The following is a 57,671-nucleotide window of genomic DNA, read 5'->3' on the forward strand; positions in this document are numbered from 1 at the left end:
GGTCCTGTTCTTCTTTGTCACGGTTGCTTCGGTCATAGGACGTTATTTCCGTTATCGTCTCATGACCTCGGCACACAGAAAATCTGACAGGCTCCCCATGTACAGTGTTCGGCGTGGTGGCACTACGAACAGACAGCCGCGTAGCGCTTAAAGCGCGGCTCGGCGACATCCGAATTGCCGCGAAGAACTGATGCCCGTTACGCACCAGGCTACGTCAGCAGCTATCAGGTGCCGCACGGAGGGTGCGACGAAGCCCCATCAAAACGACGGCCTCCAGTTCACGCGACGGCCTTAAGGAACGACGCACCATCCATAATGCGATAGTGGTCCACCGCAAAGTCTACGAAACTCCGCACCCTTCTTGACAATAGCCCGGGCGACGAATACAACGCGCACAGATTTCTCGCGCCGCTGCCGACATTGAATTCTTTAAACAGCTTGACCAGTGCCCCGCTTTGCAATTCCGGTTCAACTATCGAACTTGGTAACAAAGCGATTCCAAGGTCGTGCATGCACGCGGACTTCAGCATCGCATAGCTGGAAGACGCGATCCCGGCAGATGCGGTGACGCGTGAGACCCGGTTGCGATCCAGGAATTCCCAGCAACGAGCCCCGGTCCCTGACCGGTATAACAGCGTGTGCCGGGTGAGATCCGATGGGAGATTCGGCGTGTCGTGGCTGGACAGGTACTGGGGCGACGCGACGACAACTTGCGGAATGCGCAGCAGTGGACGGCAGACGAGCGCTGAACTGAATCGCCCAGGATCGTCCGAGAAGCAGACGTCAAAACCACCTTCGACCATATCGATATGGACATCGAAAGTAGTCACCTCGAAAGAGACGCCGGGATGCAAGTCCCGGTAGGACGCAACCAGTCGTACGAGCCCGCCGTCAGCGAACGTTGCGACGCTCGCAATCCGCAATACCCCGCGCAACTCCCGGGTCGACTGAACCAGGGACGTCTCCATTTCGTCCAACTGTTCGATGATTGCGCGGCAACCCTCAAGGTAATCGCGACCGGCCTCCGTTAGCGACAGCGTGCGGGTGGTCCGGTTGATCAAGCGGGTGTGCAGATGAGCTTCCAGTAAGCCAATGCTGCGTGTGACCGATGCCGCTGATAGGCCCAGTTGTCTCGCGGCCAGATTGAAGCTGCCGAGGCCGACCACCCGGGTGAAGACACGCATCGCCTGAAGCTGATTCATGATGCAATGGTCCATGGTTGAACGATGGATACATCATTGCTTACTGCCCTTAAAGTGCTCGCTCCACGTTTGTGAAGCCTTTTTTAGTTTTGCCTCGCCATCACCAACAAAAATAGTAAGTCAAGCGGGGGCAGCCAAATACAACGGCTCGCGCTGCCGCATCACGCCTGGATCCGGGCACTTTCCGCGCCGGGAACAGTTCACGCGTTTTGTTCGACTTTCCTGAATGCTCGGTTTCATTTTCTTGTGAACGATAGTCAATTCTCGCTACCTAAACTTGGTTGCCTTTCAAAGCGAGTGGCCGAAATTGCGTAGGCAATTTTTCGGTCAATCGTCTGCGGCTCCCTGGCAAATATCATACGGACAACTCTTAAATTGCGAGCGAAAATGAAAAAGACGAACTTGACGTGGGCAGCTTTGGCCTCCTTGATGCTGGTCACCGGCGTAGCGCACGCACAATCAAGTGTGACGCTCTATGGGCTTCTTGATGAGGGTCTCAACTTCACGAGCAACGCAAACGGACACGGCACCTATCAAATGAAAAGCGGAGACACGTACGGCAGCCGTTGGGGCTTGCGAGGCAATGAAGATCTCGGTGGTGGCCTGAAGGCGGTGTTCAAGCTGGAAAGCGGCTTCGATACGAACAGTGGGCAGGCAGGCCAGGGTGGCCGTCTGTTCGGCCGCCAGGCATACGTCGGATTGTCGTCCGATCAGTACGGCACCCTCACCTTCGGTCGTCAGTACGATACCAGCGTCGACGACCTCGGCTTCGCCGGCCTTACCGCAGCCGGAAATTATGCTGGCGATGTCAACTCGCATCCGTTCGACAACGACAACGCAGACTGGGATTTCCGCGTCAACAACGTTGTCAAGTACGTGAGCCCGACATACCGCGGCCTGACTGGTGAAGCGATGTACGGTTTCAGCAATCAGGCGGGCGGGTTCGCGAACAACCGCACCTGGGGTGCCACGTTGAACTACCAGAACGGTGGTTTGACGATGGCGGCGTCCTATCTGAAGCTCGACAACCCCGGCGGGAACTCAAGCGGTTCAGTTGCCACCGACGTGCTGTTTGCCGGTTCGTCGCAGCAGGATATCGGCGTGGCTGCGTCTTACCGCTTTGCCCATTCGCTGGCCGCACTCGCCTATTCACATGTCGACGTGTATGACCCGACTTTCAACGCGTATTTCGCGTCACAAGGTGGACCCTCGGGCGGCACATGGAATTCGTGGAAATTCGACAACTTCGAAGCAAATGAGCAGTACTTCTTCCGACCAAACCTGTGGCTCGGCGCAGCTTACACGTTTACGGTCGCCCATCTTCACTCGACGAGCGGTTCCTTTACTCCGAAGTGGCATCAGTTCGGTCTCACGCTCGACTACGACCTGAGCAAGAGCACGTCGGTCTATGTGCAAGGCGCCTACCAACACGTCGTCAGCGCGCATACCGGCACTGACTTCGACTTTGCTCAAATCCCCGCCGCAGCCGGCATGTCTAGCAGCGAGAACCAGATGGTCTATCGCGTCGCCATGATTCATCGCTTCTGACGTGGTACGCCACCGCGTGCGCTGCAAATGATAAAGTTTGGCCCAGCGCTCCACGGAGCGCTGGGCGGAGTATCGTGCCAGCAATTCACTGCCGGTAAGCGGGGATCGACCGGCGCCTCCGCATCATGCGGATCTCTATTGTCCCGGCGTGCCACCGCGTTCAGCCGCGCCGCAGCGCCACCGCCGCTTGCCAACCGGTGCGCGCTTCGACCCACTCCGCCAGCATCAGCAGATCCAGGTCGCCGTGAGCGGCGCCCACTAGTTGTGCGCCAAGCGGCAAGCCCGCAGGTCCGAACCCCACCGGCACAGTCACGGCCGGCACCCCGAGAAAGGTCCACGGCGCGCAGAACGCCGCGTCGCCCGTATAGTCGAGACCGCGCGGCGGTTCGCCCGTGGCCGGCGCGACCAGCAGTGCATCGAGCGCCAGCGCGCCGCTCAGCCAGTCGTGAAAGCGGTGCGCCATCGGCATTTGCGCCGCCTTGATGCGCGCGTAGACGGTCGCGGGCAGCTTGCGGCCCTCTTCGACGAGGCCGCGCATTGCCTCGCTTACCAGTTCGGGTGTGCGATCGACCAGTTCGCCATGCGTGATCGCGGCTTCAACCGACATCAGTTTCAACGCATGTGCAGGCGTTTCAAATATCTCAGCCGGCAGATCGACCGTGACGATCTCGGCGCCGTCACGTGCCAGCTGAGCCGCGAGCCTGTCGAGCGCGGCCTGCTGCGCCGGCTCGATTGTCCCGCCGGCCTGTTTCGACAGCACGCCGATGCGCCGCGTCCCCGTGCCGCGCGCCGCAACATGGGCAGCGGACCGAACATGCGAGACATGCGGATCGACGGCGTCCTCGCCAGTGACAAGCGCCAATGCATAAGCCACGTCCGCGACGCGTGTTGCAAACATGCCGACGTGGTCCAGCGACCACGCCAGCGGCAACACGCCCGTGCGCGCAATCGCACCGTAGGTCGGCTTGAAACCGACGATGCCGCAGTACGCCGCCGGCCGTATCACCGATCCCTGCGTCTGGGTGCCGAGTGCGAGCGGCACGATCCCCGCCGCGACGGCCGCCGCCGAGCCACTCGACGAACCGCCCGGCGTGAACGCGTCATTCCACGGGTTGACGGTCGCGCCCGGCTTACGCCACGCGAATTCGGTCGTCACCGTCTTGCCGATAATCGACGCGCCCGCCGCACGCAAACGCGCGACCACCCACGCATCCCGCTCGGGCCGCCGTCCTTTGTAGGCGAGCGAGTTGAATTCGGTCGGCATGTCGGCGGTATCGATCACGTCCTTTACCGCGACTGGTACGCCCGCCAGCGGCGAGGCCACATCCACGGCATTGACGGGCGCGCCATCCGGCAAATAACAGAACGCATGCAACGACGCCTGCGATGCGCACGCCGCCTCGTAAGCCTGCGTGACGTACTGCTCGAGTCTCGCCTCGCCCGAGGCAACTTCAGCGCAAATCTGCGAGATGGACGGAATCGGCGCAACTTTTGAAGAAGAAGAGAACATGGTCATGTAAGCGTCGCAAACGGTGTCAACGGTGTTATTTCGCGGCAAGCGCCGGCTGGATGTAATTCTGCACGATGAACCTGTCGTAGTTCGGCTGCTGCTTCAGATTGCCGAGGGCGATCTGCGTATCCATTGCGACAGTCAGCGCTTTCGGCGTGATGCTGACGTTCTTCGGATACACACCTTCGTCGAGCATACGCTTCACCGCTGCGCCGACCACTGCGGCGTCGAGCGTCGGAAATTCCTTTCGCGCAATGGCCGCCGTTTCCGCAGGATGGCTCTGCATGTAGAGCAGCGCGTTTTGCAGCCCCTTCACGAACCGCGCGGCTGCATCCGGATCGACGCTGCGCTTGGCAGAGATTGACGAAAACGCGTATTCGCCATAGAGCTTCGGAAAGCCGAGCACGACTTTCATGCCCTTAGCGACAGCCTGATCGAGTCCAGGTTCATACATCACCGCGATCTTCGCCTGGCCGGCAACGAGCGGTCCGATCTCTGAGCCGAGCGGCACCTGAACCAGCTTCACGTCGCTTTGCGACATGCCGTTCTCCTTCAGCAGCTTGAAGAACAGCGACGTGCTGGTGGTCGGCATCTGTCCCGACACGACCACCTGATCTTTCACGTCCTTGATGCCGCTGAACTTCACATCCGGCGCAACGGCGATCCACACCGCCGCACCGTTCACGACATTCGCGATCACATCGACATCGGCGCCCTTCTCCGCGGCCACGGCCGTCCACTCCGGACCGTGTAGCGAGAAGTCCGCGCTGCCGGACAGCACGGCCGAAAGCGCCGCGCTCGGACTGCCCGCCGTCTGCTTGTTGACGTCGAGTCCCGCCTTCTCGAAGAATCCGCCGTCTATCGCCACATAGAGCGGCAGATAGAGCATCGACTGGAACGCCTGCGAAATAGTCACTTTCTTTCCGTCGGCCAGTGCCGGTGTTGAAACGACTGCAACGCTCAGTGCCAAAGCGGTCGTGAGCGCGACGAGCGCCTTTCTTGCGGTGAATGCCATCGTCTGTCCTGTCATGAAGTGGTTGGACTGCCGGAATGCGTTAAACCTTGAGCGTGGTGGTATTCGACGCCTGCCGCCAGGGCAGCAGTTTGCGTTCGAGCATGTCGATCAGAAAGTACAGGACGAAGCCGATCGCCATGAGCACAAACAGCCCCTCCCACACGGTGTTGAGGTCATACAGGCTGGACGCGGTGAAGATCATGTGTCCGAGGCCCTTCTCCGATGAGATGAATTCACCCACCACTGCGCCCACCAGACCGAAGCCGACGTTGATGCGAAACGTCGAAATCACATAGGGCAGCGTGAAAGGCACTACGACTTTCATGAACACGTCGTTCTTGTTCGCGCCGAGCGTGACGAGCAACGCCTGCAGATCGGGATCGGCGTCCTTGGCCGCTTCATATGCGGCGATCAGCGCAACGATCGCGGTCAGCGAAATGGCCAGCGCAACCTTCGAGATGAGCCCGGTGCCGAACCACAGAATCACGATGGGTGCAAAAGCGATCTTCGGCACACTGTTGATCGCGACGATAAACGGCTCGACGAGCCGCGCGACGAACGGCGAATACCACAGCGCGAGTCCGCACACCGACCCGACTGCGGTACCGAACACGAAGCCGAGAATTGCTTCAAAAAGCGTATAACCGGTGTCGATGAAAAGCTGATGCGATTGCACGTCGCGCAAGAGCGCCGCGAGTATTTTCGAAGGCGAGCCCACAAGAAAATTCGACACCCAGCCGACGCGCGCCGCGCCTTCCCATATCGCAAAGAACGCCACTACCGCCGCGAGTTGCAACAGCGAACGCCCCCAGCCGCTGTCGAGCACGAAGCGCGCGCGGGCCTTCGCTATGCGTTGTGCAGGCGCCGGTTTATTGATGGAAGCGGATTGCGTCATGCTGCTTTCACCTCCGTCTGAATATCGAGCTCGCCGCATAACGCGTGAAAGTACCCGGCGAAGTTCGGGTCGCTGCGTGCGCCGATTGGCGAGCGAGCGGCTATGTCGATGTCGTAGATCTTCTTCACCTGCGACGGCCGGCCGCCCAGTACAACGACGCGCTTCGACAAAGCCACCGCCTCATCGATGTCGTGCGTGACGAGTACGACTGTCTTGTGAAACGTCTCGACGGCCTCCATCAGCACGCCTTCCAGATACAGGCGCGTCTGATAGTCGAGCGCCGAGAAAGGCTCGTCCAGCAGAATGATGTCGGGATCGTTAATCAGCGTGCGGATCAGCGCCACGCGCTGACGCATGCCGCCTGACAGCATGCGCGGATACGCATTCTCGAAGCCGGCGAGCCCATACGTATTGAGGTATTCCATCGCCATGTCGCGCGCTTGCGCTGCCGGCATCTTCGAGAGCTCCGGCCCGATCAGCACGTTTTGCAGTACGGTGCGCCACGGCAGCAGCAGATCGCGCTGCATCATATAGCCGACCTTGCCGCGTAAGCCATCGACGGTTTGCCCGCGATAGACGATGTCGCCGCTATCCGCCTCCAGCAGGCCGGCGACCACGTTGAACACCGTCGTTTTGCCGCAGCCCGAAGGCCCGATGATGCTGACGAAATCGCGCTCGTGGATATCAAAGGTCAGACCGCCGAGCACGTCGACGGAACCCAGTTTGTTCGAAAACGATTTACGAATATTGCGTAACGCAAGCTGAACGGACATGTCTGTTCCTCGACGACGTTTTCGGAGTGCATTGCGACAAAGGCGATTGAAATCACGCGCTCTGCTGTGCCGCCAGAAAGCGCCGGCGCATCGGTTTGAGCACCGCAATGGCAAGCAGTGCGGTCGCGATGTCGAGCGTGATCGCGGTCGAAAACACCGGCACCCAGCTTCCCGCGTGCTGATGCATCAACGCCGCGAGCGGGCCGCCGAAAATAGAACCGATCCCTTGCGAGATATAGAGCCAGCCGTAATTCTCGGTGGCGTGCCGCGTGCCGAACGTGTCGGTGAGCGTCGACGGAAACAGCGAGAAGATCTCGCCCCAGCCGAAGAACACCACGCCCGACAGCAGCACGAACAGCACGGCGTTATCGCGCGTGAGCAGCCATAGCGCCATGGCCACACCTTCGAGCGCGAAGGCAAAAAACATCGTGTTCTCGCGCCCCATTCTGTCCGACACCCAGCCGAACAGCGGTCGCGTGAGTCCGTTCGTGAAGCGGTCGATCGTCAACGCCAGCGGCAACGCCGCCATGCCGAACACGAGAACCTTGGTTACGCCGAAGTCGGCGGCGAAGGTGGCCATTTGCGAGGTGACCATGAGACCCGACGTTGACATCATGGTCATCATCGCGAACATCAGCCAGAAGATCGGCGTTTTCAACGTCTGCGAAGGGCGGAAATTGTTAACGGCAGGCGCGGAAGCGGAGCCCGGGGAAGCAGCGGCATCGTGCGTAGGCGGCACGCGCAAACCCTGTGAAGCAAGCAGGCCCACCACTGCGAACGCAATGCCGAAAATCCAGAGCGTCGCGTCGATGCCGCGCACTTGCAGCGACGTGGCGATCGGGAACGTCGTGACGATTGCGCCCATCCCATAGCCCGCCGCGACGGCGCCCGCCGCAAAGCCGCGATTGGTCGGGAACCAGCGCACCATCAGCCCCACCACGCCGACATACACAATACCGGTGCCGAGACCGCCCACCAGTCCATAAGTGAGGTAGAGCATCGGCGCGCTATGCACCTGTGAGGCCAGCACCCAGCTCAGGCCCGACATGACGGTGCCTATTGAAATCAGCATGCGTGGTCCGAAGCGGTCGATCAGCTTGCCCTGAAACGGCGAGAAGAACGTCTGCAATATGATCAGCAGCGAAAACGTGACCTGTAGTTCAGGCAGTGCAACGCCGAGTTTTGCGGCGAGCGGCTTGGTCATCAGCGTCCATACATACTGCGGACTCGAAATCGCCATCATGCAGACGAGACCGAGCCCGAGTTGCAGCCAACGATTGTGGGTCGCGCCCGACGAAACGGCGCCGGCTTCCGTCGACGCGATGGGTGGCAACGAAGATTGCAAACGTGTGGTCATGGTGACTCCATTACTAGGCGAATGTCTACCGGCGCCCGGCAGACGTGCAGCGTCCTCCGGGCCTCGAAGGCCGGACCTGCAATCCGATTGAAAAATAGCGCGCGTGTGCGTCTACCAGCCCGCGGCTGCCCCGTCACTGCGCGGGTCGTAGCCCGCTTCGATCAATCCATCGGGATACCGAACGATTGCGCCGGCATGTCCCATTGCTTCGTCATACGCTTGCATCGTCTCGACTTCGTGGCCGAGCGCTGCGAGTCGCGCGATCGTGTCCGCAGAGAAACGCGCTTCGAGTTTGAGCGTGTCGGTCGATTGACCCCATGTGCGGCCGAGCAGCCAACGCGGCGCGTCGATCGCGGCCTGCGGGTTCCAGCCGAACATCGCAATGCGCGAGAACACCGCACTTTGCGACTGCGGCTGCCCGTCGCCGCCCATGTTGCCGTAGACCATCGTGCGGCCATCCGCAAAACGTGCGAGCGCCGGGTTCAGCGTGTGAAAAGGCCGGCGCAGCGGCATTAGCGGATTGCGGGAGCGCTCGTCGAGCGAGAAGCTGCATCCGCGGTTCTGCCAGTTGATGCCCGTCCCGGCCAGCACCACGCCGCTGCCGAACTCGTGATAAATGCTCTGGATGAAGCTCACCGCCACGCCGTCGCTGTCGGTCACGCCGAGCCACACCGTATCGCCGGGCCCTCGACCGGCGCCCCATGGCGCGGCTCGAGTCGACGACACCTGCGCAGCCATTGCGGCGAGCGCGGCAGGCTTTAGCAGTTCGCGTGGATCGACGCGCATGTGATCCGGATCGGTGATCTCTGCATCGCGCACCGCGAACGCGAGCTTGGTTGCTTCGACGCAGGCGTGCACGAACTCGGGACCCAGCGGGTCCATCTCTTTCGTCAACACGCGATCGAGAATGCCCAGAATCAACAACGACACGAGCCCTTGTGTCGGCGGCGGCATGTTGTAAATCGTGCCCAGCGAATGATCGAGCGCGAGCGGCGTTCGCATGCGCGCCTCGTGTCGTTGCAGATCTGCGAGAGTCAGCAGCGAGCCAGCCGACTGAAGATCACTCGCGATGCTGCGTGCAAGGTCCCCGCGATAGAAGTCGTCGAAGCCTGCATGGGCCAGACGTTCGAGAGTGGCGGCAAGACGAGGTGCGACGAAGCGCTCGCCCGTGGCAGGCACGCGACCGTCGCAGAGGAATGTCTCTGTGAAACCCGGGATCGAGCGCAGTTCGGCGAGACGGCTTTCAACACATTGCGACTGGCTGCGCGTGACCGGCACGCCGTGCTTCGCGTAATGGATTGCGTCTTCGAGCAGGCGTTCGACCGGCAGCCTGCCGCCCAGCGTTTCAGCCGACCAGCGATGCGCGCGCTGCCAGCCGGACACCGTGCCGGCCACCGTGTTGGCTGCGAGCGGGCCGCGCGTCGGTATGGCCGAGAGTCCACGCGAGCGGTAATCGTCGACACTCGCTGCCAATGCCGCCGCACCGCAGGCTTCAATACCGACAGGCTCGGCGCCGGGACGCGAGATAAGCCAGAACCCGTCGCCGCCAATGCTGTTCATATGCGGATAAACGACGGCGATAGTCGCCGCGGCCGAGATCATCGCTTCGACGGCGTTGCCGCCTTCGCGCAAGATGGCGAGCGCGCTCTGCGCGGCAAGCGCATGAGGCGCGACCGCCATGCCGCGGGTTCCGCGGGCCGGGTTCAGGAATTCGGAAGGCATCGGGTGCACGGGGCTTTTGCTTGTATACATGGCCAGTGCATATGCGAGAACCATGCCAACGGGCAAGTCCCGGCAAAGGTCGCGCGCAGAAGGCGCTTGAGCAATCGAGGCGCTCCAATGCGTGTTGCTAGATGGTGCCGCGCAACCTCGGTGGTGCATACGGAGCGCTGTGAGGCTCCGATGCGGTGCGGGCGCGTTGCAGGCGCTCGGTCGTGAGCGTGCGCACCTCTGCCCGGCTCCCTTCTATGTGCGACCCCAGTAATGCGACCGCACGGTCCGCCGCAAGATCGCGGATGGCCGAGAGGATCGCAAGGTGCTCGTCGTAAGTGTCGTCGATGCAGTCGCCATAAACGAGATCGAGCCGCCGCACCACGCGGATGCGGTCGGTCACGCGCTGCATGGCCGCGCTCAGCTCGGCGTTGCCGGCGGCGAGGACCAGCGCCTCGTGAAAGGCTTCGTCGAGCGACACCATCTGTCGGCCGTCGCGAACCCGCTGCGTGTGAGGAACGTTCCAAATGCGGTCGAGCCGGTCGAGCATCTGCAAGGCGGTCGCGGACAAGGTGCCGTCGACCCCAAAGAGCCGGCTGACCGAAAACGTCTCGATCAGCTTGCGCATTTCGTACAGATCTTCGAAGCGCTTGAAGTCGATCGGCATGACTTCCCAGCCGCCTCGCACATAGCCGCGCATCAAACCGTCGCTTTGAAGGCGTTGCAGCGCCTCGCGCGCCGGCGTCCGCGAAACGCCGAAGCGCTCGGCGATACTGCCTTCGGTCATGCGATCGCCGGGCAGCAGGCGCATGTCGAAGATATCGTCGCGCACGCTGAAGTAAACATGGTCAGCGCGCGATGAGGGGGAGTGGGTTGTGTCTTTCACGCACGGGCTTGGAATTAACGGACTTTTCGGCAGTGACTATCGATCAACTTCAAAACATTAGTCAACACAATTCTAGCTTACCGGAGTCAGTCACAAGCCCGCCTACGCGTGAGCGCACACCCTATCTCTTCTTGTCTTTCCTGTGCCGGATATACGCAAGCGGCACCTGTGCCGGTTGGACCGTTGTGATCCCGCTATAGGCTTTTCGCGCTGTCGCCGCCCGTCACTTCGATTTCGGAGCCGGTGACCATCGCGGCGGCATCCGACGCAAGGTAGACCGCCGCAGGCGAGATGTCTTCCGGCTGCACCCACCCGACTCCAAGCGGCATCGTTGCCGCGCGGCGGTCCCACGCTTCCTGCGGCGTGAGAAAACCGTTCGGTTTGTAGCCGGTCTCACCGACGCTTTCGGTCAGTCGCTTTTCGTACAGCGTCAAAGCGGTGGCGACGAGCCCCGGTACCACGGCGTTGACTGTAATGTTGTAGCGACCGAGTTCGAGGGCCGCCGACTTCATCAGCCCAAAGATGCCCCACTTGGACGCCGCATAACTTGCTGCGTCTTTCGTACCGTGCCGTCCCTGCATCGAAGAAACCACGATGATGCGGCCATAGTTGCGCTTCACCATCATGGGTGCGAATGCCCGGATAGTATTCGCGGTCCCGTTCAGGTTATTGTCGATGACGTCCGTCCACTCGGTGTCCTGGAGGTCCAGAAGTGGCTTCCAGTACTGAATGGCGGCGTTGGCTACCACTATATCGATCTTTCCGTAACGCTGTTCGATGCGATTAGCGGCGGCGCGCAACGCGCCCGGGTCGCGGACGTCCGCGCGAATACCTTCGGCGCGGCGCCCATACGCCTGGATCATGCTGACCGTCTCAGCAAGCTCTTGCGGCGTGGCGGGTGCTGCATCAGAGGCGGTACTGACCGGTCCCGAGATGTCGAGCGCAATGACGTCCGCTCCATTTGCCGCAAACTCGACCGCAATGGCCCGACCGATTCCGCGGGCAGCTCCGGTGACGACCGCAACGCGTCCCTGCAACCTGGAATCCCGACCAGCGACGATCGGCCCGGCCGTCTTATCCGCCGGCGGCACTGGTACGGGCAGCCCGTCCATCGCCGCAGCGCCGCCGGGCGACTTCTGAGCTTGCGCGACGCCTGACAGCAACATGCCGGCTGCGGCCACGCCACCGCCAACCATCCACTTTCGTCGCGAACGATCGGGATCGTCGTGATCGCTGTCAGAGTTTCTTTCTTTCGTTGTCAATGCAATGCTCCTTTCGGATAGGGTTCGGGCAGCGCGCCTCGCCTATGACGGCGCGTGACAGAAGGTCATGCCGTGGGCAACGAGGCTGCGATGGGCAGACCCTGAAATCGGAATCTTCGGAAGCCGGGCGTAGCGCGACTCAAATTCGGAGGACTAAATCTCGCGATCCTTACCCGGAAAGCAGTTCGCCATGCAGTTGGCGCGGGCGTGGGCCGAGCCGACAGGTCAGGAGCTTGCCGGGGCGTCCTGATTCCCTTTGCGGACGCCTGCGTTGCCGGGGCGCAATCGGCAACGAACTTTGCATGCAGGCGCTGCTCCGCCTGCTCAATTTGGTTCGGATACTCCGGATCATTTCTGGCCGGTTCGTATCCAACCGATTCGAGCTCCGTCAATTCCCGGATGATGTCGCCATGTGTTATCCCCGCTTTGGCCGCTACAAAGGGATACGAGTGACATTCCTCTGCCGAGAATTTTTCCGCTGCACTCGCGGATACGCTAATTACCATCAAGGCGATGATTGAGGTTAGTTTGAATCGGCTGTTCATATCGAGCTCCAGGTTATCGGTACTTTAAGAAATCGCAAACCGCCGTCGTCATCGACTCTGCGAGCCCGATGCCCGACGACACGAATGCGTGTCATCACGATATCTGGCCGGTCAGCGCGTTTTCACATCGCAAACGTGAAGCTTAGTTAATCAAGACTGGCTGCGATCCAGGGGCGTTACCCCGGCTCCAGCGCCGGCTGTCAAAGCACGGCGCGTGACGTACGGCAGCCCGCGGGGAGATAGCGTTTAACGACCTGGAAATAGCCGTGCTCGCGCGGTTCAGGAGCTCAGGTAAGGTCATCAGCTGCGGTGCAAACTGTGTCTGCCTACGAGTGTGGAGCGGCGTCAAAAGGGAAATGTAATGCCGCCGCTGCGGGCACTGTCAGATCGGTGACGAGAAAAGCGTGGTGTCGTGCTCACCTACGAAACGATCCGATGCTGTGCGAACGGAAAGAACGGCCCCCGTTAACGGTGAGGATATGCGGGGTGTAGAGCCTGACTCACATCCTCGATGTCCCAGTCGGTTGCACGATTGAGCTCGCGCGAGCCAATGGCTAGTGGCGCTTTTGGTTCGTTGAGGTAACGGGTCACTGACGGTATCAGCGCGACTTGCGCAGCGCCTCTTCGACGAACGCATTCGAGTAGGTCTCGCTGACCTTCACCGACTCACTTGCGGGCTTGGGCTCGTGCTGCAGAGCGCTGCCCCTCCGACGTACTTGCGCATGCACCCTCTTTTTTAAGGTTCTCCGGCAAGTACGGTCGGCTCTCTCGCGTCGCTCAAATGTCCGCAACCTTTCATTGTGTCCAAAAATTGTCCGCGTACACGTTCCGTGTACTGGCGCAATTTTGTACGACTGCAATGCGGCTGACCACTAGTCAAACAACTCGTAAAGGCCACCGCGGTTGCGCGATCCATCGGACCGGGGGCTCGCTGTATCCTTGCATGCTCGCCCCCGTTCGCTCGTTTTGTCACATAGATTCGGATGACCGCGAAGCTTCGTCCATCGCAGATTCCCCCCGTCTGTTTCGCTGATCTGCCGCTCCTTCGCGCGTTGCGTTTGCGCGACCAACGAGCGTCGTTTGTAAGCTAGCCCGAAATGAGTACATCAATGAGTACACCAACACGATGTCTTCGGCTTAAATTCTACTTAAATCAATCATCTACAAATAAGATACGAGTCCTCTCCTGGGCACCATCAGTTGTTCCGGCGTAAGCCGAAGTAGTTCGAGAAACCCCGTAAGATCAACGTCTTACGGGGTTTTTTGTCATCTATAGTTCCTTTTTGCGTCCGCTGACATCGACGATTTTTGCGTTTATACGAATTGCGGTGCCAGGCCATGCCCAAACGCGACGAACCCAAGCAAGCGGATCTGAGCGGCATCCTAGCCGATAGACGGCGTGCCGCAACGCCCCAAAAATTCTGACGCCCTCGAATCGCGTTGCCCCTGCCGATACCGTCGTCCCGAACCTTGATCAAGCAAAGGCCCGGCTGATGCAACGCTCGCGATTGCAGCCGGACGCGTTTGCCGCCGAAATGGCCCGCGGCCTCACATCCCCTCCAGCCACCTGCGCGGAGTCTAGGGATAATTCTTGTTGATCCCATTGATGTCTTCCTGACTACGAGGCAACCCGCTCGACGCGTCGGCGAATTCGCCCAGCCAGATTGGTCGCGGAGATTCCGCGCAATACATTCTCCAATCGGGATCGGTCGACACCACAAGCATTTTCGTCATCCTTCGGGCACCCGGCGCCCGATTGTTATCCCCGCTGAGTTTTCAACTGAACATCCCGCCACGAGCAGCAGACTTTTTTGCATAGATGCGACCTCACCCGTCATCTCCCGCAGGCGCGGCGCGACAATCTTGCGGAGCACGCAGACTCGATCTTTAAACGACAAGTCCCGCCCGCCATGACACACCGGTAGGTCGCGCTTTGAATTGGTCGTCGCCTTGAACTCGCGTTTCAGCCTGCTGCGTAGTCCAAACTTTTTGCGTAGCCCTTTTATGCAGCGAACACCGAGTCGCGCGCCGTGCTCAGATACGCGCGTAACGTCGAAAGCGGCCACGCGAACTGCTTACAGAAAAAGCCCCACTGACAAAATCTGCAAGTCAATCCTTCATTGACATCCATTACGGTATCGTGATCCAATCAGGTCGTTCCATATAAGCGCACAACGTTCCTCATATAAGAACGATTGAGACAGTCTTTGCCCGAAAGGTCGGCCCATACAAGGAGAGATAGCGATGCCGCATGAAAAAGACCTTGCCCACTGGCACGAACCCGCTGGTCACAAGAAAGCTGGCTTTGGCGAGTTCAAGAAGCAACCGACGCCCTATGACCTCTTCATGGAAAGCGAAGGCGTTCCGGTCTTCCGTGACATCGGTATCAAGGACGTGCGCAATCTGCCAATGGTGGAATGGAAGCGTAAGGGCGGCCGCGGCCACTACATCCAGCTCCTGGGCACGGAAACGAAGTGGGGTTGCTATGTGGTTGAAGTACCCGCAGGCGGCGCACTGAATCCCGAAAAGCACCTGTTCGAAGAAATCTACTGGGTGGTCGAAGGCCGCGGCACCACCGAGGTTTGGCTTGAGGGCGAAGGCCGCAAGCACGTCTTCGAATGGCAAGCCGGTTCGATGTTCTCGATTCCGATGAACGCATGGTTCCGTATCGTCGACGGCTCTAATTCGGGTGCGATCCTGCTCGCAGGCAATACGGCACCGAACGTGATGAACCAGATCAACAACGTCGAAGCGGTGTTTAACAACCCGTTCGTGTTCCGCGATCGCTTCAGCGCAGACGAGGACTTCTACAAGCCGCGCGATGAGATCGAAACGGATCCAGTTCGCGGTCTCGCTCGCCGTCGTACCAATCTAATCACCGATGCGATCAACTGCGATCTGCCGCTGGACAACCGTCGTTCGCCGGGCTATCGCCGCGTTGAGCCGTTCATGACGGAAAACTGCTTCTACTTCTGGATCGGCCAGCACGAGCAAGGCCGCTACTCGAAGGCCCACGCTCACACGTCCGCAGCAGTCCTCATCTGCCTGAAGGGTGAAGGCTATACGTACACGTGGCCGGAAGAATGCGGCGAAAAGCCATGGGCCGATGGTCACGCGGACAAGGTTCGTCGCCTCGATTACGGTTACGGCGGCATGGTCACCGCAGCGCCGGGCGGCGCACGTTGGTACCACCAGCATTTCAGCACGTCCAGGGACCCGTTCCGTCTGACGGCGTGGTTTGGCCCACACAACCCGGGTCGTGATCCGGGTGCCCCGGGTTCGAAGCACAACGACTACACGGCTCAGGACGTCGGTTCTGGCGGCACGGCTATCCCCTACTGGATGGAAGATCCATACATCCGTAAAGAGTACGAAGCACGTCTGGCTAAGAACGGCGTCCAAAGCCGTATGGACCCGTCGTGGTACGTCAAGCCGGAAGAGAATGTTGCTGACTCGGTGGTCTAACGCGTTCGCGTAGTTAGTCCATAGGGCTGTGTTCTTTTGGGGACACGGCCCTATCTTTTATGCGCTGGAGACAAGCATGAGCAGTGAGCCGCAAGAAGGTCGCATCTTCTTTACCGATACCGGCCGGAGCTTGGAGGAAGAAGACGAAATCCAATTGATCAGCGTGGGCATCGACGTCGGGTCTTCCACTTCCCACATGGTCGTTTCGCGCATCGTTCTCGAACGCACGACCACGCGTTACATCGTTGCAGAACGTACGATTCTTCACGAATCGGATATCTTGCTTACTCCCTACACCGACGATCTGACGATCGACGAGGCCCGGCTCGGTGCGTTCATCGATGAGCAATACCAAAAGGCGGGAGTCACGCCCGAACAGATCGATACCGGCGCCCTGATCCTCACTGGTTTGGCGGTTCGCCGTCGTAATGCACGCGCAATCGCGGATCTGTTTGCAGCGCAGGCGGGCAAATTCGTTTCCGTCTCGGCCGGTGATGGCCTCGAATCCATGCTCGCGGCATTCGGTTCCGGCGCCGTCTTGCGTGCACTGCGGCAAGGTACCCGCCTCCTCCACCTGGATATCGGCGGCGGGACCACGAAGATCGCTATCTGTGAAGAAGGCGAGGTCAAAAGAGTTACCGCTATCGACATCGGCGCCCGCATCATTACCCTAGACGAGGAAGGCCGCGTTGCGCGTGTCGAAGCCGCAGGCGAACGTTTTGCCCAGGAGGTGGGCGCCACGCTTACCGTGGGTTATGCCCCGCTCCCCGGTGTGCTGGAGGCCATCGTTGACCGCATGGCCGAGCGCCTGTGTGAAGCGTCGATGAAGAACGGCGCGGAACTCGATGCGGCAACTGCTTCGTTGCTGCGTCTCAAACCACTGGAAGGCGCCGGGGTTCCCGATCTCGTCACGTTCTCCGGTGGCGTTTCGGAATACGTTTACGGCCGCGAAACGCGGGCATTCGGTGACCTGGGTTTGATGCTGGCTGCCGCTGTTCGCAAGCGCATCGAAGCCTCGGGAGCCGAAATCAAGGAGACTGATGAGGGTATCCGGGCCACGGTCGTCGGCGCCTCGCAATACACGGTTCAAGTGAGTGGCAGCACGGTTTACGTTGAACCGCAGTCGGTTCTTCCCCTGCGCAATCTGCCAGTGGTGGTCCTCGATTTCGATCTTGAGCCGGATCAACTCGATCCCAAGGACATCGAAAAGGCAGTTACGACAGCGCTCGAGCGGATGGACCTGCAGGAAGACACGAAGGGCGTTGCCCTCTTCTACCGGTTTGCCGGGACGGCATTCTATCGCCGCATGGACGCGTTTGTCGTCGGTGTCATGAACGGCATGCGCATGCGGATCGAAGCCGGGCAACCTGTCGTCCTGATCGGTGAGGGGGATGTCGGCGGCCTGATCGGCATCCACTTTAAGCGCGAACGCGGCCTCCCGGTGCCTATCGTTTCCATTGACGGGATCTCGCTCAAGGAATTCGATTTCGTCGACATCGGTGAACTTCTTCCCACAGCCTCCGCGGCGCCCGTGGTGATCAAATCCTTGGTGTTCCCGACGTCAAGCGGCTTGGGCCAAACGGCATTTGAACCCGCGCCCGAAATCGCAACTGAAGCCGCAACCGAATAGGGACTAGCGATGCCCTATTTGCGCGAACTTTATCCCCCGAGCACTGCACGCGAATCCGGTTGGATGGATGTCAGTGGAGGTCATCGCGTCTTCTGGGAGACTCATGGCAACCCCATGGGTATTCCCTTGCTGCATCTATGCGGGGGTCCCGGTGGTTCCCCTAGCCGCCAGGATCCGCGATTCTTTAATCCTATGGGTTATCGAATTGTGCTCATTCACCCACGCGGGGCCGGTCGTTCTACGCCCGCGGCCAGCGTAGAGCACAACACGATTGACGACCAGATCTCCGATATCGAGCACCTACGCACTCTGCTTGATATTGAACGCTGGATTGTTTCCGGCGCATCCTGGGGGACCACCCTGGCCTTGGCCTATGCGCAAACCCACGGACAAAGAGTCCGTGCCCTGCTCCTGCGTGGCGTTTTTCTTTGCACTGAAAACGAACTTGAGTGGCTCTATGGAGGGGTCGCCGGTCGCCTGCATCCTGAGGCCTGGGCGCGGTTCTCCGGCTGGACCCGCGCCGCAGGACGTCAACGTCTTCTACAGGCCTACCGAGAGGCATTGAATTGCGGCATCCCCGAAGAGGAATACGAAGCGGCTTATGAGTGGTGCGCGTGGGAAAATCACCTGGCCGGACTGCGAGACCAGGAACGCGACACGGACCCACAAACCAAGGCACATGAATTGGCGATGGCTCGCATCTCCGTGCACTACTTCCTTAACGAAGGATTTCTAGCACCTCACCAGATAGTCAGTAATGCAAGACAATTGCACGACATTCCTGGAACATTAATTCACGGCTCACGTGACGAGGTTACTCCTATAGGCGTGTACCCCTTAATTCAGGCATGGAAAAATTCAGTGTTCCACTCTGTTGATGGTGGAACCCATGTGAGCAGTGACCATCCCGGAATGATAGATTGCATTGTCCGCAACTCAGGTGAGTTGATGCGTTTGAAATAGGTGGTATGTACCCCCCCATTGCTCAAGTATTTTTTGCATCCGATACTCCGTCACCTGTTCATGCATTGCGCGGGTGGCCTCTGGAGATTAGCGACAATGAATTACGAAGTAAATTCACAAACGACTCGCATCACGGAGTTTGTCGACGAACAAAAGATCGGCCGATTCATCTGGACAGTCGTATTCATCGGTTTCCTATGCCAACTCTGTGACGGCTATGATCTTTCGGCCGCCGCATTTGCGGCAATTGGTATTGCCAACGAGTTCGGAATCGAGAAGCACGCCCTGGCCCCTCTGTTCAGTGTCGGCCTCTTCGGTATGCTGTTTGGTGCCCTGGGTTTCGGCTATATCGGCGACCGTTGGGGCCGGCGTGTGGCAATTCTCTCTGCGGCCCTGCTTTGCAGTGCATTCACCCTGCTTAGCGCGACTGCCGAATCCTTTTCCACACTGATGGTCTTCCGCTTCTTTACCGGCATTGCTCTCGGAGGCCTGCCTGCAAATACAGTGGCTCTGACAGCCGAATACGCACCGCAGCGCAAGCGCTCGCTGTTGATCACGATGATGTTTGTGGGCATGACTTTCGGTGGTGCTCTGCCGGGCCAACTCGGAAGCATCATTCACCCTACGCAATGGCGCCTGATTTTCACCATCGGTGGCCTGGCTCCGCTTGTGACCGCACTCCTGGCGTACCTCTTCTTACCTGAGTCGATCAAGTTTCTGGTCGTGCGTAATCCGCACGATCCGCAGATCGTGAAGCTTGCGCGCCGAATCCGTCCGGAGTTGAACCTTCCGGTCGATCCGAGATTTCAGATCCATCACCTTGCGGAGAAGAAATTCCACGTCGGCCAACTCTTTGAAGGCAATCTGCGCATCATTACTCCACTCATTTGGGTGATGTCGATCACGAACCTGTTCGCGAACTTCTTCATGAACAGTTGGATGCCGACCCTTCTGCATTCGTTGGGCCTGAACCCGCACCAAGCCGAACACGCTGCCTCCATGTACTACCTGGGTGGCGTTCTCGGGGGCCTTCTGATGTCATTGATGCTCGATCGCGGGCGTCTTTGGGTCGTGCCTCTGTATATGGCGCTCGGAGCCGCGGCGGCCCTGTTACTGGGGCAGCAAACGCACTCCGTGACGCTCGCCCTTGGCGTGTTCGGCATCGGCCTTTTCATCCTGGGCACGCAGTCAGGCACGAATGCCCTGATGGCCGTTTGCTACCCCACTCAGATCCGCGCCTCGGGTACAGGTTGGGCACACGGTCTCGGACGCTTTGGCGCAATTGCGGGCCCCTTGACCGGCGGTCAACTGATCCGCATGCACGTGCACATGGCACAGATTTTTTGGGCGCCGGCAATCATGTCGGTCATCGGTTGCGTGGCCACGATTTGGCTCTCACGCGCGGCGCGGCATCGTTTTCCGAAGAAGTAGCGTGCGCGCTAAATGGATAGTCGCGTCTACAACATGGACTCCTGGCCTTCAGAACAAATCATTAGCCGTAGGCCACGGGTTCGGCGTTGGGGATTTTCATTAGCGTCACAACCACATCCCGAAGCCCTTCAATGGTCTGTATGAGAGACCGCAAAGTTGTCCCGTGGCCGCATACCAATACGCGGTTGCCTGCCAGCACGCGCGGCAGTATCAGGTCCGACCATGCCGCACGCACACGGATTGCCGCATCGGCAATAGATTCACCGCGGGGTAATGACTGGGGAGCGAATCTCGAATACCGCGGATCCGACTGCGGACTGTATTGATGCTTTGGGGGCACGGGTTCCGGACGGGCATCCGCGTTAAAGCGGAAATTCTTCAATTGAAGAGGGCCGTAGTGGGCCGAAGCCTCCGCTTTGGTCATGCCGGTCAAAATACCGTAATGCCGTTCATTGAGGCGCCAATCGGTGACCGGCCGCCGCTTCTGGTCTGGATAGAGGTGCTTGGCCACTACCCAATAAGTGCGCAGGGCCCGGGTCAACATCGAGGAAAACCCATAATCAAAGGTCCATTCCGCATGCCTTAGCATCTCGGCCGCTATCTGGGCCTGAATCATGCCCTGCGGCGTGAGATCGATATCCGCCCATCCGGTGAACCTGGAACTAGCATTCCATTCGGATTCGCCGTGTCGGAGTAGCACCAGTTTTGACTGGGGTCCGAGTGGGGCGGGCGTGAGCGTGATTGGGTTTTCCACTTCTCTATTTAATGTCCACGGTCTGGCGTCAGTCGTGGATACAGGCCTCGAAATCGGCTCTCAAAGCCTCACGATCCAAGTTTCGCCCGATCAACACGTACCGGCTATAGCGGGCCTCTCCTTCTGACCATGGCCCTTGCAAGTCGCCCTCCATGAGCATGTGGACCGATTGGAATACGTAACGGCGCCCGCATCCCAAGACGTAGAAGATCCCCTTGGAGCGCAAGATATCGGCGCCCCGCACTGTCACCAGGTTCCCAAGCCATTCTTCAAGTTTGGTCAGATCCAAGGCCTTATCCGTGGTCAACGAGACGCTACTGATTCCACCGGCCTGGATGTGGTTATCTTCGTCGTGCGCGTGGGTATGCTCGTGACCGTGACCGCAATGTTCGCCGTGCACGTGTCCATGGTCGCGATCGTGATCGCAGTGGGTGCCGTGGCGGCAATGCTCATCATGGACGTGCTCTGGAGCCGGAGCCTGCGCCATCATGGCCAGGCCTTCGACTCGGGACAGGTCGAACGATCCACGGCCGATCACCGCATCGAGTTGGACCTGACAACGTGACGTCTTGTAAATCCGTGCAAACGGGTTGAGCACTCGAAGTGCGGTCTCGATGCCACGCAACCGCTTTTCCTCTACGTGTTCGATCTTGTTGATAATCAGTTGGTCCGCGAACGCGACTTGTTCCACGGCTTCCTGACTATCTCCAAGTCTCTGGTGGATGTGCACGGCATCCACCAGAGTGATAATCGAATCCAGTTTTAGGTGAGCCTGCAAATGTAGATCGACAAGGAACGTCTGGATCACCGGCCCTGGGGCCGCCAGACCAGTAGTCTCGATAATCACAGCATCAAAGGTCTGAGCCTGGTCCAGAAGCTTATAAAGCACCTGAATCAAATCGCCGCGGACCGTGCAACAGATGCATCCGTTGTTCATTTCGAATAACTCATCATCCGACGACACGACCAGATCATTGTCGATACCGATCTCACCGAACTCGTTGACGATCACGGCGTACTTTTTGCCATGATCCTCCGACAGAATACGGTTAAGCAGCGTGGTTTTACCCGCCCCCAAATAACCCGTGAGAACCGTTACCGGAATAGGCTTTCTCATTCCTGTCTCTCCAACGCCCCCGGACGCAGCCCGCCCAGAGATCTGAAACATTACAACCTCAGGGCCTTGGGACCCGGATTCGGTTTTGATTACATCCAGGGCATGATAGACACGTGGATCGCGTCTTCTGCGCCGCCCACGGCCTTGATAGCCACGTCTGCGTCCTTGAGGGCAAAACGGTGTGTGGTGATCTTCTCGAGCGGGAAACGCTTCGAAGCCAATTGCTTCAAAGCGAGTTCGCACGCCTTGTATGAGTGGCCGCGAGCCGACTTGATCGTGATGGCCTTGACGGTAACCTTGCCAATCGGAAAGTTCGGGAAGTCGGCCATCTCGCCTTGAATCAGCAGCGTGCCGCACTTGCGCTTCAATGCTTCGATGCCGAGCAGAATTGCCTTCGTGCCCGCGCCTGCCGTGCAGTCCAGAGCGACGTCAACACCACGACCGTTGGTTGCTTCCAGGATCTTTTCCAGCGGGTCTTCCGCGGTCACGTCGATAACGACATCGGCGCCGAGCTCCTTCGCGATTTTGAGGCGCCTGGAGTCCTTTGCCGTGCCGGTAACGATGATCATGGAGGCGCCCGCTTGCTTGCACGCAACGACTTGCGACAGACCTTGCTGACCCGGGCCCTGGATCAGGACCGACGTGTCATAGCCAACGTTACAGTCGAACAATGCCCATTCGATGCCGTTTGCCATCGGGGTCACGACGCCTGCGAGTTCCGGGTCCAGACCGTCCGGAACCTTGTGGACGACCGCATTTGCGGGCAGGTAGATGTATTGCGAAAGACCGCCCAGCAGCGGCGAATGATCATTGTCGATTGCCGTGTAACCGAGGCGGATCCCCTTCGGGTTGAAGCGCCAGTCGGTGCCGATGCAGTGACGGTATTGGCCCGAATGGCAGTGTTCGCACTGGCCGCACGAGGTGTAGTGTTCCGGGAAAATGCGATCACCGATTTTGAGGCCCGTGCGCTTCAGGAACTCGGAGCCTGCCTTTTCGAGGATACCGATGTTTTCGTGACCCATGATGATCGGAGCGCCCTTCAGTTGCTCCTTGTACATCTTGACGTCGGTACCGCAGATGCCGGCGACCTCAACGCGCATCAGTGCGCAATCGTCCGCTACTTCCGGCATGTCGAATTCGCGCAATTGCAGTTCGCCCGGACCAACACGAATCTGTGCAAGAACCTTATTCACCATCTCTAATACTCCTTGGAAAAGTTCGACCAGCAGCAATTCGGTTTGCCGTCTGGCGCCTAAGTATTTGAGCAATTTGGCGCCTGATGGATCAACCGATTAACCGACCAACGGTCTAACGGCCCAGCTGGGCGCGAACGGTATTCACGGTATCGAAGCTGCGCGGTGCCGCTGCCATCAGGAAACGATAGCCCTCATCGATCACACGTTGTGCGTTGGTCTTCGTAACGTGAGGATGGCCAACGATCACGCTGTGTTCCTTGCACGTGGCGACGACTTGCGCCATCGCGGCCAGGACTTCCGGGTGCTCGGTCTGACGCGGAACGCCCAATTCCTGACTCAGGTCGCCCTCTCCGATCAGGATGGCACCGATCCCAGGGACGTTCTTCAGCATGTCCGGGAGGTTCGTAACCCCTGCAGTGTCTTCGATCTGAAGAACGGCGAAGATCTCGCCTTCGGCAGCCAGAGGCCATACGTCGGCTTTAGCGTAGTACTCGGCCATCGACAGCCCCCAGTAACGCGCAGCCTGCATCGGGCCATCGCCACGGATGCCCGCAGGCTCGTAAAGAGGCTTGCCCTTCAGGCGTGCGTATCGGCATGCGGAAATCGCGTTGTATGCTTCTTCGACGGTCGAGATATGCGGGAACACGATGCCGTAGCAACCGATATCCAGAGCCTGTTTCGCCAGGAACTGATTCATCTCGCAACCGTTAGCCGGAACGCGGGCAAATGGGGTCACCGCCGGGGCAAGGCCGCCTTTTGCGATTTGGCCACGGTTCATCAGGTATTGCAGGCTGTTGCGCAGGCTCTTGATATCCCAGCCACGGTGCTCCCCTTCGAAGACCACCGAATCATAGGGTGATGTCTGGAGTTCGGTTGCGGTTTCGATTTCGCACGGTGCGAACAGGGAGAAAGCGTGGCCGCCAGTTTCGAGGGCGCGGATAACACCATTAAGACGCGACATGTCTCTTACCTTTTGTTGTTGATCGGGTGTCCCACGGACTCCCCTCGTTGCTACTTCACGGCCACGGTCTGTGCCTGGGCTTCACGGTCCTTCAACAGCGCATCCAGGCGCGGGTAGACGCGGCGGGCGTTGCCTTCGAAGATCTTGAACTTCGTCCCTTCACTCAGGCCTTGAACCTGGTCGATATAGCGCTTGGTATCGTCAAATGCATAGCCCGTTTCCGGATCGATCCCGGGCACTGCGCCCAGCATTTCCGATGCAAACAGGATGTTGTCTTCCGGCACGACACGGGTCAGGAGCTCGATCCCCGGAAGGTGGTAGACGCACGTATCGAAGAACACGTTGTGCATCACGTGTTCAACAAGTTGGCGCTTTTGCATTGCCAGGCTCATGCCACGGTAACGGCCCCAGTGATAGGGAACGGCGCCGCCGCCATGCGGGATCACAAAACGCAGAGTCGGGAAATCCTTGAACAGGTTGCCCTGAATCAACTGCATGAACACGGCCGTATCTGCGTTGATGTAGTGGGCGCCCGTGTGGTGAAAGTTCGGATTGCAACACGAACTGACGTGGATCATCGCCGGCACGTCGAGTTCCACCAATTTTTCGTAAATCGGGTACCAGTGGCGGTCCGTCATCGGCGGCCCACTCCAGTTACCACCGCTCGGATCCGGGTTCAGGTTCACGCCCACGAAACCGAGTTCGTTAACGGCGCGCTCCAGTTCCGGAATGCAATTCGCGGGGCTGACGCCGGGGTTCTGCGGTAGTTGCGCGACGCCAACAAAGTTGTCGGGCAGCAGCGTTGCGATCCGGTGGATGAGATCGTTGGACAGACGCGTCCATTCGACCGACGTTGCTTCGTTGCCGATGTGGTGCGCCATACCAGCGGCACGGGGGCTGAAGATCGTGAGATCGGAACCGCGTTCGCGCTGGAGTTTCAGTTGCGGCTGAACACTGGCGATGATCTCCTCATCGCTTACACCAAGGTCCGTGTTCCTGGGCTTGCGTGCCGGGTCCAACAACCCTGCAAGCTGCTTATCGCGGAAGACGTGCAAAGCCAGCGGTTCGGTCGTGTAATGGCAGTGGGTATCAATAATCATGCTAGGGGACCACCGTATGTAAATTCGCTTTCCGTCTGGGTGTGTCAGGCCCGAACCAGGCTCTGCTTTTCGAATGCGGATTTGAAGAACGTATCCAGACGTTCCGTCGTATTGGCCGACTGCTGATCGATCGCGTTCACTGCCCAATACTCCGAATTCGGAATGCACTCGTGCAGGTACATAGCGGCCGAAGTCGCATGCGATGCGTCTTGCCCAGGAATGATCAGCGTGGGTACGTTGAGCAACAACAGGTCTTCGGGCTGGGCTCCCGGTGCGGTATCGCGGTCAAACAGGGTCCAACCCATACCGGTCACGATCGCGCGGTACTTCGCGACGTCGAACGATGCAAATTCTTCCGCGAATTCCTTGCTCGTTTGGATCACAGACGCCCAAGGGCCGCCACGGGGATCTGCGCCGAACGGCTTGCCGGTCGACAACGCGAGTTCCACCACTGCGGCCATGCCGTTTTGGCTCACATACGCCAGATGCTCGGAGAAGCGCTGATGGCTGCTCATCCGGTAGCGGGCACCACCGACAGGCCAGTAGAGGACTTGACCCAAAACGCGTTCCGGGTGTTGGACCGCGAATGCGATGACCGGCGAAACACCCATGCAACCGCCCATCAGGAATGCGCGGTCGATACCCAGGTGATCGAGGAGGCCACGACCTTGGGCAACCATGTCTCGCCAGGTCACGCGCTCGATACGGCCGCCCGACTGACCGGTTTCGCGACGGTCAAAGACGATGCACTTAAAGCGCTTGCTCAAATAGTCGAGAGGATTGACCCGGGCATAGACACCGAGCGTGGTCCACGTTTCGATAGTGGCATTGAAACCGCCCGGGCTGTACATCAGAAGCGCGGGCCCGTCACCGATCACATCGTAACGCGTGGAAATTCCATCGACAGTAAGGAAAGGCATGTTTGGCTCCGAGAAGATCAGACTGCGGCTTTGGCTTTCGGGGTGCCCTTGATCTGCCTGCCGGCGCGGACATCGGCAAACAGTTCGGTGAATGCGTCGAAGGTCGAGCGCGCCACGTTTGCGTATTGCTCCAGTTCGGAGTCGATGTTGCCCGCGCTGTAGCCGATTGCAGCATGGGCCATGCGCAGACGCCCATCGAGCCAGGGACCGCCGCCGAAACCACCAATGACAGGGATATCCACGGCCTTGCACACTGCCTCACCGGCAACGGGGCCCGAGTTCGTAAAGTCGATCATCGAGGCGCCAACCGCTTCCATAAGCTTTGCATCCTTGACCAACTGAGCAACCATGGCATCGGAGACGAGCGCGCCGTTTGCATTGCTGTATTGAATGCCATATTTCAGTGCCGTTTGCGGCGTGATGCCGAACTGGGCCATCACGGGGATACCGGCCTTGACCAGGGCGGCAACGGCCTCCGGATAGTCTGCGGCGCCGTCCAGTTTGACCATGTCGGCCCCTGCTTCCTTGACCAGACGGATACCGGCTTCCACCGCCGACTGGACACCACGCTGGAGCGAACCGAAAGGCAAGTCTGCGCAGACCGGTACACGCGTTGCGCCACGGCGAACCGCCCTGGATACGATAATCATTTCGTCCAAAGTGATTTCGAGCGGGCTCTCGTGGCCCCAAACGTTGACGCCCACCGAGTCGCCAACGATGAGCATATCGACGCCCGCGCGTTCGGCAATGCGAGCCATCTGCACATCCCAGGCAACAACGCCCATGATCTTCTGTCCGTCGCGTTTCATCTGTTGAAGCGCCGGGATCGTGATTTGTTTGTCGTTAGATTGCATATCTGATTCGATTTTCGATTTCGATTCTGGATCTGTGGCCCTGGGGCTCAGCCCACGAGGCCCAGCGTACCGGCGGCAAAGAGATCTTCGAGCGCGTATTGCTGGGTCAAGATGCCCTGCTCCGACGCAAAACCGATAACACTTTCGAGTGCCTGACGGTTGGGCTCGATACCATACGGGAGCGGATCACCGCCAAGCGTGTCCATGACACGGCCATAGAACTGGTCACCGCGTTGACGTTCTTCGGGCTGCGTTTGCCGGAGGCGTTCGAGCCACTGACGCTTCGAATCCACGAATGCATTGAAGAGCGTGGGCGCCAGATCCGGGTCCTGTTCAAGTAGTTCGTTCCGAACTACGACCGTATGGTTGATCGGGTAGTAACCCGATTCGCGCATGGCCGCGAAAGCCGCGTTTTGTGCATCGGGGATCAGGGGTACCAGATTCGGATTTTCGACTTTGAGACCCACGGCCGCCGCCACTTCTCCCGAGATCAACAGATCTTCGACGTTTTGGCCCGGCTCCACGGGCACTACATTGCACGGTGCCTTGTACTCTGCCACGTGCTCATCGCCCGAGAGAACCCAAGTGATCTTCGAAAGATCAACACCGTATTGATGTTCGAGCACCGCACGGGCCCACACACCGGCCGTCACCGTATAGCCGCGGTTGACACCGACCTTGCGGCCTTCCAACTGGCGCGGGTGCTCGATGTCGAGATTTCGATTCACCAGGATGCCGCCATGGTGGAACGCGCGAACGATGAAAACAGGAAGCGCCGTAAACAGCTTACCGTGTGCCCGCGCGCACAGATAGGTCGTAATAGCCATCTCCGAGACATCGAACTCCGTACCACGAACCATCCGCCGAAACGCCTGGATGATTGCCGGCACTTCTTCGAATTCCAGCCGCCATGGACCACTGTCAACCTTGCCGGTTTTCAGGGCCTCAGTATGCCCAAGGGTCTGGATGCATGTCTTCAGAGTTGCCATTCAAAAAGTCTCCTATCAACGGCGGTTAGCAACAGTCATCAACATAATCTTCAGGGACGGTTAGCGAGCGCCTCAGCCATTTCCAAGGCAAGTCGCCGTCATCGAATTCCGACATCGGTTTAAAGACCTTAAAGCGATGACGGCCCTCGTCGGTCCAGAACGCAACCACAGTCTCCAGCGGAGGACACCCGGGCGACTGGCACTCGACCTCCGAAACCATGATCACGATTTCGGTCCCGAGTTCGAAGTTCGCGCGCACTGCTTCACGAATGCGGTCCGCATGGGACAGCGATAGAGGATCGGGCTTCCCCATATTTCCAAGCATCACAGGTCCTGCAAGTTGGATCGCGAATCTGTACCGAACATTTATCGTTCCTTTATATGGAACTGTGTTCTGTATATAGAGTCAACCATATCACTTAGGACTCGCAGCGTCAATGAAACCCTGAGTGGAAATTCAGGGCTGTCAACTTTTCCCGCAGCACGCCAGTGTCCAGGCCTTCCTGACGAGGACGGAGCAAAAGTGACAGCGTTGTTGGCGAGTCCTTTCGGATCTGCAAGTATGTTTTTCAATGCTTGCACTGCCCGGCAATGCTTCCGGTTCATGCGGCTGTGCACGGCTGGGCAGAATCGAGCTGGCATGACCAGATCGTGAACTACATGGAAAGAAGAGAATGCATGCGTTCCGTAACGGATACGGCTACGGCCAGCGCTCGTTTGTCGAGGCTCAGAACTTGCGCATCAAGCGCTGTATCGGTGCGCGTCTACTGACGCGTAAGATTGAATCGCAGCCGTGAGCGTTCGCTGCTCGGTGGGAAGCACTCTGACATGTCCTCGCGGGCATGCTCGTGCAGTTCCAGATCACGCTGGCCACGGAAATCCGGATCGAAGGCAGGACGTAGACAGAAGTCTTGATGATCATAAGCGGCGTGACCAGCGGGATCATGATGAACGTGCAGAGACGCCGCAGCCCGAGACTGACCATCCACACACAGCAGAGACTCCCCGCATTGCGCGGCGGCCGGCAACGCGCAAAGGCCATCACTCGCCGCCTTGGCAGCAGCGAAGACACTTGGGTTATGGCTACGAGATGTCGTCGGGACTCGGTTTGGCCATCGCCCTTTGAACGATACGTACGGTAATCGACACCGTAGAGAGCCGGGTCACACTTTCGCCAGCTAATTGGTTCAGTTTGCTTCTATACCCGCATCATCTCGCGGCCTGCATAGCCGGCCTTTCAGGCTCGGGCGGAAAAACACACCATTTCCCGTCTCGGTGACGATAAAAGAACAGCTCCTTCGAGCCGGCTCCATTGTCTGCAACAACGCAAACGTAACGCCCAATCCTGGATCGTCCATAGTGGCTGACTCTGAACCCTCGATCAGGGTCTGGCGACAACCAATCGTCAACCATTGCTCTCAACGATCGCCCTACACTTTCCATCGCCTTCTCCGTCTTGTTTCAGCCTCACCGACCAACAACTACATTGCTCGCTCGCGCGACGTTTCTCTTTGCGCAGAAACTTCATCACCAGGAGTGTGTTCGGAACTTCCCACCGAACCCGCCAGTCAGTGAGATGACCCGGGCGGGCTATTTAGTCCGTCGCAACACAACAGGCTTTCCACCCATTGTCTGTTTCGTCATCCACGCTGCCAACGCGGAATCAAGGTAGTCGGCATGGCCGGGAAACCAGCCAAACAGATGCCTACCAAAATCACGCACAGCCTCCGCGTTGATCTGCCCCGCTTCAACTGCCGTCTTGACTTCGCACACCGATTTCAGAACAGCGGCATGCTCTTCGATGTGGCAATCTCGCGGTGGGAAATTAGTCGTGCGCATCCATTCGTCTTCCTGCTCGAAATGGCTGACAGCGTGCCTCTCAAATGCCCCGATCGCGGCCAGCGCATTCGTATCGGTACAGGTCACGAGCTGTAGGACTACCTCGTAGAATTCCTCATGTACGTCATCCATCGGCGTGAAACCTAGCAGCCGTGCATCTGACCAGATCACGCTCGTGTCACTTTTTCGCACCGGTACTTCGATGTCTGCCGTTGCGGATGCGTGTGTAAAATCTTTCGCGTTCATCAATTTCTCTCAAAGCAACGCCATCGCCAATAAAACAAAAATAATGGTGGTCAAAATCGCTTCTACAACGACTCTGCCTATATCAAACGAGTCAGACTGACGCACGCCGCAAAAGCAGCGAAACTTGCGCCTGTGATCAACGCAACAACGCCGGCATGATGAGGCTCGATCAGCAATATAAACGCCGTCAGCACCGCACCGAAAGTTTGCCCGAGCACGCGCGCCACGCTGATCATGCCGCTCGCATTACCGGTGCGCCCAAGCGGCGCAAGGGCAAGGAGCGACCTGTTATTAGGTGGCTGAAACAGCCCGAAGCCGATTCCGCACACAGCCATGCGCCAGCCGATATCGAACGAGGCGGGATGCGGGGGCAGCAGCACGAGCAACGCCAGACCTGTTGCGAGGATAGCCAGTCCGACGCCGCCAAGCACCCCCGCACTAAAGCGATTCGACAATAAACCTGCTAGAGGTGCGATGCAAAGCACAGCAATCGGCCACGGTGTAATGAGCGCTCCGGTTTGCATCGCACTGCGTCCGAACGCATCCTGTAGCATGAACGGCAGCGATACGAACGCGAGCATTTGCGCGGTAAACGAACAGATGGATGTCAGCACGGCCAGCAGAAATGCCGGTTTAAGCAGTAAATCTACGGGCAATAGCGGCCTTGTTCGATGTCGCTCGCGACGCACCAGCAACCACGCACAGATTGCAGCCGTAGACAACTGGATTGCGATGCTTGCGCTCATGCCGTCACTATGGCCTATTCGATCAACACCGATTACGAGCAGCCCGAACGTCGCTGCATTCAGCAGTGCACTAAAATAGTCGTAGGGTGCCTCCGAGACGGGCTGGCGAGGCAGCGCCTTGAATCCGACGAAGAACGTGACAACGCCGAGGGGCACGTTGATCGCAAACAGCCACGGCCATGTCGCAACAGAGAGGATCGCCGCTGCAATCGTCGGCCCGGCGGCGGTCGAAATCGAAACGACCGATGCATGAATACTGACACCACGGCCAAGCAGCCGCGCTGGGTAAATCATTTTGAGGATGGCGGTGTTTACGCTGCCAATGCCGGCTGCACCCAGGCCCTGCAAAACACGTGAAAAAATCAGCATGTCAAGTGATTGCGACATCGCGCACATCAATGATGCAAACGTGAAGAGTACGAGACCAGCCACGTAGACGCGCGCATAGCCGACGCGATCACCAAGTGAAGATAGCGGCAACAACGTCATGATGATCGAAAGTTGATAAGCGTTGACGATCCACACTGAATCCGACGGGCTGATCTTTAATGTCGCTGAGATGGTGGGCAACGCGATATTGGCAATCACACTGTCGAGCATACTAAGCGCAGTCGCAAGCGATATTGCCAGCACACCAAATATGAGCTTACGGCCTGTCAGGCCAACGTCTCTTGCTTCAACACCGCGCTGCTCTATTGCAATCTGTTGCATGGTGATAGTTTTGCTCGATCGAAAACAAAAACGCCGGGGATTTCCCCGGCTTTCTTGATGACCGACTAAATGCTGAAGCTTTCGAGGCTTGCCGAATGGAAGAGATCCGCCGCTTTCAGCAGGCGGCTCGACAGTCCTTCCGCGTAATGCTGCGTCAGGAATCGGTTGAGCGTGTGTTCGTTAGCGGCGAAACCGTACGACCAGAAATCGTCACCCATCAATTCACGCGCGGCGCGAAGCTGAGTCTCGATAAACGGCAGTGTAACCTTCGTAGCCGAGGTATCAGTCAGGCGGCGCAGTGCGATCGCTTTCGATTTCTCGAAGGCCTTCATCACCGACATCGGCAGCCACGGATGCTGTTCAACGAGCGTGCGCCGGATGCCGAGCGTGTGCATGATCGGGAACAGCTTCGTTTTGCGATACCAGGCCACCGCTTCTGCCTGCGGATCATCGAACAGATACTTCACGTTCGGGGAGCCGCGATCGAAACACGACGGTGCGCGCGGGCCGATCAGCGCATCGATTTCGCCAGCGTCGAGCATGCCGGAAATCGTTTCGCCTTGGGGGGCATTCACCAGTTCCACGTCTTCGGGCAGATTCAGGCTGACTTTTTCGACGCGTGTCGGGTCTTCGTAACCGCCGCGCACCCACGTGACATCCGATGCCTTGATGCCATACTCCTCTTCGAGGAACAGGCGCACCCACACGTTTGCCGTCAACTGATATTCGGGTACGCCGATGCGTTTTCCCTTCAGATCTTCCGGTTTGTCGATACCCGCGTTCACGTTCACATACACGGACGTGTGGCGGAACGCTCGCGATGGAAATACCGGAACGGCAACGTAAGCCGACGTACCCGCGGCGGTCTTGACCGAATAGCTGCTCAGCGACAGTTCACAGATGTCGTAATCCGCATGACGCAGCGCGCGAAAAAAGATCTCTTCCGGTTCCTGCAACATGAACGTCGGATCGACACCCTCGATTTGCACTTCACCATCGACCAGGGGGCGCATACGGTCATATGGGCCGACCGCGACTGAAAGCTGCAACTTGCTCACACTGTCTCCTTTAATGAGTGAAGAGTTATCAATAGAACTGGTCGAAGTGCACCTGTTCGAACGATACCTCTCGCGCCAGCAGCATCTTCTGAATTGCCTGGCCCATCGCAGGAGGACCAGCAAAATAGATTTCCATGTCGCGCAGGCCATCACCGAACATCGACTCAGCCAGTTCGTGCACATAGCCAGTGTGACCGTCCCATTGATCGGCACACGCATCCGAAACGGCCGCGCTAAAATGAAGATGCTTGCCGAAATTCTCGAGCGCTTCGAGCATGTCACGTCCGCACACATCGCGTGGCGTACGGCCGCCATATAAGAAATGCATTTTGACGCCCTGCATTTGCCGGTCTGCGGCAACGCCGCGTGCAATCGAAATCATCGGGGCAAGGCCCGAACCGCCGGCGAGACATAGAATGTCACGCTTTATGTCCCGACGCAGATAAGCCATACCGTAGGGGCCATCGATCTCGATCTGCTCGCCCGTCGTCAGTTTGTCGAACAGCGCATTACTGCCCTCACCATTCGGTACACGACGCACCTGGAAATCGAGCACCTTTGCATGCGAGCCTTGAACGATATTGCTCATCGAATAGGCTCGCTGACCGCTAACACCGGGGAGCGCTAGTAGTGCGTATTGTCCAGGTTCGAATCGCATGTCATCTGAAAGCTCGAAACGGAATTCACCGATATCGTGCGTAATGGGGCGACGCGATGTGAGCGTACCCGTTACGCGTTTCGGTCGGTGTATGGGCGCGTAGTGCTGATTCGGACGCATCTTGATCGTGCAATCGCCTCGCGGCATGCTCTGACAGCCTAGATAACGACGGCGTTCTCGATCCTTTGCTGTCCAACCAGGCGCCTCGGGCCATTTCGCCTCAACGTCACCTTCGATCAATTCGAATTTGCAATTACCGCATGCGCCTACATTGCACTCGTACGGAAATGCGATGTTGTTGCGAAGCGCCGATCGCAACAGCACGTCATCGTTACCACATTCGAACGACTGAGCAGTGCCGGCGAGCGTGATGCGATGTTTCTGGTTATTCACAGGAGTCTCATTCATGTCGGGGTATTCGTACTTTTCGCCCATTTCCGGCGGCTTACGCAAAGAATCACTTTCATTTCAATGAGCTGAAAATCTGTTGCGTCGGCAACGCCCGTGAGGCCGCGAAGTCTTGCTACAAGCGGTTTCTCACGCCGTTATCGCCAGATTTTGTACGGATCGAACGAATACCCATTTGAACAGCCTGGCTGCAAGCTCAGATCGTTTGGTGCTTCTTGCCTTTTTCCGCGATCATTGCATCGCGTGCGCCTTCGCCGAACGGCGTTTCACGCTTGAGCAGAATGGCGACCGAACGAACCTTCTGCGACTCCGGATCACGACCCGGCGGCAGCGTGCCGTTCTCGGCGAGTGCGCGCGCAGACTTCATGATCCGGCTGCGCATCATGATGATGCCGTTGTCGGTGCCAACCAGGTTCTCTCTCGTACGATCCTGGATCGGTCCCATGCTTTCCTGAAGCGAAGCATCCTGCATGGCGATGCCTTCGACACCGCTATACGTCGTGCCCGCCCTCTGTGCTGCTCGATCCATCAGATAGTTGTTCGTCTTGTTCTGCTCGGGAACGTAGTTGCTACCCGGCACGTAGCGCACATGGATGCCCTTGCCGTCCTTCATCGCCTGCACTTCGCCCTCCGTCAGATCGCGCGTGGGATGGTAGTCGAAACTCCACGCCCAGCAGTTGTGATCGTCGATCGGCACCCAGAAGTGGCCGTGCACCGGGTGATCGCCGCGCGGAGGAACCATCGTGAAGCAAGGCATGACCCACGGCGTGATACGCCAGTAATACTGATCGTTCTCCGCATTGCGCCGCACGCCGATTGCCAGACCACCCGGCGCTTCGAGAACCTCGAACACCGGAGCGAGGTCGTTCAAGTTGTACTGGTTGCCCTTCGCGCCCTTGAACAGCGGATCGGAATTGAGGCTGCCGCTGTGCAGGAACGAAACGTGACTCGAATCGATGCCGCCTTCGAGTGCCTGCAACCAGTTGCATTCCTGAACCCGTTTGCTCATAAACGACTGGGATGTCGGCACGGTCGAGAATTCCCATGCAGGCAGAGGCGGCTGCTGATCGGCCGGTCCCATGTAGACCCAAATGACGCCGCCCTGTTCAACGAGCGGATACGATTTCAGCTTGATTCTTTCCGCGTAGCCGCTTTCCTTCGCTTCGGATGGCACCTCGGTGCACTGACCGGTCACGTCGTATTTCCAGCCGTGGTACGGGCAGCGAATGCCGCCTTCCTCATTACGGCCGAACCATAGCGACACGCCGCGATGCGCGCAGAACTCATCGATCAGGCCCAGCTTGCCCTCTGAATCCCGGAACGCAAGCATGCGTTCCGAGAGCAGCTGCAGGCGAACCGGTTCGCCGCCAGCTTCCGCCAGTTCTTCCGACAGAAGCGCCGGCAGCCAGTAACGACGGAACAGTTCGCCCATCGGCGTTCCGGGACCGGTTTGCGTGACGAGATCGTTTTGTTCTTTTCTCAACATGGTAAGTCCCTCAATGTCGCTGTTGTCGCGCGACGCAGTTTAGTGGCGCTTTTAATCCGCATGATTTTGTGTTCCTATATACCGAACGCTGTTCTCAACATGAGAACAAAGTTATCATTGGACCCACAACATGTCAACGATGGAGATTCCCTATGAGTCACGCTTGCGCATTTGCTCACCTCTGCCATGCAGGAGACGTAGCTGAAGGAAAAGCGATCAAGATCGAAAAGAACGGCCTGACGCTCGCCGTATTCAACATTCAGGGCGAATATTTCGTAACGAATGACACCTGCACGCATGGTCCGGGCTCGTTGTCAGAAGGCTATATCGATGGCGACACAGTGGAATGCGATTTTCACAACGGCTCGTTTAATATCAAGACCGGAGAAGTTGTCGCGCCGCCATGCATGATTCCCCTCAAGACGTACAAGACGCACGTTGAAGATGGCGTGGTCGTGATCGAAACAGATGGCGAATGAAATGGATGCGTCAGGCATATTCAAATGCCTGGCGCGTGCTTCCCCCGCTGAGTTCGATAGCGAGTTAGTTACGCTCTACTTTCTCTTCACAATAGAGGTCAGGCCGCTTTTTACACCGGCCATAGCTGATGTCGCCTCCGCAATCTGCGCGAACCTGTCGCCGAACACGAATTGAACTATTACGGGTGAACGTCCTTTTCTTAGCCGCACGCACCCTTTAACCGCAAATTCAATTCGCCGTACTTCGACATCAGTTCGCGTAAGCGCGCGCGCAGTGCGCTGCTATCCAGCACGGCGTCCATTGCAACGATATGCGCAACGCCCACGCGTACGAGTCAATCGTGAAAAAGGTACATCAGGAACGGCATTGCGCTCACCATTCCGAAGCGTGGGATGCTCCGATGCAGTCGTGCCCAGAATAGCAATTCAAGTGTTTCATTCAGCGCCGGCAGACCATTACAACATACGCACACTTCTGCCAGCAGCGCAGACTCACCGCTGCCGGGAAAGCCGGTCATCACATAGATCGGCATGCTTTCGCGATGCATGTTTGATGCCGGATTCGGTCATGCGCGGAGCTTGCCAGCGTGATAGGCCCACACTTTCTGCAGCAAATTCGGTTTCCACAGGTTACGACTGATCGTTTCGACCTGTTCTTGCGACAGAACCATCGGTTCACCGATTTGTTGCGCAAGGTACTGACGATGCGCGTTCTCTTCGAGATAAAACGCCAGCACGAACGCTTCAAGAATACCTTCGGCCGCAATCACCGCGCCGTGCGATTTGAGCATTGCGACGCGGTGCGCGCCGAGACATTCCGCCAGTTCTTCACCGAGAGGCTTTCTGTTGATCGAAGCCGTCCTCGGGAACTGTTGAATCTCACCGAGCACTGATGCCTGCATGATCACCGGTTTCACCGCATTACCTGTCATGCTGAAGAGAGTGGACCAGGTAGGGTGCGTATGGACGACCGAATTGACGTCGGGACGTTTGCGATAGATTTCCGAGTGAATGTGGAATTCCATCGGCGGAGCTACATCGCCTTCAATCAGATTGCCGTCGAAATCGATCGTTACGATGTCATCCACGGTAAGTGCGCTACGCACCGATGCGCCAGAATTGATCAACATGCGGTCTTGACCCGGAAAACGCCAGCTAAAGTGACCGTTGAAGTCGATCACTTCGGCGCGTTCGAGCATCAGGATTGCGTCGACGAGCTCTTTTTTCTGTTGCATATACCCACTCATCATGTCCACTTCCATGGAATCAGCTTGCGTTCAATTTCGTTCAGCAGCAGCGAGATACCGTATCCAAGGATGGCAATAACAATCAGGCCGACATACATCTGTTCGACCGAAAGCAATTCCCAGGCATTCCAGATCATGTAGCCAAGTCCGCTCTTCGATCCGATCATTTCGGCAATGGCGATCAGCATCAGGCCCAGCCCGAAACCCAGCTTGATACCGCTCATGATGTGGGGCACGGCACCCGGCAGTGCGATAGTGCGAAATACCTGCCATGGATTCGCGCGAAAATTGCGGCCCACGTCCAGATAGATCTTGTTGATTTCGAGCACACCCGTAGTCGTATTGATGAGCATCGGATAAAAGACGCCGATAGCGACCATTGCTATTTTCGACGCTTCGCCAAGGCCGCAAATCAGCATCAACAGCGGAAAAATCGCGCTCTTCGGAATCGGATAGGTTGCAGCAATCAGAGGTTCGAATACGGCGCGCAGCGGCTTCGAAAGACCGGTTGCAACACCTAGCAGCAGTGCGGGAATGCCGCCAATCAATCCACCCCATAAGAGACGCAGAAGTGTCGCCGAGGTGTTGTCCCATAGCGAGCCGTCCTTGACGAGCGCGACAAAGGTGCTGAAGATCTGCGCGGGCGCAGGGAAGAAGCGTACATCGATGAGACCGATCTGCGCTGCGGCCTGCCAGAGCAGCAGTAACAAAATGGGCGACGCGATGCTGATCATTCGATCGCGTTGCCCCCTACTTATTTTGCGTCGTTTTGACGGCGTAGTACTCAATATAGTACTCATGCTCTCTCACCAAGGTCGCGCGAACGCACGCGCTCGACTTCCTCGCGCAATTCGGCCCAGATTGAATAAACAAATTCCCCGTATTCCGGTTGTGCACGCAGTTCGAGCACCGAGCGTGGACGCTGAAACGGAACGTCGATGATGCGTTTGGCACGACCAGGCTGCGCCGTCATGATCATGATGCGATCACCCAACGTCGCCGCTTCGTCCACGCTGTGTGTGATGAACAGCACCGTTTTGCGCGTTTCATCCCAGATGCGAAGCAATTCCTCCTGCAACAGAAGCTTGTTCTGCTCATCGAGCGCCGAGAATGGCTCATCCATCAAAAGGACGTCCGGATCGTTTGCGAACGCACGGACGATGGAAACACGTTGTCGCATACCGCCCGAGAGTTGATGAGGATAGGCTTTCGCAAACCGGGTAAGACCTGTGCGATCAAGGTAATAGTCAACCGTCTCGCGAACTTGTGCCTTTGGCACACCGCGAAGCGTCAGCCCATAAGCTGCATTGTTGAACACCGTCATCCACGGAAACAGCGAATCGCCCTGAAAAACCATCGAATTCCCCGGCCGGTTCTGCGCGGGCGACGTGATTTCGACGGTTCCACTCGTGGGAGATTCGAGATTCGCAAGGATACGTAGCAGCGTAGTTTTGCCGCAACCCGATGGCCCAACGATCATGAAAAAACAGCCGGTGGGGATTTCGAGCGAAACATTGTCGAGCGCCGTCACCGTGCCGCCGCCCGTCTCGAACGATTTCGTGAGATTACTTAGCCGGATCTTCACGGACACGTCTTGCATCGTGCATGAATCAATCGTTGCCATAAAACACGTTCCTCATTTCGTACGTCGCGGGTACGGGCCAAGCGCTGCGTCTGCTGCTTCGGCAAAAGACGGATCGACGAGCTGGGAAACCGTGACGTTGCCCTTCACGTCGCCGTGGCTCTTGAAGTACGACAGGTCATTTTCAAGACTCGCGATGTTGAGCTTGCCATCGGGATTCGTGCCTTGAGGAACGATGTTGCGATAGAGCGAGCCATCCTTGATTGACGTGTACTGAGTCAGGATCGAAATCACCTCCTCCGCGTTCGCGCCCGCGATCTTGCCGTCCTTGAGCGCATCGTTGTAATCGCGCGCCGCACGCAGATATGCACGCATGAACGCCTTGGCGGTGTCCGGATGATCGTGGATGAATGTGTCCGAATAGAGCAGGACGGCAAGCTGATGATTCGGGTAAATCTGATCGTCGCCCATCACACGGATTGCCGCGCCACTGCGAACCGCCTGAGTGGCGGAAGGCTCAGTTGTCAGAGATGCGTCAACGGCCTTGTTTTCGAGTGCCATCACGTGCTGAGGAAAGCCGAGATAGACGCGCTCAACGTCACTCGGTTTAAGACCCGCTTTCTTGAGCGCTTCATTCATCGTGGACGTAGAAGCGCTGCCGGTTGCGCTACCGGCAATCTTCATGCCCTTCAGGTCTGCGAGCGTCTTGTAACGGCCACTCTTGACGAGATCCGTGCGCACGAGCAACGGCTGATAACCATAGCCCGGTGGCGTCGATCCCTTGTCCGCAACGATCTTGATACCAATGCCGCGCGTCACGGCGTTGTAGAGCCCTGCGGACGGAGAACCCCCCGCGACCTCAAGCTGTCCGGAACCGAGCGGGGCAACCATTTTCGCGCCGGAGTCGAACGGAATGAATTTCGCGTCGATGCCTTCGACCCGGAAGTAGCCCTTCTTGTCGGCAATGAAGAACACGACATCACTGCTTGCATCCGCAATACCCACATGAACGGTCTGCAAGCCTGCGGCGACCGCTGCGGCCGAACTCAGCATGAAACACATGGCCAGCGCCGCGCCCATAATCCTGATGCCTTTCACTGCCTGTCTCCTTACTAGATCTTCGTGACTACCGGGTGCACTACATCGGTTTTGGGATTCGACGCAAGTGGTGCTACCCTTAACTGCTACGCCGTAAAAAATGTTCCTGTATGCGGAACTATATGTGTTATAATGGAACGAATTGAGTTTCCCTTTGATCAGATGCAAAAGTCAAGGCAAACGGAAAGAGTCCAGGGTTAGTCCGCATGTGTTGGGAGAGAACGCTGCCGGAATACACCCGGTTGCGCTTATAAATAGAAGATTGCGGTCCGCGACTATGGGACGCCAGATAACGAGGATTGGTAAATTGGACGCGAAAACCATGCTGAACAATGAAGCGGAACAGGATGGGCCGCGCAGGCTGTCGTCGGTAACGGCGGCATTGCGACTACTCAAATTATTTTCGGAAGACGAGCCCGAACTGGGCATCAGCGTATTGTCAAAGCGCATGAGCCTCGCAAAGAGCACAGTGCATCGCCTGTGCGCTGCGTTGCTCGCTGAGGGAATGCTGGAACAGAACCCGGATAACGGCCGGTATCGCCTCGGCGTCCAATTGTTCACCCTTGGCGGCCTCGTGCGCCGACGTTTCGACGTGACAAAACAGGCGCTGCCTTTCTTGCACGTGTTGCGCAAACAGACAGACGAAACCGTACACCTCGCGATTCTGGATGATACGAGCGTCGTCTACATGTTCAATCTTGAAAGCGAACAGGCGATCCGTATGCGCTCCTATATCGGTGTGCGCAAGTCTGCCTGCTATACAGCGGAAGGGCACGTGCTGCTCGCGTTCAGCACGCCGGATGTCGTTTCACGCGCGATCAGGCAGGGACTCGTTGCGCAAACACCCAAGACGAACACAGATACGCAAGTGTTCCGGAAAGCGCTTGAGGAAGTGCGCCGCGACGGTTATGCGATCGATGATGAGGAATCGGAAATAGGCATGCGCGGCATTGCCGCGCCCGTGCGTGACACTACGGGCAATGTAGTTGCGGCGATCGGTTTCGGCGGACCTGCGCAACGTCTCACGAAGAAGGCGCTGCGAGCGGCCGTGCCGCATTTGATTGCCGCCGCTGACGGCATTTCTGCAACTCTTGGCTACCACCCTTGAAATAGCCCATCAGGACATGCGGTACTCATTCGATCGTGAAACGCCGCTCGCAGCAACGCTTCGCTGCCTCACAGGCTTTGGCTACTCGACAGATTTTCAACTCGTCGAACTGACGTTTTCCGGTGTTGTTTCGATCGCCGCGGTCTCGATCACGTGTCTCGGGCAATACGTGTATCCGCAACAACGTGATCCGAAGCGCGCCGCACTCGTGGCGAGCGCTTCAGCCTGATTCCTGAAACTTCCTCTGATGTTGATCCCCTCAAGGCGCTGTGTCCGGATAGGCACAGCGCTTTTTTAATTTGAGTAACACAACGAGCGCATACATCGCGTAAAACCTGATTGCCCGGCATCTGGACAGCGTGCTAAATATATATACCATATGAGAACGCAGTTCCCTTATATGGAACACACTTTAACCTTGTCCGCTTCGTGCCATGTCCACCATCGAAGAATCTACCGCCACGTCTGCAGCGCAAAAAATCGCGTTATGGGACATATTCACAACCTTCGTGCGCATCAGCGTCATGTCGTTCGGCGGTAGCACTGCCGCATGGTCCTATCGCGCCGTGGTGGAGGAGCGCAAATGGCTGGATAACGATGCCTTCGTCGCTGGTATGACCCTCTCGCAAGTCATGCCTGGTGCAAATCCGGTCAATGTCTCGCTTTATGTCGGCCAGCGCCTGCGTGGGCCACTCGGCGCGCTCGTTGGCGCGCTCGGCATGATTTCGCCTGCCCTTGTCGTCGTGCTCGTATTGGCAGTGCTCTATACGCATCTTTCGGGCTATCCGCTCACGCACTTCCTGCTGCTCGGCATTGCCGCTGCCGGTGTTGGCGCGACGTTCTCTATGGGCGCCAAGGTTGCTGTACGCATCGAGCGCAAGCTGCTCCGCTACCTGTTTGCCATCATCGCGTTCGTCGCGGTCGGGGTGCTGCATTGGCCTACCGTGCCTGTCGTGCTCGTACTCGCGCCACTCAGTATCCTTTGCGCCGCTATGGAAAACTAAATGGATAACGTCCTGCTGAGAATTATTCTTCTGTTCGCGCCGCTTTCCGCATTGTCGTTCGGCGGCGGCCAGACCATCATTGCCGATATCCAGATTCAAAGCGTGTCGGTCTACCACTGGCTTTCGGGTCAGGAATTCGCGGACCTGTTTGCTATCTCCCGAGTCTCCCCTGGGCCGACCACCCTCATTTCCGCGCTGATCGGCTGGCATCTGCAAGGCTTTGTAGGCGCGATCGTAGCGACGCTCGCTATGTATATCCCGTCGTCAACGGTATTCGTGACCGTGACGCTGTTCTGGCACAAGAGCGAAGGAACGCGTTGGCGTCGCGCCATTGAGCGCGGGCTGGCACCTGTCGCGGTTGGTCTGATTTTCGCCGGCGCTGTGGCCGTGATGCAATCCATGCACGCGACGGCGCTCGCATGGGCGACAACGGCTATTGCCGCCGGTGTCATCTACTTCACCAAGCTCAATCCGTACATTCTGATGTCAGCCGTGGCGCTAGTTTTCGTGGCCGTGTTCTACATGCCGCTCTGATAGAGCGAAACGGGCAGCGGATGCTGCCCGTTTTCCCGTTGAGTTTCAGAAGTGATGGCGTATGCCCGCCGCGAATAACAATTGGCTGCTCCTGCTCGAAGCCATGATCGAATTGATGACGGCCGATGCTCCAGCCGAAGCACACTGATAGATTGCTTCAATGTAAGTATCAGTGCGCTTCGTCAGTGTGTAATCCGCCTGCAGTGCGCCCTGATTCCAATGCGCGTACGTACCCTTCGTGTACGTGTACATACCGCCAAGCGACAGCGAAGCGCCCGCCTCCCACGTGCCGTTAACCTCGTAGTTATCGAAGGCTACAGCTCGAGCAGCCAGACCCGTTTCCGTGTCGGTTATACCGCCAAAAATCGAGCGCGTCCAGGATGCCGCCAATGTGAATGGACCAAACACCTGGCTCGCACCGATTCCGAAAGTGTTTTGTGTCTGAACTGAAGCATCGAATGTATTGCGATTCGTGGCCGGCAACGTTACTGCATCGTAAGCGCCACCTTCGGTGCCGCCCCGCCCGTCCGCATGTAGCCACGCCGCACCTGCGCTGAAATCGCCGTTGCCGTAATTCGCGCCAATACTGTAGGCACGATTGTCGGCAAACTGCCCCGCTGCATTCGAGAACGCATACATCCCACCAACACTCAGCCCGTCAAACGATGAACTGGTGTATTTAACTGAGTTGCGCGCGAGCCACGAATTATTCGCGTTGTCATTGTCGAATGGATGCGCGAACGCCGTGCCGCCATTGCCACCGGTCAGCGTGAACGGTGCCAGGTAGTCGTGGATAGAATCGTATTGGTGCCCAAGCGTTAGCGCGCCATATTTATCATTCGCGAGGCCTACGTAATACGGATGGTCATTCTGATCGGCGCCTGTGGTGACGCTGAAACCACGTTCGAGATGAAAGGTTGCGTGACTACCGCCGCCCAAGTCCTCAGAACCTTGCATGCCCCAGAAACTGCCATCGATCAGACCTGACGCCAACTGAAATTGATGCCCGCCATCGACATTCTTTACCCAAACGGCGCTCGCATCGATTTCACCGTACAGGGACACGCCGCTTTGAGCCGGCGCATTCGAATCGAACGCGGCAAGCGCTGCCATCAGGCCAAAACGGGCGATTCCACGAGGAAGGCGTTTATCGTTCCGTTTCGCCATCGCGATTACACTTCTATCTCGTCGAAACGCCGCCATTTGTAGACGATTGTGGAGGCCAGCCAGATGAACGCGCACAATCCGATAATCACATAGCCAACGATCCCGAAGTTGTCTCCGATCGCACCGATTTCATCCCAGAACGTGCCGTTCAGATGCAACTTGTCTGCGATCAGCCCGAGTGCTTCTACTCCACCAACGCCGATCGCGACAACCGCCGACACCAACGTAATGGTCATGTTGTAGTAGAGCTTGCGGATCGGCTTCATGAACGCCCAGCCGTACGCGCCGAGCATGAGGATGCTGTCGGTCGCATCAACGAGCGACATTCCTGCCGTGAACAGCGCGGGAAATACCATGATCGACCAGACAGGCACGCCGTGTGACGCCTGAGTAGCCGAAACACTGAGCAAGCCGATTTCGGATGCCGTATCAAAGCCCAGCCCGAATAAAACCCCCAACGGGTACATATGCCAGCCGCGCGTGATCAATCGGAACATCGGTTTGAAAATGCGCGCGAGCAGACCGCGATTGGCAAGCAGCAAATTGAAATCCTCCTCATCGTAGCGCTCGCCCCGGCGCACGCGCTTGAACGTGGCGACCACGGATTTCAGCACGATGAGATTGATTGCGGCGATCACGAACAGGAAACCGGCCGATACCAGCGTGCCGATCACCCCGCCGATTTCCTGAAACGCCTCGAAGCGATGTTGCAACGTTAAGGCGGTAGCTGCAATCGCAGCGGTTGCAGCGATGACGATGGTCGAATGACCCAGCGAGAACATGAAACCCACCGTCACAGGCCGCTGCCCCTCCTGCATGAGCTTGCGCGTCGCGTTGTCAATGGCGGCGATATGGTCGGCGTCCACTGCGTGACGCAGGCCAAAGCTGTAGGCCAGAAAGGCAGTACCGAGCAGCACCGGCTGGCCGTGAAACGCGATGAACGCCCACGCCCATGCGCCGAGATTGAATACGGCCAGGAGCACGTACATCGCAGCAATACGGCCTCGAATATTCGGGCCGGCATCGTTGAACAGGAACCTCAGGAATCGAATCATTCACGTCTCCACCGAAAGATCGCCATGCGCAGATCTCGCATCGCTCATACTTATTCAGAATTTCCTCATACTACCGATCACGCAGGCGTATTCCATATAGGAGAACATTAAATCTTTATATGGAACGCATTGAGGGAATAATGAGGGCTATGCTATGGTGGTGTCAAGACGCAATTCCCCGCGAAATGGGTAGCCGACATGGAACGCATCACGATTACGATTGATGGTTTTCTGCTCGCGACGCTTGATGACATGATGAAGCGGCGCGCCTACAGCAGCCGCTCAGAGGCGCTGCGTGACATCCTGCGCGCCCATCGTTCAAAGGAATTGTTGGCTGACGCTCACGCGCAATGTGTCGGCACGTTGACGATAGTGTTCGAGCACGGCGTACGTGAACTCGCGCAGCGGCTGTCGGATGCGTATCACGAACAGCACGCGCTGATCGTTAGCAGCAGTCGCATCTATCTTGACCACGACAATTGCCTGGAAGCGATCGTGTTACGCGGTGAAGTGGATACGATTCAGCAGTTCGCATGGTCGCTTGCGTCACAGCGTGGCGTGCGCAATAGCAATTTGCATCTGATGCCGCTGATCGAAGAGAGTGCGCCGTCACACGAACATTTGCACGTCTGACGGCGTGTGTAGCTTTAGCAGTTAGTCGTGGCTGCTCGAGTGACCATGCGTCTGATCCGCATGGTGGTGATGTCCATGATCAGCAGCGTGACTATGGTCATGATCGTGATGATGGTGATGGCCGTGCGCGTGTGCATGATCGTGTTGGTGCTTGCCTGCGGTTACGTGGTGCTGATGACGATGTACGGTGCCATCCTCGTGCGTATGCCATTCGGACGTATCGGATTTACCGTGCAGACTCGGGTCTTCGCTGAACACCAGCGATTTGACGGTGACAGGAACGGTGCGTGACGGCATACGGATGCGGCCCAGATCCACATAATCGAGCCCTCGCAGCGAAACACCATCGATCACGAAAAGATCATTTCCGTCCAGTGTTTCGCGCAGCAAGTTGCCGAGCGAATTGGCAATGTCACCGTCGGCGATGACGTATAGCGGCTTGCCGGCAGCGATGGTCAACGGATTTCCGTCAATCAGCCCGCGCGCGAGTGCAGCCAGACGCGAATATTCCGGCGGCCCCGCCCAGCGCACCACGATTGCCACGTCCTGATCACCCTCTTTCAGGTCGTAACGCTGAAAGCTCTTGCGCAGCGACTCAACGACCGCAACCGGGTCGATCACTTGGGGCATGCGTTCTTCGATCGGCACGACCTGCATATTCTTGCGCGGCAGCAGATTGCGCGGATTCGAAATGAAAGTGGTGTTGCCGCTCAACTGGATGCTGTATTCGGAAGCGCCGAGAACGGTCGCGCGAATGCACTCTATGGCTGGCAACAGCGGCCAGGGCACTTGATTTGCGAGCAAGCGTCGACGCACCGCAGAGCCGAAAAATTTCCCGAGGTCGAGGAAGTCGCGCGATTCACGCTCGTACACATATTCGCCCACACCACCCGAGAAGATCAGACCATCCAGCTTGCCCAAATCAGCAATCGGATCGGTCAAGAACAATGAATTCAAATCATCCGCGGTGAAGCGCTCGCTCAGTACACGCACAAGCGTCTGTGCCATCCAGTCGGCAACCTGTGCGAGCTGCTCGCGCGTCGTCTGACTGCCGATTTCCCAAGCGAATCCTGCTGCCCGTGCGTGTTCCTTGCCTGCGGGGTCGAGGCGCGTGATGCGCCCTCCCTGGTCAGTCACAATTAAACGGCCACCCAGGTGAACTGCAGCCGTGCCGATCACGTTGCCGGAGTCCACCAGACCCAGCTTGGTCGTGCCGCCGCCGATATCGACGTTCAGCACGCGCTTTTTATGCTCGTCGGAATATTTTGCGGCGCCCGAACCATACACAGCCAGCATTGCTTCCATGTGATGCCCGGCAGTCGCGCAGACGAATTCGCCGCCCTGTTCCGCGAGCATATCTGCAATGCCTTCACTGTTCTCCCGACGTAACGCTTCACCGGTCAGGATCACCGCACCTGTATCGATGTCATCCGGACGGAGATTGGCTTCCTTGTAGGCCGCAGCAACGATGCGTTCGAGCCCTTGAGTATCCATCTGCGTTTCACTCAGATACGGCGTGAGCGAAATCGGGCTCTGGTAGATCGGTTCGCGCCCCACGATGATGTAACGGCTTGAGAGCTCCTCAGCGATGCGCCGCATGTGGATACGCGAGAAGACAAGTTGCGTACCCGACGAACCGATGTCGATACCTACGCTGTTGAGAACGACGTTATCGAGCAGCCACACGGCTTCCTGATTCGTTTCGGACTCTGGAAAATCGTGGTCGTGATCATGATCAGCATCGTCACCGTGCTCATGGTCAGGATCGTAACCGTACAGGTGATCGTCAAGCGAATGAACGGTTGCATCGTTCGGCATCAAGCGTCTCCGGTTTGTATCGCGTATGTGCAGCGATCATACCGTAGCTCACGCAGCGATAGTGGCTCAAAAATGGAACGACCATCCACATATAAGAATCGTTTCCGTCGAAATACTGCGGTCGATCACCGGTTGCACAGGAAGGAAAGCAACCGGAGTCAATAAAACTGCCCACCCTAGGGCTAACCCGCCCCCTCCATACCTTGACAAAAATCAACCAGGCGCGCCCAATACGACTGCCGACCTGCATATAGAAACGCCGTTCTGCATATAGGAACACACGAAATGAAGTTACGTGAGGAGAGAGTTGGTGGAGCTTCAACTTGATGTCACCAATACACCGCCCCGATTCTGGAAGCGGCACGATTCAAAATGGCTGGTGGTCGGCACCGCAATTCTCATCGTCGCGGTACTGGCGCTGATCCCGCTTTGCTTCCTGCTTTGGCAGAGTTTCATGACGCCGCAGGGTGCAGATACGCCTTCGGTATTTACCCTCGACAATTACCGGATTGCGTTCGGTAGCGCCGACTCCTGGTCGGCTTTCGCCAATTCGGTGGAATTCGCCATTGGTGCCGCACTCGTTTCGTTCGTTATCGGTTCGGGTCTTGCCTGGATCAACGAGCGTACCAATACCCCTTTACGCCAATTCTTTTCGGTCGTGACGGTCGTTCCGCTCATCAATCCGGCGATCCTCTTCACGATTGCCTGGATTCTGCTTGCCAGTCCAAAAATCGGCGTGCTGAACGTAGCGCTGATGCACTGGTTTGGTCTTTCGCATCCGCCGTTCAACATCTACAGCATGGGCGGAATGATCTGGATTGACGGATTGCAATATTCCCCCATGGCTTTCCTGCTGATGTCGGCAGCGTTTCGTGGCATGGACCCGTCGCTCGAAGAATCCGCCATCATGAGCGGCGCTGGAGTGCTCAAGACAACTTTCAGCATCACATTTCGCCTTGCTGTGCCTGCAATTGTCTCGACGGTACTGATCCTCTTCGTGCGGGCCGTCGAATCGTTCGAGGTGCCTGCACTGATCGGCCTGCCGGTAAAAATTCAGGTGCTCACGTCATCAATTTACGAGGCATTGCAGCAATATCCGACGCCGACTGGGCTGGCCGCTTCTTATTCAACCATCCTGCTGCTCATCACTTCGGTCGGCATCTTTATCCAGAGCCGCTTGCTTGCCAAAGGCGGCAGATTCACGACGGTCACCGGCAAAGCGTTCCGTGCACGCGCAATCGACCTCGGACCCTGGCGCTATCTCACCGCGGCAATCTTTGTGCTGTACGCGCTTGTGATTGTGGTGCTGCCTCTGCTTGTACTGCTGTGGTCGTCTTTCCAGAAGTTTTATGCGCCGCCGTCTATGGAAGCTCTGCGGCATCTGACGCTTGATTCGTACCGCTACATCTTCCGCTATCCGGAACTGAAAGAAGCCGTCGGTAACAGTTTGCTTCTCGGGTTTTCGTGCGCAACGGGTGTGATGCTGCTTTCCGCAATCGTGTGCTGGATCGTGATCAAAACGAAGATTCAGGGCCGTTGGCTGCTTGATAACCTTGCCTCGCTTCCGATGGTGTTTCCGGGTCTGGTGTTGGGTCTGGCATTCATGATCTTCTTCCTGAACGTGAACATCGGAATCTACGGCACGTTGTGGATTCTCCTGATCGCATACGTCACACGATTCATGCCCTACGGCATGCGTTATACCCAAACCTCGATGGTTCAGTTGTCCAAGGAACTGGAAGAGTCTGCGGAAATGTGTGGTTCCGGCTGGGGCACGACGTTCTTTCGTATCGTTTTGCCGCTGATTAAACCGGGGTTGATGGGCGGCTGGATTTACGTGTTCATCGTATCGATTCGTGAACTGTCCGCTTCGATCCTACTGTACAGCCCCGGTAGCGAAACGATTTCCGTCGTGGTGTGGGAGCTATGGCAAAACGGGCAATACGTCGAACTGTCGGCATTGAGCGTCATGTTCGTGATTGGTCTGCTCGCGCTCGTATCGTTCGCGCAGTGGGTGGGCAGCAAATTCGGCGTGAAATCGGTCTGAATTCCCGTTACAGAAATTATTGAGACGACAATGCTGAATATTCAGAATCTAAACACCGTGTATCTCGACAGTCATGGCGTGAAAGTCGCGGGCATTGAAAATGTAAGTTTCGAGGTTCCTGAAGGCAAACTATTCACGCTGCTTGGCCCGAGCGGGTGCGGTAAATCCACTACCCTGCGCTCGATCGCGGGTCTTGAAAAACCCGACGGCGGCAAAATCACGGCGAACGGCGTGACCGTCTTCGATGCTGATCGCAAGACCTTCGTGCCGCCGAACAAACGTCAGTTTGGCATGGTATTCCAGTCGTACGCCATCTGGCCGCACATGACCGTGTTCAAGAATTGCAGCTTTCCGCTTGAAGTCGGCACGAAGAAATTGACGAAGCGGCAGATTGCCGACAAGGTAATGCGCGCCCTCACCGCAGTCGGCCTCGATCATGCAGCAGATCGTGATGCAACGAAGATGTCCGGCGGTCAGCAGCAGCGCCTGGCACTCGCCCGCGCGATCGTGATGGAGCCGAAATTGCTCTTGCTCGACGAGCCGCTGTCGAATCTCGACGCAAAGCTGCGCGACAAGATGCGTTTCGAACTCAAGCGTCTGCAACGTGAGCTGAAAGTCACGACGATCTACGTGACGCACGACCAGGAAGAAGCCCTCGCGATGTCGCATGAAATCGCGATCATGAAGGACGGCCACATCATCCAGAAGGCGCGCCCTCGCGACATCTACGAACAGCCGGCCAACCGGTTTGTGGCGGATTTCATCGGCACGACGAGCTTTGTCGATGGCACTGTCCGAAATACGGATGGTCAGAAGTTGACCGTTGATTCGGCCATCGGTCCGATCACGGTGGACCACAGTGAGGGCATGAATGTTGGTGCAAAAGCCGTAGTGTCGTTGCGCCCGGAGAACCTGGAAATCTTCGATAGCAAACCGACGATCGAGCACGGCAATGTGTTCGAAGGTACCGTCTATTCCAAAGTATTCCTTGGTGAAACGCTTGATTTGCAGGTCAAAGTCGGTGAACAGATTTTGCTCGCCCGTGCGCATCCGTCGCATCGCGAGCCGGTTGGCGCGAAGATCTGGGTCACGATTGATCCAGCCCGCTGTATCGCGTTGAACCCGCAGTAAATTCGCTGTATCAACAAGGAGGCACTATGGCTGAAACAAACATCGACACGAACGCGATGTATGAGGAAGATCAGCGCGCTGAAGAATCGCATCACAGCGCCGCTGGTAATGTGAAGAATCGCGTATTCGTGCGTGGCATCGAAGGCGCGTACAACCTGAATACAGAACTGGAGCGTCTGCGTTCCGTTCCGCGCGTGCGTAAAGGCAAAGAAGTCAAGTTCAGCAAGGGACCGCAAACCTTCAGCCGCCACTATGTGCAGCCGAAGAACGGCATCACGCAGACGTTCCACATCCATCTGGAAGAATACGCGCCGGGCGGTCATTCGCAGAAGCATGGCCACGTGAACGAAGCGGCGTTCTACATCCTCGACGGCATCGGTTACGAAGTGCACGACGGCATCCGCTACGACTGGGAGGCCGGTGACATCGCGATTGTCCACAACAATTGCGTGCACCAGCACTTCAACCGCAGCCTGGACAAGCCTGCACGTGCGCTCGTCATCAAGACGAAGCCGATGTTCATGTTCATGAACATGCTGTTTCAAAAGACCGTTGAGCCTCGGCCTGACGAGCCGTCGCCGACCGGTGCCGGTTTCGTCGCACGTATGGAAGAAACTGATTTCAATCATCCGGAAGGAGGCTACTGATCATGGCATGGACTGAATCCGGAAACTGGCTTGCAGGCGAAGAGAATCGCACGCTTTACAAGGACCTGCTGGAAAACGCTGAACAGGCCTCGGAACGTAACGCCAAGCGCGCAAAGATCGTGCGGCCTGAGAACATGCCGTGGGAAATGTCTCGTCAAGGCCTGCTCAAGCACCTGCTGAACGAAGGCATGAACACGCGCATGGAGACGGTCGACGCCTACATGCAGATCATTCCGCCAGGCAGCAAGTCGGGCAAGCACCGTCACCTGGCAGAAGAGTGCCTGTACGTGCTCGAAGGTCGTGGCTATGACCTGCACCAGGACTACGATGTCGAAATCGTCGATCAGTACGCGTGGAAACCGGTCGGGGAAGTCAAGCGCTTCGAATGGGAAGCTGGCGACGTGATCTACATTCCGCCCGGTACCGCACACCAGCACTTCAACGCAGATCCGGATCGCCCGGTGCGCCTGATTTCTGCTATCAACCGCATTTTCTGGAAGAGCGGTCTCAACGATCTGCAGCAACTCGAAGACGCGCCGGAATACGATCCGGCCGTGACGCTCACGGCCGAGAAGATTCGCGAATACCTGAAGAACACGGCAACCGTCTAAGGAGTGCCCGAATCAGTTAGCTTGCCAGTCTGCGGGCTATCTTGTCGTGTACGAAACAAGCATTGAATGGAGAAGTAAATGAGCAAGAACGCAGTTGTTTCCGAGGACATGGCGAAGAAATTCGCTACCGAGAAGGAAACGGCCTATACGCGCTGGATCGCTCAGCAAGGGCTGGACATCATCGACGGTCACTACATTCAGGACCTGCGTACGGTCGATCTGAAAGATTGGGCGCGTCGTGGTGGCAAGGGCGTCTACATCAATCACGAAGCGTCGCGCACGTCGAACGACTGCTACGTCTGCGAGATTCCGCCGGGCAAATCGCTCGCACGGCAGCGCCAGTTGTTTGAAGAAATGATCTATGTCCTGAGCGGCCGGGGATCGACGACTGTTCGCAACGAAGCAGGCGCGGAAGTCACATTCGAGTGGCAAGCCGGTGCCCTCTTCGCCATCCCGCTGAACTGCTGGCACACGCACTACAACACGTCTGGCAAGGACGCCGCGCGTTTCGTCGCGGTCACGAACGGCCCTCCCACGATCAACGCGCTCGAAGACATCGATTTCATTTTCGGCACCGCGTACGATTTCAAGAACCGTTTCAACGGCGAGCCCGACTATTTCGCTAACGGCGGCGAACAGAAAGGTCTGCTGATGGACACGAATTTCGTCGCCGACGCCGTGAACCTGCCGCTGGTCAGCGCAGCTGAACGTGGTGCCGGCGGCGGTCATATCCGCTTCAATATGGCGCGCGGTTCGCAGAACAGCCACATTTCGCAGTTCCCTACCTCGACGTACAAGAAAGCGCACTCGCACGGTCCTGGCGCGCACGTCATCATCATGAGCGGTTCAGGCTACTCGATGATGTGGCGTGAAGGCGAAGAACCGAAGCGTTACGACTGGCAAGCCGGTTCGCTGATCACGCCGGCCAACGGCGAGTTCCACCAGCACTTCAACACGAACCCGAATCCTTCGCGTTACCTCGCCCTCAAGCACGAAGTCGTATCGCAGCGCAATTCGCAAGGCGTGCCAAAGGCGTGGATTTCGCGTCGCATCGGCGGCTGCCAGATCGACTACGCGGACGAAAGTCCGGTTATTCGTTCGACGTTCTCCTCGGAACTGGAAAAGATCGGCCTCGCGATGCAGATGGATGGCGCGTACGCGAAGGAACTGGAAACGCTGCCGGCGCTTGCAAACCCGATTGGTGAATCTCTGCCGTTGAACGGTTAAATCCGCACGGCTGAAAGGCTGGGTATGTCATTTGACGTACCCGGCTATAACAAACACTTCGGAGAGAGGTGATGAACAAGATTTTCCGCCTTGCAGCAACTGCTGGACTGCTCAGTGCGACGCTGACGTTCATGGGTTCTAGTCCGGCTTTCGCGGCTGGTTATGTATCGAGCGAACCTGTCGCACAATACAGCGGCGCAGATCGCATGCAAAAACTGGTCGCCGGGGCGAAGGAGGAAGGCAAACTGACGGTGTACTCCTCCCTGCCGCCTGATGATTTCGATCCGGTCATCAGGGCGTTCGAGCAGAAATACGGCGTACACGTGACTGTTTGGCGCGCGAGCGCTTCCGGCATTCTGCAACGCGCCATTTCGGAGGGCCGTGCCGGTCGCCACGAAGCCGACGTGTTCGAAACCAACGGCCCGCAGCTGGAAGCGATGTATCGCGAAAAGCTGTTGCAGCCGATCAGTTCGCCGGTTCTGAAATCGCTGATTCCCGCTGCAATTCAGGACAACAACGCGTGGACCGCGACGCGCCTGAACGTGTTCACCGTCGCGTACAACACGAACCTGATCAAAAAGGCCGATCTTCCGAAGACGTACAAGGATCTGCTCGATCCGAAGTGGAAAGGCAAGCTCGGCGTGGAAGGCCAGGACTCGCTGCCATGGTTCGCGGAAACGGTGCACAATCTCGGCGGCCAACCGGGTATCGACCTGTTCAAGCAGATCGTTGCCAAAAATGGCGTGTCGGTGCGTCGCGGCCATACGCTCGTAGCGAATCTGGTCGCCTCGGGCGACGTGCCGATGGCCTTCGGCATCTACAACTACAAGGTCCAGTCCATGAAGGAAGCCGGTGCACCTATCGACTGGTTTTCAATCGGACCGGCTATCACCCAGCCGAACGGTGTCGGCGTCGCGCACATGCTCAGGCATCCGAATGCAGCGGTCCTGTTCTATGACTTCCTCCTCACCGATGGTCAGGCCATGTATGCGGCACACGATATGGCTGTGACGAACACGACGGTCAAGCGCAAGCTGCCGGACGTGGCAATGCAGATCATTTCGAACAAGGACATCATCGACAACCAGGCAAAAAGCCAGGCGTTGTTCGATAGCGTTTTCAACGGCACGTAATAAGGAATGCCGGGGCAGGAAGTGTCGCCGCCTGTCTGATCCTCGGCTCAAAATACAGCAGTTCTGTTTTGAGGCGACACGTTAGCGCTTTGAAGTCGAGAGCGGCATCCGGTCAACGCCGCATCACATATCGAATGCAGTGCCGTAGTCATTCCAGCGCCGGTACAAATAGCATTTCTTTATTAGTTGTGCGATTTGTTCAGGCAGACTACGGCGAGTTTGCATGCAAGGAACAGCCGGATATAGATCGGTTGTCATTTAAAGTCAGGATTGGAGACATATGAAAACAAAATTGCTTCCGCTGATAGTTTTCCCTGCCCTCGCCAGCGTTGCACACGCTCAAAGCTCCGTGACGCTGTACGGCATCATCAACGAAGGGATCAACTACATCAACAATCAGAGTGGCGGCTCGGTCATCGGTATGGTCAAAGGCCAAACCAATGGTAGTCGCTGGGGTCTGCGTGGCACCGAGGACCTTGGCGGCGGCATGAAGGCGATATTCGATCTGGAGAACGGGTTCGACGCATCGGCGGGCACGCTTTCGCAAGGTGGACGCCTGTTCGGCCGGTCCGCGTGGATGGGTCTGCAAACGCAGTATGGCCGCCTTACTATGGGCCGACAATACGACGCGATGCATGATGATATTGGCGAGCGCCTGGCAGCAACCGGTATCTGGGCGTGGGTCGGGAGCCACCAGGGCGATTTCGATAACCTGAACGCAAATTTCCGGTGGGACAATTCGATTCGCTATATCTCGCCAAAGTTCGCGGGTTTCAAATTCGATGGGGTGTTCGCGCTGGGCGGGGCGCCGGGTAACTTTGCCATAAATCGCCGGTACCAACTGGCTATGAGCTACGATTCGGGTCCTATCCTCGGCGCGATTGCGTACGAGAATATCAACGACCCTGCTGTGTCGGTCTACGACAGCACGGTAGATCCCACTGATCGGACTTTCAAGTCACCGGGCAAATCGCCTTCATTCAGTGGCTTTCAGTCTGCGAATAACCAGTCGATTTTCGGGGCGGGTATCGGCTACCGGTTCGGTACTGGCGGTCAGGTCAGTTTAGTCTACACGCGCACGGTCTTTAGTGACATGCTGAGGACCTCCACGACTCCAAATACGGGGTCGGCTACGCTCAGCAGCTATGAAGGCAACATTCGTTATCGCATCGTGCCGACGTTGATGGTCGCCGCTGCTTACGACTATACGACAGTGCGTGCGCCCGGCAGGGCGGCACACTACAGCCAGGTCAATTTTGGTCCGGATTACTTCCTTTCCAAGGCCACTGATATCCAGCTTAGCGGGATCTGGCAGCACGCTACAGGTATCGATTCGACCGGCAAGGCGGCGGTCGCGACAATCGGATCTCTCGGTGCCTCGACCACACCGACCCAGATCGCAGTGAAACTCGTGCTGCGGCATCGCTTCTAGGCAGCGGCGCGGGGGTTCGCATCAAGAGCGCCCCCGCCTTTTGAACGAAATCTGATGAACGCAACTCTTCACCCAGGCACCTTCAAGGCTGCGGTTGCAGTTGGACCGTCTCGCACGGAAATCCAGGCGTTCGATCAAACCGCTATTACGTCCTCGACCGGATTGCTGTGCGTCGCCATCACGGGTGTATATGGCAGCGATGGTCCGTACAGCAGGACGCTGCCACAAAGCCGTGGCCCGCTGATTCTCGGGCGTGAGACGGCCGGTCATATCGAGGAAGCCGGCGAGCTGGCAAAGGCACGATCGGGCCTCAAAGAAGGTGACTACGCAGCGCTCGAAGAGTATGTACGCCGCGGTCACCGCGAATATCGTCTGTCGAACGAATTTCGCCTGTGCGACAGGACCGCGTACGCCCCCCTCTTTCTGGGGCGATTTCAATCATTACTAGTGTCTGCAGTTGAACACCGGACTTCACTGGGTGCCGTCCAGCGTCGCACCAAAATGCGCAGCATCGCCGTACCTCCGGGCAACGGCATCGAATGGGCTTATCTGCGATGAGTACGCCCACATTCGCTCGCGATAAACCGGACTTCGCCTTGCACCTTGCAGGGCGAAGGTGTGGACGGTGCAGTTCACATGACGATCAATCAGCGGAAGTAAGCTATGCCTGATTACCAGACCCCATCCGAAGTTCGTTACAGAATTCAGACTCCGAATTCCTCGCCGCGGCGCGTTCGCGTGATCGCGTTGACGGATAACGATCCGGAAGTCGCAAAGTGCCGCACCTATACCAGTGTGGAATTTTCGATGGCGAGCGATTTCGCCGCACTTTTGCAGCGCCTGGATGCGCACGCTGGCCTGAACCCTGATGCGCTAAACGGATGGCTCGGTACGCCCGATACCGTCGTGATTTCGGGCCGTGAAGGTGACGATGCTCGAGCGATTGCGGTCGCAGCGAAGACATATCGCATGAATGGCGTCAGCGTGTCCGTCGTAATCAGCCCCTCCGAGAAGAAATCTGGCGGCACAGCCGAGATGCTGCGTCCTTACAGTACGATGATGGTTCTTCCGACGAACGCCGGTTATCTTGACGATCTGCTTTCTGCACTTGGCGCGTAGCAAGGAGAATATTTTGAAACGCGATATCAATCGATGGTGGACGGTATTCGGCGGTGCGGTCTGTCTTTCTGTCGGTGCAGGTGTGTTGTCGGCATTCATGTTCGGGATGTTTATCAAACCGATCGCTGCGGAGAATCACTGGAGCCGCGCACAGGTTTCGCTCGGCTTGACTGTCTTCGAATTTTCGATGGGACCGGGAACGATCCTTCTCGGATCGCTCATCGACAAAATGGGTGTGCGACGTCCTACCCTGCTATTTCTGATTCTGTTTGCGGCGTCCACAGCGCTCGTGGGCGTGTTGCCGGCGTCTCCATGGGTATTCGCACTGGCATTCCTTGCGGTCGGTCTGTTCGCGCCGAGCACGAACGCGCTGCCCTATGCGAAAGTAATCTGTGCGCGCTTCGATCGTCAGCGCGGTCTGGCGCTGGGTTTGATGGTCGGCGGTACGGCAGTAGGCGCGATGGTCATGCCGCACTATGCGGGTTACCTGCTGATGCACTTCGGATGGCGTGCCGGCTATTTTGGCGTCGCTGCGTCGATGGTCGTTTTTTCCGTTCCCGCGCTCTACTTCCTCGTCAAAATGCCGCCAGGCGTCGACGAAGAGCTTGTGCGTAAAACGCGTGAAGCGAGAAGCGAACTACCATCGCTCTGGGCACTTTTCCTCAACGATCGCACGTTCCGTCTGCTGGGACTTTCGATCTTCTGTGTCTCCGGTGTGCTGCTTGCGTTGCTTTCGCAGTTCGTACCGATGATGACCGATCGAGGCGAATCGGTAACGGCTGCTGCAACGATGCTGTCGATCGCTGGTTCTACATCGGCGGTAGGCCGTCTGTTCGCTGGCTGGTTGATGGATCGGGTTCACGCACCCTATTGTGCTGCGATGTCGTTCGCACTGACGCTTATCGGTGTGCTCATTCTCGCATCGGGTGCAACCTCTTACACCGCAATGATTGCCGCTGGACTGGTCGGCATTTCGATCGGCGCGGAAGCAGACATCATTACGTTCATCGTAAGCCGCTACTTTGACCTGCGCCTGTTTGGACGCGTCAGCGGTGCGATGTGGATGGCGTGGGGATGGGGCGCCGGCATCATGATCTTCGCATCCGGGCTATCGTTCGACCTCACACACTCCTACCGGATCGCCCTCTGGACGTTTTCTGGTTTTGTTTCGATCGCCGTGGTCTCCATCATGCGTCTCGGGCCATACGTGTATCCCGAACAACGAGACCCGAAGCGTGCCGCACTCATGGCGGGCGCCTCAGCCTGATTCGCCGGGGCTTCTTCTGGTGTCGATCGGGGTGCCTTTGGTCCTCTTTTTTTAACCGGATAAACGGGACGTTAAGAGTCGCCGACACAAGTCGTCC

Annotated in this window: 53 protein-coding genes; 21 read left to right on the forward strand and 32 right to left on the reverse strand. The window is 57.6% G+C overall.

Features of this window, described 5'->3' with window-relative positions; translation table 11 throughout:
- Positions 1–278: 278 nt before the first annotated feature.
- Positions 279–1,202, reverse strand: coding sequence for a LysR family transcriptional regulator (locus B0G75_RS35880; protein WP_106314530.1), 924 nt, complete (start codon positions 1,200–1,202; stop codon positions 279–281).
- A 387-nt stretch (positions 1,203–1,589) separates the two neighbouring features.
- On the opposite strand from B0G75_RS35880, the gene B0G75_RS35885 reads away from it, so the two are divergent.
- Positions 1,590–2,750 (forward strand): porin, encoded by a 1,161-nt coding sequence (locus B0G75_RS35885; RefSeq protein WP_106314480.1) that lies wholly within the window; start codon positions 1,590–1,592, stop codon positions 2,748–2,750.
- A 160-nt stretch (positions 2,751–2,910) separates the two neighbouring features.
- On the opposite strand, the gene B0G75_RS35890 is transcribed toward B0G75_RS35885, so the two are convergent.
- The 9 genes from B0G75_RS35890 to B0G75_RS35930 all read right to left on the reverse strand — a co-directional run bounded on the left by B0G75_RS35890 (position 2,911) and on the right by B0G75_RS35930 (position 12,703).
- Entirely contained in the window at positions 2,911–4,266 is a 1,356-nt protein-coding gene (locus B0G75_RS35890; RefSeq protein ID WP_106314481.1) for an amidase, read from the reverse strand.
- 28 nt (positions 4,267–4,294) lie between these two features.
- Positions 4,295–5,275, reverse strand: coding sequence for an ABC transporter substrate-binding protein (locus B0G75_RS35895; RefSeq protein ID WP_106314482.1), 981 nt, complete (start codon positions 5,273–5,275; stop codon positions 4,295–4,297).
- A 40-nt stretch (positions 5,276–5,315) separates the two neighbouring features.
- Positions 5,316–6,170, reverse strand: a complete 855-nt coding sequence (locus tag B0G75_RS35900; protein ID WP_106314483.1) for an ABC transporter permease — start codon at positions 6,168–6,170, stop codon at positions 5,316–5,318.
- Positions 6,167–6,943, reverse strand: coding sequence for an ABC transporter ATP-binding protein (locus B0G75_RS35905; RefSeq protein ID WP_106314484.1), 777 nt, complete (start codon positions 6,941–6,943; stop codon positions 6,167–6,169). The genes B0G75_RS35900 and B0G75_RS35905 overlap by 4 nt, the downstream gene beginning before the upstream one ends.
- Before the next feature lie 52 nt (positions 6,944–6,995).
- Positions 6,996–8,300, reverse strand: a complete 1,305-nt coding sequence (oxlT, locus tag B0G75_RS35910; protein ID WP_087750773.1) for an oxalate/formate MFS antiporter — start codon at positions 8,298–8,300, stop codon at positions 6,996–6,998.
- A gap of 111 nt (positions 8,301–8,411) precedes the next feature.
- Complete coding sequence (locus tag B0G75_RS35915; RefSeq protein WP_106314531.1) at positions 8,412–10,022, reverse strand: gamma-glutamyltransferase family protein; 1,611 nt, start codon at positions 10,020–10,022, stop codon at positions 8,412–8,414.
- A 127-nt stretch (positions 10,023–10,149) separates the two neighbouring features.
- Complete coding sequence (locus B0G75_RS35920; protein WP_258194877.1) at positions 10,150–10,821, reverse strand: GntR family transcriptional regulator; 672 nt, start codon at positions 10,819–10,821, stop codon at positions 10,150–10,152.
- Between the two features lie 269 nt (positions 10,822–11,090).
- Positions 11,091–12,062 carry an SDR family oxidoreductase gene (locus B0G75_RS35925; protein WP_258194141.1) on the reverse strand — a complete coding sequence of 324 codons (972 nt, stop codon included), beginning with the start codon at positions 12,060–12,062 and terminating at the stop codon, positions 11,091–11,093.
- Positions 12,063–12,223: 161 nt separating this feature from the next.
- Positions 12,224–12,703 carry a DUF4148 domain-containing protein gene (locus tag B0G75_RS35930; protein WP_106314485.1) on the reverse strand — a complete coding sequence of 160 codons (480 nt, stop codon included), beginning with the start codon at positions 12,701–12,703 and terminating at the stop codon, positions 12,224–12,226.
- Positions 12,704–14,947: 2,244 nt separating this feature from the next.
- On the opposite strand from B0G75_RS35930, the gene B0G75_RS35935 reads away from it, so the two are divergent.
- The 4 genes from B0G75_RS35935 (at position 14,948) to B0G75_RS35950 (ending at position 20,192) form a co-directional block, all read left to right on the forward strand.
- On the forward strand, positions 14,948–16,168 hold the full coding sequence (locus tag B0G75_RS35935; protein ID WP_106314486.1) for a cupin: 1,221 nt from the start codon (positions 14,948–14,950) through the stop codon (positions 16,166–16,168).
- A 76-nt stretch (positions 16,169–16,244) separates the two neighbouring features.
- Complete coding sequence (locus tag B0G75_RS35940) at positions 16,245–17,798, forward strand: ethanolamine ammonia-lyase reactivating factor EutA (protein WP_106314487.1); 1,554 nt, start codon at positions 16,245–16,247, stop codon at positions 17,796–17,798.
- 9 nt (positions 17,799–17,807) lie between these two features.
- Positions 17,808–18,761 (forward strand): alpha/beta fold hydrolase, encoded by a 954-nt coding sequence (locus tag B0G75_RS35945; RefSeq protein WP_106314488.1) that lies wholly within the window; start codon positions 17,808–17,810, stop codon positions 18,759–18,761.
- A 96-nt stretch (positions 18,762–18,857) separates the two neighbouring features.
- Complete coding sequence (locus B0G75_RS35950; protein WP_181309428.1) at positions 18,858–20,192, forward strand: MFS transporter; 1,335 nt, start codon at positions 18,858–18,860, stop codon at positions 20,190–20,192.
- 61 nt (positions 20,193–20,253) lie between these two features.
- On the opposite strand, the gene B0G75_RS35955 is transcribed toward B0G75_RS35950, so the two are convergent.
- The 14 genes from B0G75_RS35955 to B0G75_RS36025 all read right to left on the reverse strand — a co-directional run bounded on the left by B0G75_RS35955 (position 20,254) and on the right by B0G75_RS36025 (position 35,235).
- On the reverse strand, positions 20,254–20,946 hold the full coding sequence (locus B0G75_RS35955; protein WP_181309429.1) for a 2,3-bisphosphoglycerate-dependent phosphoglycerate mutase: 693 nt from the start codon (positions 20,944–20,946) through the stop codon (positions 20,254–20,256).
- Positions 20,947–20,974: 28 nt separating this feature from the next.
- Positions 20,975–22,063, reverse strand: a complete 1,089-nt coding sequence (locus B0G75_RS35960) for a GTP-binding protein (protein WP_106314532.1) — start codon at positions 22,061–22,063, stop codon at positions 20,975–20,977.
- A gap of 89 nt (positions 22,064–22,152) precedes the next feature.
- Positions 22,153–23,295 carry a zinc-binding dehydrogenase gene (locus B0G75_RS35965; RefSeq protein ID WP_258194866.1) on the reverse strand — a complete coding sequence of 381 codons (1,143 nt, stop codon included), beginning with the start codon at positions 23,293–23,295 and terminating at the stop codon, positions 22,153–22,155.
- A gap of 76 nt (positions 23,296–23,371) precedes the next feature.
- A complete protein-coding gene (locus B0G75_RS35970) occupies positions 23,372–24,220 on the reverse strand; it encodes an HpcH/HpaI aldolase/citrate lyase family protein (RefSeq protein ID WP_106314492.1) in 849 nt (282 codons plus the stop codon).
- A 50-nt stretch (positions 24,221–24,270) separates the two neighbouring features.
- Entirely contained in the window at positions 24,271–25,320 is a 1,050-nt protein-coding gene (locus B0G75_RS35975) for an amidohydrolase family protein (RefSeq protein WP_106314493.1), read from the reverse strand.
- 44 nt (positions 25,321–25,364) lie between these two features.
- Entirely contained in the window at positions 25,365–26,240 is an 876-nt protein-coding gene (locus B0G75_RS35980) for an alpha/beta hydrolase (protein WP_106314494.1), read from the reverse strand.
- 17 nt (positions 26,241–26,257) lie between these two features.
- The gene (locus B0G75_RS35985) at positions 26,258–27,094 is read right to left on the reverse strand and encodes a 3-methyl-2-oxobutanoate hydroxymethyltransferase (RefSeq protein WP_106314495.1); all 837 of its coding nucleotides are present in this window, start codon (positions 27,092–27,094) and stop codon (positions 26,258–26,260) included.
- A gap of 47 nt (positions 27,095–27,141) precedes the next feature.
- Positions 27,142–28,083 (reverse strand): 4,5-dihydroxyphthalate decarboxylase, encoded by a 942-nt coding sequence (locus B0G75_RS35990; RefSeq protein ID WP_106314496.1) that lies wholly within the window; start codon positions 28,081–28,083, stop codon positions 27,142–27,144.
- A 25-nt stretch (positions 28,084–28,108) separates the two neighbouring features.
- Entirely contained in the window at positions 28,109–28,408 is a 300-nt protein-coding gene (locus B0G75_RS35995) for a hypothetical protein (protein WP_106314497.1), read from the reverse strand.
- Positions 28,409–29,673: 1,265 nt separating this feature from the next.
- Entirely contained in the window at positions 29,674–30,168 is a 495-nt protein-coding gene (locus tag B0G75_RS36005; RefSeq protein ID WP_106314499.1) for a bacteriohemerythrin, read from the reverse strand.
- A 77-nt stretch (positions 30,169–30,245) separates the two neighbouring features.
- The gene (locus B0G75_RS36010) at positions 30,246–31,625 is read right to left on the reverse strand and encodes an MFS transporter (protein ID WP_106314500.1); all 1,380 of its coding nucleotides are present in this window, start codon (positions 31,623–31,625) and stop codon (positions 30,246–30,248) included.
- A gap of 65 nt (positions 31,626–31,690) precedes the next feature.
- The gene (locus B0G75_RS36015; RefSeq protein ID WP_106314501.1) at positions 31,691–32,683 is read right to left on the reverse strand and encodes an ABC transporter substrate-binding protein; all 993 of its coding nucleotides are present in this window, start codon (positions 32,681–32,683) and stop codon (positions 31,691–31,693) included.
- A gap of 28 nt (positions 32,684–32,711) precedes the next feature.
- Positions 32,712–33,734, reverse strand: a complete 1,023-nt coding sequence (locus B0G75_RS36020; protein WP_106314533.1) for a 2Fe-2S iron-sulfur cluster-binding protein — start codon at positions 33,732–33,734, stop codon at positions 32,712–32,714.
- 211 nt (positions 33,735–33,945) lie between these two features.
- Positions 33,946–35,235 (reverse strand): aromatic ring-hydroxylating dioxygenase subunit alpha, encoded by a 1,290-nt coding sequence (locus B0G75_RS36025; protein ID WP_106314502.1) that lies wholly within the window; start codon positions 35,233–35,235, stop codon positions 33,946–33,948.
- A 152-nt stretch (positions 35,236–35,387) separates the two neighbouring features.
- Here B0G75_RS36025 and B0G75_RS36030 point away from each other — a divergent pair, with 152 nt between their 5' ends.
- Entirely contained in the window at positions 35,388–35,714 is a 327-nt protein-coding gene (locus B0G75_RS36030; RefSeq protein WP_106314503.1) for a non-heme iron oxygenase ferredoxin subunit, read from the forward strand.
- 335 nt (positions 35,715–36,049) lie between these two features.
- On the opposite strand, the gene B0G75_RS41680 is transcribed toward B0G75_RS36030, so the two are convergent.
- From B0G75_RS41680 to B0G75_RS36055, 5 genes are all read right to left on the reverse strand, one after another.
- Positions 36,050–36,262 (reverse strand): hypothetical protein, encoded by a 213-nt coding sequence (locus tag B0G75_RS41680; protein ID WP_258194869.1) that lies wholly within the window; start codon positions 36,260–36,262, stop codon positions 36,050–36,052.
- 18 nt (positions 36,263–36,280) lie between these two features.
- On the reverse strand, positions 36,281–36,976 hold the full coding sequence (locus B0G75_RS36040; protein WP_258194870.1) for a class II aldolase/adducin family protein: 696 nt from the start codon (positions 36,974–36,976) through the stop codon (positions 36,281–36,283).
- Positions 36,961–37,695 carry an ABC transporter permease gene (locus B0G75_RS36045; RefSeq protein ID WP_258194871.1) on the reverse strand — a complete coding sequence of 245 codons (735 nt, stop codon included), beginning with the start codon at positions 37,693–37,695 and terminating at the stop codon, positions 36,961–36,963. The genes B0G75_RS36040 and B0G75_RS36045 overlap by 16 nt, the downstream gene beginning before the upstream one ends.
- A gap of 62 nt (positions 37,696–37,757) precedes the next feature.
- Positions 37,758–38,585, reverse strand: coding sequence for an ABC transporter ATP-binding protein (locus B0G75_RS36050; RefSeq protein WP_219908315.1), 828 nt, complete (start codon positions 38,583–38,585; stop codon positions 37,758–37,760).
- A 12-nt stretch (positions 38,586–38,597) separates the two neighbouring features.
- A complete protein-coding gene (locus B0G75_RS36055; RefSeq protein WP_258194872.1) occupies positions 38,598–39,809 on the reverse strand; it encodes an ABC transporter substrate-binding protein in 1,212 nt (403 codons plus the stop codon).
- 109 nt (positions 39,810–39,918) lie between these two features.
- Between B0G75_RS36055 and B0G75_RS36060 the strand changes: the two genes are divergently transcribed.
- The 4 genes from B0G75_RS36060 to B0G75_RS36075 all read left to right on the forward strand — a co-directional run bounded on the left by B0G75_RS36060 (position 39,919) and on the right by B0G75_RS36075 (position 42,287).
- Positions 39,919–40,749: an IclR family transcriptional regulator gene (locus tag B0G75_RS36060; RefSeq protein WP_258194873.1), complete on the forward strand. Its 831-nt coding sequence runs from the start codon at positions 39,919–39,921 to the stop codon at positions 40,747–40,749.
- A gap of 16 nt (positions 40,750–40,765) precedes the next feature.
- Complete coding sequence (locus tag B0G75_RS36065; RefSeq protein WP_106314506.1) at positions 40,766–40,978, forward strand: hypothetical protein; 213 nt, start codon at positions 40,766–40,768, stop codon at positions 40,976–40,978.
- 205 nt (positions 40,979–41,183) lie between these two features.
- Positions 41,184–41,753, forward strand: coding sequence for a chromate transporter (locus B0G75_RS36070; RefSeq protein ID WP_106314507.1), 570 nt, complete (start codon positions 41,184–41,186; stop codon positions 41,751–41,753).
- Complete coding sequence (locus tag B0G75_RS36075) at positions 41,754–42,287, forward strand: chromate transporter (RefSeq protein ID WP_106314508.1); 534 nt, start codon at positions 41,754–41,756, stop codon at positions 42,285–42,287.
- A gap of 45 nt (positions 42,288–42,332) precedes the next feature.
- On the opposite strand, the gene B0G75_RS36080 is transcribed toward B0G75_RS36075, so the two are convergent.
- Complete coding sequence (locus tag B0G75_RS36080; protein ID WP_106314509.1) at positions 42,333–43,454, reverse strand: porin; 1,122 nt, start codon at positions 43,452–43,454, stop codon at positions 42,333–42,335.
- A 5-nt stretch (positions 43,455–43,459) separates the two neighbouring features.
- Complete coding sequence (locus B0G75_RS36085; RefSeq protein WP_106314510.1) at positions 43,460–44,509, reverse strand: HoxN/HupN/NixA family nickel/cobalt transporter; 1,050 nt, start codon at positions 44,507–44,509, stop codon at positions 43,460–43,462.
- Positions 44,510–44,707: 198 nt separating this feature from the next.
- Between B0G75_RS36085 and nikR the strand changes: the two genes are divergently transcribed.
- A complete protein-coding gene (gene nikR / locus B0G75_RS36090; RefSeq protein WP_106314511.1) occupies positions 44,708–45,142 on the forward strand; it encodes a nickel-responsive transcriptional regulator NikR in 435 nt (144 codons plus the stop codon).
- Positions 45,143–45,163: 21 nt separating this feature from the next.
- On the opposite strand, the gene B0G75_RS36095 is transcribed toward nikR, so the two are convergent.
- A complete protein-coding gene (locus tag B0G75_RS36095) occupies positions 45,164–46,960 on the reverse strand; it encodes an ethanolamine ammonia-lyase reactivating factor EutA (protein WP_106314512.1) in 1,797 nt (598 codons plus the stop codon).
- Between the two features lie 310 nt (positions 46,961–47,270).
- Between B0G75_RS36095 and B0G75_RS36100 the strand changes: the two genes are divergently transcribed.
- The 10 genes from B0G75_RS36100 to B0G75_RS36145 all read left to right on the forward strand — a co-directional run bounded on the left by B0G75_RS36100 (position 47,271) and on the right by B0G75_RS36145 (position 57,574).
- Positions 47,271–49,007 carry an iron ABC transporter permease gene (locus B0G75_RS36100; RefSeq protein ID WP_258194874.1) on the forward strand — a complete coding sequence of 579 codons (1,737 nt, stop codon included), beginning with the start codon at positions 47,271–47,273 and terminating at the stop codon, positions 49,005–49,007.
- Between the two features lie 78 nt (positions 49,008–49,085).
- On the forward strand, positions 49,086–50,138 hold the full coding sequence (locus B0G75_RS36105; protein WP_258194875.1) for an ABC transporter ATP-binding protein: 1,053 nt from the start codon (positions 49,086–49,088) through the stop codon (positions 50,136–50,138).
- 26 nt (positions 50,139–50,164) lie between these two features.
- Entirely contained in the window at positions 50,165–50,785 is a 621-nt protein-coding gene (locus tag B0G75_RS36110) for a cupin domain-containing protein (protein WP_246290676.1), read from the forward strand.
- 2 nt (positions 50,786–50,787) lie between these two features.
- Positions 50,788–51,396: a cupin domain-containing protein gene (locus tag B0G75_RS36115; RefSeq protein ID WP_106314514.1), complete on the forward strand. Its 609-nt coding sequence runs from the start codon at positions 50,788–50,790 to the stop codon at positions 51,394–51,396.
- A 78-nt stretch (positions 51,397–51,474) separates the two neighbouring features.
- Entirely contained in the window at positions 51,475–52,623 is a 1,149-nt protein-coding gene (locus tag B0G75_RS36120) for a cupin domain-containing protein (protein WP_106314515.1), read from the forward strand.
- Positions 52,624–52,694: 71 nt separating this feature from the next.
- Entirely contained in the window at positions 52,695–53,756 is a 1,062-nt protein-coding gene (locus B0G75_RS36125) for an ABC transporter substrate-binding protein (RefSeq protein WP_219908316.1), read from the forward strand.
- A 280-nt stretch (positions 53,757–54,036) separates the two neighbouring features.
- Positions 54,037–55,188 carry a porin gene (locus tag B0G75_RS36130; RefSeq protein WP_106314516.1) on the forward strand — a complete coding sequence of 384 codons (1,152 nt, stop codon included), beginning with the start codon at positions 54,037–54,039 and terminating at the stop codon, positions 55,186–55,188.
- A 54-nt stretch (positions 55,189–55,242) separates the two neighbouring features.
- Positions 55,243–55,746, forward strand: a complete 504-nt coding sequence (locus B0G75_RS36135) for an alcohol dehydrogenase catalytic domain-containing protein (RefSeq protein WP_258194876.1) — start codon at positions 55,243–55,245, stop codon at positions 55,744–55,746.
- 105 nt (positions 55,747–55,851) lie between these two features.
- Positions 55,852–56,307: a hypothetical protein gene (locus B0G75_RS36140; protein WP_106314517.1), complete on the forward strand. Its 456-nt coding sequence runs from the start codon at positions 55,852–55,854 to the stop codon at positions 56,305–56,307.
- Positions 56,308–56,320: 13 nt separating this feature from the next.
- Complete coding sequence (locus B0G75_RS36145) at positions 56,321–57,574, forward strand: MFS transporter (RefSeq protein ID WP_106314518.1); 1,254 nt, start codon at positions 56,321–56,323, stop codon at positions 57,572–57,574.
- Positions 57,575–57,671: the final 97 nt, after the last annotated feature.

This window comes from Paraburkholderia sp. BL18I3N2 (genome assembly GCF_003001875.1).
GTDB lineage: Bacteria > Pseudomonadota > Gammaproteobacteria > Burkholderiales > Burkholderiaceae > Paraburkholderia > Paraburkholderia phytofirmans.

Coding starts and splice junctions, on each gene's coding strand:
- B0G75_RS35880 (WP_106314530.1), bottom strand. CDS start 1,202: ATGAATCAGCTTCAGGCGATGCGTGTCTTCACCCGGGTGGTCGGCCTC.
- B0G75_RS35885 (WP_106314480.1), top strand. CDS start 1,590: ATGAAAAAGACGAACTTGACGTGGGCAGCTTTGGCCTCCTTGATGCTG.
- B0G75_RS35890 (WP_106314481.1), bottom strand. CDS start 4,266: ATGACCATGTTCTCTTCTTCTTCAAAAGTTGCGCCGATTCCGTCCATC.
- B0G75_RS35895 (WP_106314482.1), bottom strand. CDS start 5,275: ATGGCATTCACCGCAAGAAAGGCGCTCGTCGCGCTCACGACCGCTTTG.
- B0G75_RS35900 (WP_106314483.1), bottom strand. CDS start 6,170: ATGACGCAATCCGCTTCCATCAATAAACCGGCGCCTGCACAACGCATA.
- B0G75_RS35905 (WP_106314484.1), bottom strand. CDS start 6,943: ATGTCCGTTCAGCTTGCGTTACGCAATATTCGTAAATCGTTTTCGAAC.
- oxlT (WP_087750773.1), bottom strand. CDS start 8,300: ATGACCACACGTTTGCAATCTTCGTTGCCACCCATCGCGTCGACGGAA.
- B0G75_RS35915 (WP_106314531.1), bottom strand. CDS start 10,022: ATGCCTTCCGAATTCCTGAACCCGGCCCGCGGAACCCGCGGCATGGCG.
- B0G75_RS35920 (WP_258194877.1), bottom strand. CDS start 10,821: ATGCGCCTGCTGCCCGGCGATCGCATGACCGAAGGCAGTATCGCCGAG.
- B0G75_RS35925 (WP_258194141.1), bottom strand. CDS start 12,062: ATGTTGCTGTCAGGCGTCGCGCAAGCTCAGAAGTCGCCCGGCGGCGCT.
- B0G75_RS35930 (WP_106314485.1), bottom strand. CDS start 12,703: ATGAACAGCCGATTCAAACTAACCTCAATCATCGCCTTGATGGTAATT.
- B0G75_RS35935 (WP_106314486.1), top strand. CDS start 14,948: ATGCCGCATGAAAAAGACCTTGCCCACTGGCACGAACCCGCTGGTCAC.
- B0G75_RS35940 (WP_106314487.1), top strand. CDS start 16,245: ATGAGCAGTGAGCCGCAAGAAGGTCGCATCTTCTTTACCGATACCGGC.
- B0G75_RS35945 (WP_106314488.1), top strand. CDS start 17,808: ATGCCCTATTTGCGCGAACTTTATCCCCCGAGCACTGCACGCGAATCC.
- B0G75_RS35950 (WP_181309428.1), top strand. CDS start 18,858: ATGAATTACGAAGTAAATTCACAAACGACTCGCATCACGGAGTTTGTC.
- B0G75_RS35960 (WP_106314532.1), bottom strand. CDS start 22,063: ATGAGAAAGCCTATTCCGGTAACGGTTCTCACGGGTTATTTGGGGGCG.
- B0G75_RS35970 (WP_106314492.1), bottom strand. CDS start 24,220: ATGTCGCGTCTTAATGGTGTTATCCGCGCCCTCGAAACTGGCGGCCAC.
- B0G75_RS35975 (WP_106314493.1), bottom strand. CDS start 25,320: ATGATTATTGATACCCACTGCCATTACACGACCGAACCGCTGGCTTTG.
- B0G75_RS35980 (WP_106314494.1), bottom strand. CDS start 26,240: ATGCCTTTCCTTACTGTCGATGGAATTTCCACGCGTTACGATGTGATC.
- B0G75_RS35985 (WP_106314495.1), bottom strand. CDS start 27,094: ATGCAATCTAACGACAAACAAATCACGATCCCGGCGCTTCAACAGATG.
- B0G75_RS35990 (WP_106314496.1), bottom strand. CDS start 28,083: ATGGCAACTCTGAAGACATGCATCCAGACCCTTGGGCATACTGAGGCC.
- B0G75_RS35995 (WP_106314497.1), bottom strand. CDS start 28,408: ATGCTTGGAAATATGGGGAAGCCCGATCCTCTATCGCTGTCCCATGCG.
- B0G75_RS36005 (WP_106314499.1), bottom strand. CDS start 30,168: ATGAACGCGAAAGATTTTACACACGCATCCGCAACGGCAGACATCGAA.
- B0G75_RS36010 (WP_106314500.1), bottom strand. CDS start 31,625: ATGCAACAGATTGCAATAGAGCAGCGCGGTGTTGAAGCAAGAGACGTT.
- B0G75_RS36025 (WP_106314502.1), bottom strand. CDS start 35,235: ATGTTGAGAAAAGAACAAAACGATCTCGTCACGCAAACCGGTCCCGGA.
- B0G75_RS36030 (WP_106314503.1), top strand. CDS start 35,388: ATGAGTCACGCTTGCGCATTTGCTCACCTCTGCCATGCAGGAGACGTA.
- B0G75_RS41680 (WP_258194869.1), bottom strand. CDS start 36,262: ATGCATCGCGAAAGCATGCCGATCTATGTGATGACCGGCTTTCCCGGC.
- B0G75_RS36040 (WP_258194870.1), bottom strand. CDS start 36,976: ATGGAAGTGGACATGATGAGTGGGTATATGCAACAGAAAAAAGAGCTC.
- B0G75_RS36045 (WP_258194871.1), bottom strand. CDS start 37,695: ATGATCAGCATCGCGTCGCCCATTTTGTTACTGCTGCTCTGGCAGGCC.
- B0G75_RS36050 (WP_219908315.1), bottom strand. CDS start 38,585: ATGGCAACGATTGATTCATGCACGATGCAAGACGTGTCCGTGAAGATC.
- B0G75_RS36060 (WP_258194873.1), top strand. CDS start 39,919: ATGGGACGCCAGATAACGAGGATTGGTAAATTGGACGCGAAAACCATG.
- B0G75_RS36065 (WP_106314506.1), top strand. CDS start 40,766: ATGCGGTACTCATTCGATCGTGAAACGCCGCTCGCAGCAACGCTTCGC.
- B0G75_RS36070 (WP_106314507.1), top strand. CDS start 41,184: ATGTCCACCATCGAAGAATCTACCGCCACGTCTGCAGCGCAAAAAATC.
- B0G75_RS36075 (WP_106314508.1), top strand. CDS start 41,754: ATGGATAACGTCCTGCTGAGAATTATTCTTCTGTTCGCGCCGCTTTCC.
- B0G75_RS36080 (WP_106314509.1), bottom strand. CDS start 43,454: ATGGCGAAACGGAACGATAAACGCCTTCCTCGTGGAATCGCCCGTTTT.
- B0G75_RS36085 (WP_106314510.1), bottom strand. CDS start 44,509: ATGATTCGATTCCTGAGGTTCCTGTTCAACGATGCCGGCCCGAATATT.
- nikR (WP_106314511.1), top strand. CDS start 44,708: ATGGAACGCATCACGATTACGATTGATGGTTTTCTGCTCGCGACGCTT.
- B0G75_RS36095 (WP_106314512.1), bottom strand. CDS start 46,960: ATGCCGAACGATGCAACCGTTCATTCGCTTGACGATCACCTGTACGGT.
- B0G75_RS36110 (WP_246290676.1), top strand. CDS start 50,165: ATGGCTGAAACAAACATCGACACGAACGCGATGTATGAGGAAGATCAG.
- B0G75_RS36115 (WP_106314514.1), top strand. CDS start 50,788: ATGGCATGGACTGAATCCGGAAACTGGCTTGCAGGCGAAGAGAATCGC.
- B0G75_RS36120 (WP_106314515.1), top strand. CDS start 51,475: ATGAGCAAGAACGCAGTTGTTTCCGAGGACATGGCGAAGAAATTCGCT.
- B0G75_RS36125 (WP_219908316.1), top strand. CDS start 52,695: ATGAACAAGATTTTCCGCCTTGCAGCAACTGCTGGACTGCTCAGTGCG.
- B0G75_RS36130 (WP_106314516.1), top strand. CDS start 54,037: ATGAAAACAAAATTGCTTCCGCTGATAGTTTTCCCTGCCCTCGCCAGC.
- B0G75_RS36135 (WP_258194876.1), top strand. CDS start 55,243: ATGAACGCAACTCTTCACCCAGGCACCTTCAAGGCTGCGGTTGCAGTT.
- B0G75_RS36140 (WP_106314517.1), top strand. CDS start 55,852: ATGCCTGATTACCAGACCCCATCCGAAGTTCGTTACAGAATTCAGACT.